52 protein-coding genes are annotated in these 47,816 nt (G+C 72.4%); 30 read left to right on the forward strand and 22 right to left on the reverse strand.

What is annotated here, in order from left to right; genetic code table 11:
• Window positions 1-253 precede the first annotated feature (253 nt).
• Together EDF64_RS17180 and EDF64_RS17185 are read left to right on the forward strand one after the other, a co-directional pair.
• Complete coding sequence (locus tag EDF64_RS17180; protein ID WP_133521182.1) at window positions 254-1,546, forward strand: adenylosuccinate synthase; 1,293 nt, start codon at window positions 254-256, stop codon at window positions 1,544-1,546.
• Window positions 1,547-1,548: 2 nt separating this feature from the next.
• Window positions 1,549-2,106 carry a low molecular weight phosphatase family protein gene (locus EDF64_RS17185; protein ID WP_166645797.1) on the forward strand — a complete coding sequence of 186 codons (558 nt, stop codon included), beginning with the start codon at window positions 1,549-1,551 and terminating at the stop codon, window positions 2,104-2,106.
• 31 nt (window positions 2,107-2,137) lie between these two features.
• On the opposite strand, the gene EDF64_RS17190 is transcribed toward EDF64_RS17185, so the two are convergent.
• Window positions 2,138-3,385, reverse strand: coding sequence for an MFS transporter (locus tag EDF64_RS17190; RefSeq protein ID WP_133521184.1), 1,248 nt, complete (start codon window positions 3,383-3,385; stop codon window positions 2,138-2,140).
• 54 nt (window positions 3,386-3,439) lie between these two features.
• On the opposite strand from EDF64_RS17190, the gene EDF64_RS17195 reads away from it, so the two are divergent.
• The 4 genes from EDF64_RS17195 to EDF64_RS17215 all read left to right on the forward strand — a co-directional run bounded on the left by EDF64_RS17195 (window position 3,440) and on the right by EDF64_RS17215 (window position 6,338).
• Window positions 3,440-4,216 carry an AraC family transcriptional regulator gene (locus EDF64_RS17195; RefSeq protein WP_133521185.1) on the forward strand — a complete coding sequence of 259 codons (777 nt, stop codon included), beginning with the start codon at window positions 3,440-3,442 and terminating at the stop codon, window positions 4,214-4,216.
• Between the two features lie 127 nt (window positions 4,217-4,343).
• Window positions 4,344-5,297: a hypothetical protein gene (locus tag EDF64_RS17200; RefSeq protein WP_133521186.1), complete on the forward strand. Its 954-nt coding sequence runs from the start codon at window positions 4,344-4,346 to the stop codon at window positions 5,295-5,297.
• A 284-nt stretch (window positions 5,298-5,581) separates the two neighbouring features.
• Window positions 5,582-5,911, forward strand: coding sequence for a hypothetical protein (locus tag EDF64_RS17210; RefSeq protein ID WP_133521188.1), 330 nt, complete (start codon window positions 5,582-5,584; stop codon window positions 5,909-5,911).
• A gap of 100 nt (window positions 5,912-6,011) precedes the next feature.
• Entirely contained in the window at window positions 6,012-6,338 is a 327-nt protein-coding gene (locus tag EDF64_RS17215) for a hypothetical protein (RefSeq protein WP_133521189.1), read from the forward strand.
• A gap of 87 nt (window positions 6,339-6,425) precedes the next feature.
• Here EDF64_RS17215 and EDF64_RS17220 read toward each other — a convergent pair whose 3' ends face one another.
• On the reverse strand, window positions 6,426-7,157 hold the full coding sequence (locus tag EDF64_RS17220; protein ID WP_133521190.1) for an SOS response-associated peptidase: 732 nt from the start codon (window positions 7,155-7,157) through the stop codon (window positions 6,426-6,428).
• A 34-nt stretch (window positions 7,158-7,191) separates the two neighbouring features.
• Entirely contained in the window at window positions 7,192-7,863 is a 672-nt protein-coding gene (locus EDF64_RS17225) for a hypothetical protein (RefSeq protein WP_133521191.1), read from the reverse strand.
• Window positions 7,864-7,992: 129 nt separating this feature from the next.
• Between EDF64_RS17225 and EDF64_RS17230 the strand changes: the two genes are divergently transcribed.
• The 3 genes from EDF64_RS17230 to EDF64_RS17240 are packed head-to-tail and all read left to right on the forward strand — an operon-like array spanning window position 7,993 to window position 9,795.
• Window positions 7,993-8,418 carry an organic hydroperoxide resistance protein gene (locus EDF64_RS17230; protein ID WP_133521192.1) on the forward strand — a complete coding sequence of 142 codons (426 nt, stop codon included), beginning with the start codon at window positions 7,993-7,995 and terminating at the stop codon, window positions 8,416-8,418.
• 9 nt (window positions 8,419-8,427) lie between these two features.
• On the forward strand, window positions 8,428-8,814 hold the full coding sequence (locus EDF64_RS17235) for a YchJ family protein (RefSeq protein ID WP_133521193.1): 387 nt from the start codon (window positions 8,428-8,430) through the stop codon (window positions 8,812-8,814).
• A gap of 27 nt (window positions 8,815-8,841) precedes the next feature.
• On the forward strand, window positions 8,842-9,795 hold the full coding sequence (locus tag EDF64_RS17240; RefSeq protein WP_133521194.1) for an SDR family NAD(P)-dependent oxidoreductase: 954 nt from the start codon (window positions 8,842-8,844) through the stop codon (window positions 9,793-9,795).
• 78 nt (window positions 9,796-9,873) lie between these two features.
• Here the strand turns inward: EDF64_RS17240 and EDF64_RS17245 are convergent, their stop codons facing one another.
• Entirely contained in the window at window positions 9,874-10,740 is an 867-nt protein-coding gene (locus EDF64_RS17245; protein ID WP_133521195.1) for a shikimate dehydrogenase family protein, read from the reverse strand.
• 57 nt (window positions 10,741-10,797) lie between these two features.
• On the opposite strand from EDF64_RS17245, the gene EDF64_RS17250 reads away from it, so the two are divergent.
• Window positions 10,798-11,805, forward strand: a complete 1,008-nt coding sequence (locus EDF64_RS17250; RefSeq protein ID WP_243736444.1) for an iron-siderophore ABC transporter substrate-binding protein — start codon at window positions 10,798-10,800, stop codon at window positions 11,803-11,805.
• Window positions 11,806-11,989: 184 nt separating this feature from the next.
• Here the strand turns inward: EDF64_RS17250 and EDF64_RS17255 are convergent, their stop codons facing one another.
• On the reverse strand, window positions 11,990-12,394 hold the full coding sequence (locus tag EDF64_RS17255) for a DUF1304 domain-containing protein (RefSeq protein ID WP_208108940.1): 405 nt from the start codon (window positions 12,392-12,394) through the stop codon (window positions 11,990-11,992).
• A gap of 111 nt (window positions 12,395-12,505) precedes the next feature.
• Here EDF64_RS17255 and EDF64_RS17260 point away from each other — a divergent pair, with 111 nt between their 5' ends.
• On the forward strand, window positions 12,506-12,829 hold the full coding sequence (locus tag EDF64_RS17260; RefSeq protein ID WP_133521196.1) for a chorismate mutase: 324 nt from the start codon (window positions 12,506-12,508) through the stop codon (window positions 12,827-12,829).
• Window positions 12,826-13,824: a lactonase family protein gene (locus tag EDF64_RS17265; protein ID WP_133521197.1), complete on the forward strand. Its 999-nt coding sequence runs from the start codon at window positions 12,826-12,828 to the stop codon at window positions 13,822-13,824. Before EDF64_RS17260 ends, EDF64_RS17265 begins: the two co-directional genes overlap by 4 nt.
• A 215-nt stretch (window positions 13,825-14,039) precedes the next feature.
• On the opposite strand, the gene EDF64_RS17270 is transcribed toward EDF64_RS17265, so the two are convergent.
• The 4 genes from EDF64_RS17270 to purS are packed head-to-tail and all read right to left on the reverse strand — an operon-like array spanning window position 14,040 to window position 18,365.
• On the reverse strand, window positions 14,040-14,960 hold the full coding sequence (locus EDF64_RS17270) for a 2-hydroxyacid dehydrogenase (protein ID WP_133521198.1): 921 nt from the start codon (window positions 14,958-14,960) through the stop codon (window positions 14,040-14,042).
• Between the two features lie 17 nt (window positions 14,961-14,977).
• On the reverse strand, window positions 14,978-17,359 hold the full coding sequence (purL, locus tag EDF64_RS17275) for a phosphoribosylformylglycinamidine synthase subunit PurL (RefSeq protein WP_133521199.1): 2,382 nt from the start codon (window positions 17,357-17,359) through the stop codon (window positions 14,978-14,980).
• A gap of 53 nt (window positions 17,360-17,412) precedes the next feature.
• Window positions 17,413-18,108 carry a phosphoribosylformylglycinamidine synthase subunit PurQ gene (gene purQ, locus EDF64_RS17280; protein WP_133521228.1) on the reverse strand — a complete coding sequence of 232 codons (696 nt, stop codon included), beginning with the start codon at window positions 18,106-18,108 and terminating at the stop codon, window positions 17,413-17,415.
• 5 nt (window positions 18,109-18,113) lie between these two features.
• Complete coding sequence (gene purS, locus EDF64_RS17285) at window positions 18,114-18,365, reverse strand: phosphoribosylformylglycinamidine synthase subunit PurS (protein ID WP_071293050.1); 252 nt, start codon at window positions 18,363-18,365, stop codon at window positions 18,114-18,116.
• A 145-nt stretch (window positions 18,366-18,510) separates the two neighbouring features.
• Here purS and EDF64_RS17290 point away from each other — a divergent pair, with 145 nt between their 5' ends.
• Together EDF64_RS17290 and EDF64_RS17295 are read left to right on the forward strand one after the other, a co-directional pair.
• Window positions 18,511-19,119 (forward strand): PadR family transcriptional regulator, encoded by a 609-nt coding sequence (locus tag EDF64_RS17290; protein WP_133521200.1) that lies wholly within the window; start codon window positions 18,511-18,513, stop codon window positions 19,117-19,119.
• Complete coding sequence (locus tag EDF64_RS17295) at window positions 19,116-20,762, forward strand: DHA2 family efflux MFS transporter permease subunit (protein WP_243736445.1); 1,647 nt, start codon at window positions 19,116-19,118, stop codon at window positions 20,760-20,762. Before EDF64_RS17290 ends, EDF64_RS17295 begins: the two co-directional genes overlap by 4 nt.
• A gap of 284 nt (window positions 20,763-21,046) precedes the next feature.
• Here the strand turns inward: EDF64_RS17295 and EDF64_RS17300 are convergent, their stop codons facing one another.
• Window positions 21,047-21,868 carry a cytochrome c oxidase assembly protein gene (locus tag EDF64_RS17300; RefSeq protein WP_166645798.1) on the reverse strand — a complete coding sequence of 274 codons (822 nt, stop codon included), beginning with the start codon at window positions 21,866-21,868 and terminating at the stop codon, window positions 21,047-21,049.
• A 220-nt stretch (window positions 21,869-22,088) separates the two neighbouring features.
• Between EDF64_RS17300 and EDF64_RS17305 the strand changes: the two genes are divergently transcribed.
• Both EDF64_RS17305 and EDF64_RS17310 read left to right on the forward strand, forming a co-directional pair.
• Entirely contained in the window at window positions 22,089-22,532 is a 444-nt protein-coding gene (locus EDF64_RS17305; protein ID WP_133521202.1) for a Fur family transcriptional regulator, read from the forward strand.
• 122 nt (window positions 22,533-22,654) lie between these two features.
• Entirely contained in the window at window positions 22,655-24,184 is a 1,530-nt protein-coding gene (locus EDF64_RS17310) for a catalase (protein ID WP_166645799.1), read from the forward strand.
• Window positions 24,185-24,283: 99 nt separating this feature from the next.
• Here EDF64_RS17310 and EDF64_RS18345 read toward each other — a convergent pair whose 3' ends face one another.
• Window positions 24,284-24,850, reverse strand: a complete 567-nt coding sequence (locus EDF64_RS18345) for a GNAT family N-acetyltransferase (RefSeq protein ID WP_166645800.1) — start codon at window positions 24,848-24,850, stop codon at window positions 24,284-24,286.
• Window positions 24,851-24,952: 102 nt separating this feature from the next.
• On the opposite strand from EDF64_RS18345, the gene EDF64_RS18350 reads away from it, so the two are divergent.
• From EDF64_RS18350 to EDF64_RS17340, 6 genes are read left to right on the forward strand one after another with little or no spacing between them, the layout of a single operon-like run.
• Window positions 24,953-25,237: a hypothetical protein gene (locus EDF64_RS18350; RefSeq protein ID WP_166645801.1), complete on the forward strand. Its 285-nt coding sequence runs from the start codon at window positions 24,953-24,955 to the stop codon at window positions 25,235-25,237.
• Between the two features lies 1 nt (window position 25,238).
• Window positions 25,239-25,850 carry a hypothetical protein gene (locus EDF64_RS18355; protein WP_166645802.1) on the forward strand — a complete coding sequence of 204 codons (612 nt, stop codon included), beginning with the start codon at window positions 25,239-25,241 and terminating at the stop codon, window positions 25,848-25,850.
• Window positions 25,850-26,473, forward strand: coding sequence for a hypothetical protein (locus tag EDF64_RS17325; protein ID WP_133521205.1), 624 nt, complete (start codon window positions 25,850-25,852; stop codon window positions 26,471-26,473). The genes EDF64_RS18355 and EDF64_RS17325 overlap by 1 nt, the downstream gene beginning before the upstream one ends.
• A complete protein-coding gene (locus EDF64_RS17330; protein WP_133521206.1) occupies window positions 26,473-27,516 on the forward strand; it encodes a peptidoglycan-binding domain-containing protein in 1,044 nt (347 codons plus the stop codon). Before EDF64_RS17325 ends, EDF64_RS17330 begins: the two co-directional genes overlap by 1 nt.
• Complete coding sequence (locus EDF64_RS17335) at window positions 27,513-28,109, forward strand: ATP-binding cassette domain-containing protein (RefSeq protein WP_243736446.1); 597 nt, start codon at window positions 27,513-27,515, stop codon at window positions 28,107-28,109. Before EDF64_RS17330 ends, EDF64_RS17335 begins: the two co-directional genes overlap by 4 nt.
• Window positions 28,110-28,162: 53 nt before the next feature.
• Complete coding sequence (locus tag EDF64_RS17340; protein ID WP_133521208.1) at window positions 28,163-29,239, forward strand: hypothetical protein; 1,077 nt, start codon at window positions 28,163-28,165, stop codon at window positions 29,237-29,239.
• A gap of 173 nt (window positions 29,240-29,412) precedes the next feature.
• Here EDF64_RS17340 and EDF64_RS17345 read toward each other — a convergent pair whose 3' ends face one another.
• Window positions 29,413-30,297, reverse strand: coding sequence for a VOC family protein (locus EDF64_RS17345; protein ID WP_133521209.1), 885 nt, complete (start codon window positions 30,295-30,297; stop codon window positions 29,413-29,415).
• Window positions 30,298-30,655: 358 nt separating this feature from the next.
• Entirely contained in the window at window positions 30,656-31,432 is a 777-nt protein-coding gene (locus EDF64_RS17350) for an SDR family oxidoreductase (protein WP_133521210.1), read from the reverse strand.
• A gap of 110 nt (window positions 31,433-31,542) precedes the next feature.
• On the opposite strand from EDF64_RS17350, the gene EDF64_RS18545 reads away from it, so the two are divergent.
• The 4 genes from EDF64_RS18545 to EDF64_RS17365 are packed head-to-tail and all read left to right on the forward strand — an operon-like array spanning window position 31,543 to window position 34,476.
• Window positions 31,543-32,106, forward strand: a complete 564-nt coding sequence (locus EDF64_RS18545; RefSeq protein ID WP_243736447.1) for a hypothetical protein — start codon at window positions 31,543-31,545, stop codon at window positions 32,104-32,106.
• A gap of 2 nt (window positions 32,107-32,108) precedes the next feature.
• Window positions 32,109-32,753: a signal peptidase I gene (gene lepB / locus EDF64_RS18550; protein WP_243736448.1), complete on the forward strand. Its 645-nt coding sequence runs from the start codon at window positions 32,109-32,111 to the stop codon at window positions 32,751-32,753.
• Window positions 32,750-33,565: a helix-turn-helix transcriptional regulator gene (locus EDF64_RS17360; RefSeq protein ID WP_133521212.1), complete on the forward strand. Its 816-nt coding sequence runs from the start codon at window positions 32,750-32,752 to the stop codon at window positions 33,563-33,565. The genes lepB and EDF64_RS17360 overlap by 4 nt, the downstream gene beginning before the upstream one ends.
• A gap of 53 nt (window positions 33,566-33,618) precedes the next feature.
• Complete coding sequence (locus EDF64_RS17365; protein ID WP_166645803.1) at window positions 33,619-34,476, forward strand: helix-turn-helix domain-containing protein; 858 nt, start codon at window positions 33,619-33,621, stop codon at window positions 34,474-34,476.
• Here EDF64_RS17365 and EDF64_RS17370 read toward each other — a convergent pair.
• A complete protein-coding gene (locus EDF64_RS17370; RefSeq protein ID WP_133521214.1) occupies window positions 34,473-35,009 on the reverse strand; it encodes a hypothetical protein in 537 nt (178 codons plus the stop codon). The two genes, EDF64_RS17365 and EDF64_RS17370, sit on opposite strands and share 4 nt — an antisense overlap.
• Before the next feature lie 294 nt (window positions 35,010-35,303).
• Here EDF64_RS17370 and EDF64_RS17375 point away from each other — a divergent pair, with 294 nt between their 5' ends.
• The gene (locus EDF64_RS17375; RefSeq protein WP_133521215.1) at window positions 35,304-36,035 is read left to right on the forward strand and encodes an alpha/beta fold hydrolase; all 732 of its coding nucleotides are present in this window, start codon (window positions 35,304-35,306) and stop codon (window positions 36,033-36,035) included.
• Window positions 36,036-36,161: 126 nt separating this feature from the next.
• Here the strand turns inward: EDF64_RS17375 and EDF64_RS17380 are convergent, their stop codons facing one another.
• Genes EDF64_RS17380 through EDF64_RS17400 form a run of 5 tightly spaced genes read right to left on the reverse strand, consistent with a single transcriptional unit; the run spans window position 36,162 to window position 40,160 of the window.
• Window positions 36,162-36,482 carry a hypothetical protein gene (locus EDF64_RS17380; protein ID WP_133521216.1) on the reverse strand — a complete coding sequence of 107 codons (321 nt, stop codon included), beginning with the start codon at window positions 36,480-36,482 and terminating at the stop codon, window positions 36,162-36,164.
• A 21-nt stretch (window positions 36,483-36,503) separates the two neighbouring features.
• Window positions 36,504-37,130: a response regulator transcription factor gene (locus EDF64_RS17385; RefSeq protein ID WP_133521217.1), complete on the reverse strand. Its 627-nt coding sequence runs from the start codon at window positions 37,128-37,130 to the stop codon at window positions 36,504-36,506.
• Window positions 37,127-38,395 carry a sensor histidine kinase gene (locus EDF64_RS17390; protein WP_166645804.1) on the reverse strand — a complete coding sequence of 423 codons (1,269 nt, stop codon included), beginning with the start codon at window positions 38,393-38,395 and terminating at the stop codon, window positions 37,127-37,129. Before EDF64_RS17390 ends, EDF64_RS17385 begins: the two co-directional genes overlap by 4 nt.
• 59 nt (window positions 38,396-38,454) lie before the next feature.
• On the reverse strand, window positions 38,455-39,225 hold the full coding sequence (locus EDF64_RS17395; RefSeq protein WP_208108941.1) for an ABC transporter permease: 771 nt from the start codon (window positions 39,223-39,225) through the stop codon (window positions 38,455-38,457).
• A complete protein-coding gene (locus EDF64_RS17400) occupies window positions 39,222-40,160 on the reverse strand; it encodes an ABC transporter ATP-binding protein (protein ID WP_133521219.1) in 939 nt (312 codons plus the stop codon). The genes EDF64_RS17395 and EDF64_RS17400 overlap by 4 nt, the downstream gene beginning before the upstream one ends.
• Before the next feature lie 143 nt (window positions 40,161-40,303).
• Here EDF64_RS17400 and EDF64_RS17405 point away from each other — a divergent pair, with 143 nt between their 5' ends.
• Window positions 40,304-41,497: a PP2C family protein-serine/threonine phosphatase gene (locus EDF64_RS17405; protein WP_133521220.1), complete on the forward strand. Its 1,194-nt coding sequence runs from the start codon at window positions 40,304-40,306 to the stop codon at window positions 41,495-41,497.
• 207 nt (window positions 41,498-41,704) lie between these two features.
• Here the strand turns inward: EDF64_RS17405 and EDF64_RS17410 are convergent, their stop codons facing one another.
• Window positions 41,705-42,574: a phosphoribosylaminoimidazolesuccinocarboxamide synthase gene (locus EDF64_RS17410; protein WP_133521221.1), complete on the reverse strand. Its 870-nt coding sequence runs from the start codon at window positions 42,572-42,574 to the stop codon at window positions 41,705-41,707.
• Entirely contained in the window at window positions 42,571-43,839 is a 1,269-nt protein-coding gene (gene purD, locus EDF64_RS17415) for a phosphoribosylamine--glycine ligase (protein ID WP_133521222.1), read from the reverse strand. The genes EDF64_RS17410 and purD overlap by 4 nt, the downstream gene beginning before the upstream one ends.
• Window positions 43,840-43,896: 57 nt before the next feature.
• Between purD and EDF64_RS17420 the strand changes: the two genes are divergently transcribed.
• Window positions 43,897-44,259, forward strand: coding sequence for a sterol carrier family protein (locus EDF64_RS17420; RefSeq protein WP_133521223.1), 363 nt, complete (start codon window positions 43,897-43,899; stop codon window positions 44,257-44,259).
• 370 nt (window positions 44,260-44,629) lie between these two features.
• On the opposite strand, the gene EDF64_RS17425 is transcribed toward EDF64_RS17420, so the two are convergent.
• Window positions 44,630-47,203, reverse strand: coding sequence for a helix-turn-helix transcriptional regulator (locus EDF64_RS17425; protein WP_133521224.1), 2,574 nt, complete (start codon window positions 47,201-47,203; stop codon window positions 44,630-44,632).
• Window positions 47,204-47,311: 108 nt separating this feature from the next.
• Here EDF64_RS17425 and EDF64_RS17430 point away from each other — a divergent pair, with 108 nt between their 5' ends.
• The gene (locus EDF64_RS17430) at window positions 47,312-47,707 is read left to right on the forward strand and encodes a hypothetical protein (RefSeq protein WP_133521225.1); all 396 of its coding nucleotides are present in this window, start codon (window positions 47,312-47,314) and stop codon (window positions 47,705-47,707) included.
• The last annotated feature ends 109 nt before the right edge of the window (window positions 47,708-47,816 follow it).

Here is a 47,816-nt window from a genome sequence, read left to right on the forward strand (position 1 = left end):
CGCCAACCCGACCCGAGGGGGTGGGCAACCCGCTCGCGGCGTACCCGCGCCCCCCCCCCCCCCGGGGGCCGGGCGCCCCCCCCCCCCCCCCCCCCGGGGGGGGGGGGGCCCCGGGGCCCCCGCGCCTCCAGTCCGTCCTGCGGTCCTGTCCCGGGCACGCGGCGGGTGACGTGCAGGTGACCAGCCGATAGACTCGGGTGGACCACCGGCCCGACGGTCGCGTGAGGTCCTCCGCCAACGTGAGGAGAACCAGATGCCCGCAGCAGTCATCATCGGCGCCCAGTGGGGCGACGAGGGCAAGGGGAAGGCCACCGACCTCCTCGGCAGCCGCATCGACTACGTCGTGAAGTTCAACGGCGGCAACAACGCCGGACACACGGTCGTCGTCGGCGGCGAGAAGTACGCCCTCCACCTGCTGCCGTCCGGCATCCTCACGCCCGGCGTCACCCCGATCATCGGCAACGGCGTCGTCGTCGACATCGAGGTCCTGTTCCAGGAACTCGACGCCCTCAAGGCCCGCGGCGTCGACACCTCGCGGCTGCTCGTGTCGGCGAACGCCCACGTCATCACGCACTACCACCGCACCATCGACAAGGTGACCGAGCGCTTCCTCGGCAAGCGCCAGATCGGCACCACCGGTCGCGGCATCGGCCCGACCTACGCCGACAAGATCAACCGCGTCGGCATCCGCATCCAGGACATCTTCGACGAGAACATCCTGCGGCAGAAGGTCGAAGCGGCCCTCGACCAGAAGAACCACCTGCTCGTGAAGGTCTTCAACCGCCGCGCGATCGACCCGGAAGAGGTCGTGGAGTCGCTGCTGTCCTTCGCGGACCGCCTGCGCCCGATGGTCGCCGACACCGGACTCGAGATCCACCGGGCGCTCGAGCGCGGCGAGACCGTCCTGTTCGAGGCCGGCCAGGCCACCATGCTCGACGTCGACCACGGCACGTACCCGTTCGTGACGTCCTCGTCGGCGACCGCCGGCGGCGCCGCGACCGGTTCCGGCATCGGCCCGGGCAAGCTCGAGCGCATCATCGGCATCGTGAAGGCGTACACGACCCGCGTCGGCGCCGGCCCGTTCCCGACCGAGCTCTTCGACGAGTCCGGCGAGTTCCTCCGCGCGAACGGCTTCGAGTTCGGCACCACCACGGGGCGTCCGCGTCGCTGCGGCTGGTACGACGCCCCGATCGCCCGCTACACGGCGCGCGTGAACGGCGTGACGGACTTCGTGCTCACGAAGCTCGACGTGCTGACCGGGCTGGCGACGATCCCCGTCTGCGTCGCGTACGAGGTGGACGGCGTCCGCGTGGACGAAGTGCCCGTGAACCAGTCCGACTTCCACCACGCGAAGCCGATCTACGAGGAGTTCCCGGGCTGGACCGAGGACATCACCGGCGCCCGTACCTTCGAGGACCTGCCCGCCAACGCCCAGTCCTACGTCCTCGCGGTCGAGGCGATGTCCGGCGCGCGGATCTCCGCGATCGGCGTCGGGCCCGGCCGTGACGCCATCGTCGTCCGGCACGACCTGCTCGGCGCTTCCTGATCGTGCGGGTCCTGTTCGTCTGCAGCGGCAACCTCTGCCGGTCGCCGCTGGGCGCACAGGTCCTCACCGCGCGGCTCGGCCGTGACGCCCCGGCGTTCACTGTCGAGTCCGCCGGCACGATCGCGCAGGACGGCGCACCGATGGACGGCGCGGCGGCGACGCAGTCGATCCGCCTCGGGGGCGATCCCGCGGCGCACCGGGCGCGGTACCTGACGGCGGACATCGCCGGAGCAGCAGACCTCGTGCTCACCGCCGAGCGCTCGCACCGCGCGGCCGTGGTGTCCCTCGCACCGCGGGCGGCGAAGCGGGCGTTCACGATCCGGCAGTTCGCCCGCGTGCTCGGGGCGCTCCAGCCGTCCGACCTCGACGGCGTCTCGACCGCGACCGAACTGGTCGACCGCGTCGCCCGGTTGCGGGGGACGGTGCCGCAGCCGGCAGACCCGGCGGACGACGACGTCGACGACCCGTACCGGCGGTCCGCTGCGACGCACGAGCGGGTGGCGGACGAGATCGACGCGGCGCTCGCGGTGATCGCGGACGCCCTGCGCGCCGTGCGCTGACGTCTGCGAGGGCTCGGGGCCACGCAGCGCGCTACCGCCGGGCGAGCACGTGCCGGTCTCGGCTCGCGGCGACCCCGGCCACCGCCTGCACCACCAGGAGCGCCAGCAGCACCGCGATCGGGACGGACCACCCGCCCGTCGCCGCGTGCAGCAGCCCGATGCCGAGCGGACCGAGCCCGGCGAGCAGGTACCCCGTGCCCTGCGCCATCGTCGAGACGTGCGCGGTGTGCCGGGCGTCCGGGGACCGCCAGACGATGTAGCTCAGCGACAGGCTGATCGCGCCGCCCTGCCCCAGGCCGAGCAGGGTCATCCAGACCCAGGCGCCGCCGGCCGGTGCGACGAGCAGCCCCACGAACCCGGCTCCGCACAGTGCCACCACCACCAGGACCGGCAACCACGTCGGGCGGAGTCGCCGGGCGATCGCCGGGCCCGTGACACCCGTGACGATGCCGGGCAGGCTCGAGTACGCGAGCATCAGGCCGGCCTCGTGCGCCGAGACGCCCGCGTCCTGCAGGACCGTGGGCACCCAGGTCAGGAACGCGTAGTACGACAGGCTCTGCAGCCCCATGAACCCGGTCACGGCGATCGCGACGGGGTCGCGGGACAACCGGGCGAAGGTCGGCTCGTCGGCGCGCTCCACCAGGGCGTCGGTGACCGTCCGGCCGCCGCGCACGTGCCCCGGGTTGCGGAGCGCGCGGGGCAGCCAGACGAGGAACGCCACGACCGCCGGGAGCGCCCAGAAGGCGAGCGCCGGTCGCCAGGACCCGAACGCGGCCGCGAGCGGCACGACGGCGGCCGACGCCACGGCGGCGCTCAGGAAGAGGGCGGTCGAGTAGAGCCCCATCATGAGTCCGACACGGTGCGCGAAGTCGCTCTTGATCGCGGCGGGCATCAGGACGTTGGCGACCGCGATCGCCGCACCAGCCAGGACGGTCCCGCCGTAGAGCGCCCAGCCGTGCGGCTCGACGCGGAGCGCGATGCCGATCGCGAGCACCGCCATCGTGAGTCCGAGCAGCCGGTGCAGGCCGATCCGTCGGGTCAGGAGCGGCGTGAGGAACGCGAACGCCCCGAACGCGAACACCGGGATCGTGGTGAGGAGGCTGGCCGCCGAGGGCGTCAGGTGCAGGGACCGTTCGATCGCCCCGAGGACCGGTCCGACCGACGCGACGCCCATCCGCAGGTTGAGCGCGATGAGCAGCAGCCCGGCGCCGACGTACCACGCGGCGAGGAGACCCCGCCGTGGTGCGGCGGTCGGGACGGGGACGGAGGCGGTGGTCATGCTCCGATCACACCACCGAGCGGTGGCGGCGCGGAACACGTACGCTGCCCGGTGATGTCGATCTTCCGCCAACCGCACACCTGGGTCGACGAGGGCCGGACCGAGGCGGCGTTCCACTTCGCGCACGCCGAGACGGTCCCGGCGCACGCGCACGAGCTCGGTCACCTGGTCCACCCCGCCACGGGCGTCCTGTCCCTCATCACCGACGACGGCGCCTGGATCGCCCCGCCGAACCGCGTCGCCTGGGTCCCGGCCGGTGCCGAGCACCGGCACCGGGCGCACGGCGTGACCGACATGCGGATCGTGTGGTTGTCGGCGGACGCGGCCACGGGCCTCCCGTCCGGTCCGGCGGTCCTGGCCGTCTCGGCGCTCGCCCGGGAGGCGCTCCTCGCCATCACGACGCCGGCTCCGCGCTCGGAGACGGCTCGGGCTCACCTCCGTGCGGTCATCGTGGACGAGGTCGCGTCCGCCCCGGAGCAGCCGCTGCACCTGCCGGAGCCCCGGGACGCCCGGCTGCGGCGCGTCGTGCGCCGGGTCGAGCAGGACCTGACGGAGCCGCTGTCCCTGGCGGGGCTGGCGACCTGGGCCGGCGTGGGGGAGCGCACCCTGACGCGCCTGTTCCGGCAGGAGACCGGGATGGGGTACCGGCAGTGGCGGTTGCAGCTGCGGGTGCACCGGGCGCTCGTGCTCCTCGCGGACGGGCGCTCCGTGACGGACGTGGCGTCGGCGTGCGGGTGGGCGACCACGAGCCAGTGCATCGAGCAGTTCTCGCCGCTCGTCGGGATGACGCCGGGTGCGTACCGGCGCGCTGCGGGGACGGTCGGACGATGACTGCACGGGGGCGAACCGATCGGGTCGGGTCGTCTGGTTGATCGGCGGTGCGATCGTCACGGTCACGGCGGGGCCGAAGCGCTGCCGCGCGACTGGGGGCAGCTCTCGGCACCGGTAGCCTGACCGGATGGGTGGGGGAGACCGGATGCGCACCGTCGGACTCGGCGTGGGAGTCGGCGTGCTGTCGGCCGTCGTCGGGTTGCTGCCCTGGATCGTCACCGGCATGCGGCTCCCGCTGCAGAACCTCTGGGCCACGTCGACCACCGACGCGGCCGACATGCCCGTCGCGCTGCTGCCGTTCAGCCAGTACTCCGTCGGTCTGATCGCGGCGATGCTGCTCGTGGGCGGGGCGCTCGCGGGGCTCGTCGTGCGTGTGCTCGGCGCGCGGCTCGGGCTGTCCGGCCGGCTCGGCACCGTGCTGGCGCTGTCCGGGGTGCTCGTCGTCCAGCTCGTCGCACTCGTGCAGGCTGCCGTCGTCACGGGAGCGGGGCTCCGGATGGACACCTCGTTCGGCACCGGTGCTGCCATCAGCGCCTCGCAGGTGTACCTCGTCGCCCTGGTCGCCGGGACCCTCCTGGCCATCGCGCTGGCGCTGGTGGTGCTGGTCGTGCTCGCCCGCACCCGAGCCGCGGTCGCCGTCGTCGCGGTCGCGCTGGTCGCCCTCGCCACCGGGAGCTGGGTCGATGCGTTCCTGGTGTCACCCGTCGGGTTCGCCGACGGCTCCGTCTCGGCCGTGCTGGCGGTGACGCGCTGGCTCCCCGCCGTCCTGCTCGGCCTCGGCATCGCCTGGTCCGGGCTCCGCACCGTCGGGCAGGTCGTCGGTTCCGTGCTCGCCCTGGTGGTCCTCTGGACCGGATCCGCCGCGGTGACCGCGCTCACCTCCGCGCTGGGGACCCGGGTGTACCTGCCGTACCCGCTCGAGCTCGCATCGTTCGGCGCCGAGGTCTTCCGCTCGGCGCTCGGCCCGGCGGGCACCGGGCTCGGGAGCGCACTCGTCGCGCTCCTCATCGGCGGCGCGGGTGGGCTCGTCGTGCGGTGGTGGCGATCCCGGGCTGTCGCGGGTCGCCGGCCGGTCCGCTGACCGGGCCGCTGACCGGTGCGCTGACCGGTCCGCTGACCGAGCCGCTGACCGGTCCGCTGACCGGGCCGCTGACCGGTCCGCTGGGAATGGACGGGAAACGAGTACCCCGATCCGGACGCTGTACCCCGGAAACGTGACGCACGACCCCGGAAACCCGGGCTTCGCCGATGGAACGCATTGACGGAAACCGTGAATCGACGGGCATCGCTGGCGGCCAGAGGGGCTTCTCTCGTAGCGTTCTGGTGTCAGCAGATGTACCCCGGATCGCGAAGAAGGAGAGCGCCATGAGCGTCACCGTCACCCCCGACACCCGAGCCGAGGTCACGCTCGACACCGACACCGTCGACACCATCGCGATCCTCGAGGCCCAGGCCGAGCCGCACACCCGTCCGACCCGCGCGAAGCTCAGCTGGACGCAGGAAGCGGACGGCGAGTGGATCGCCAACTACGGCGGCTACTTCGGCGGCTCGATCGACAAGCGTGACGGACGCTACGTCGCCTCGGACACGTTCGGACTCGTCGTCGGTGACTTCGAGTCGCTCGAGCTCGCGCAGGCACAGCTCGCGGACCAGCTCCACACGATGCTGCCGTCCGTGATCCGCCCGGTCGACTGACCCCTCGACACCCGCAGGACCGCGCGTCCGCACCCGGCTCCACCAGCACGACCAGCACGACCGTCAGCAGCACCAGCACGACCGCACGAGGAGCAGCACCATGAGCACGACCGTCGCCCACCGCCAGCAGGCCGAGGTGACCCTGGACACCGCCACGATCGAAGCGATCACCGAGATCGAGGCGGAGGTCGTCGCTCCCGCTCGGCCCGTGCACGCCCGCATCACCTGGTCCCGTCCCGACACCGGCCTCTGGGCCGCGAACTACGCCGGGTACTACGGCGGCACCGTCGACCGGCAGGGCGACCACTACTTCGTGTCCGACACGTTCGGGCAGTACGTCGGCGACTTCCGCTCGCTCGAAGAGGCGCAGGAGCGCCTCGCCGAGCGGCTGCACATCGTCCTGCCGGGCGTCATGCGCGCGGCGTGAGCCGACAGACCGGCTACGGGCCGGCACCGGACTGGAGGCCCGGATCACGTGAGCAGGACTGCTCACGTGATCCGGGCCTCCAGTCCGTCACGCGACGCGCTCGATGAGCTGCGGGCCGTCGTTCTTCACGCTGTTGACGGCGCGCGAGACCTCGTACTGCTCGAGACCGGCGGCGACCGTCAGTGACTCGTGGTCGAGGAGCGCCAGCAGGTCGTCCGTCGGCAGTGCACCGCCCAGCCAGTCGTCGTAGCCGTCCGGCGTGAGGAACGCCGGCATCCGGTCGTGCACCTCGCCCGGTGCGACGTGCGCGTCACGGGTGATGATCGCGAGCGAGAGTCGCCACTTGTCCGGGTCGCCCTCGGGCTTGGTCGGGTCGGGCCACGCGCTCACCACGCCCGCCATCGCCAGCGCACCGCCGGGCTCGTGCACGAAGTGCGGCTCCTTGCCGTCCTCGCGCACGACCCACTCGTAGTAGCCCTGGGCCGGGATGATGCACCGGTTCGTCGCGAACGCGCGCTTGAACATGCCGCTCGTCGCCACCGTCTCGATGCGGGCGTTGATCGGCTTCGGGCGCTGCTTCTGGAAGTCCTTCGCCCAGCTCGGTACGAAGCCCCAGCTGATCTGGGGGAGCTCCCGTTCGCCCTGGCGCTGCCGGACCGCGAACACGGGGTCGGTCGGGGCGACGTTCCAGCTCGGCACGAGGCCGGTGCCGACCACGCCGGTGTCCTCGTCGACGTGCTCGGTCCGGTCGGCGAGTTCACCGATCAGCTCGGGCAGCAGATCTGCCGTGGTGTCGGAGACGACGAACCTTCCACACATGCGCCCAGTGTGCCCGTCCCCACCGACACACGTCTCACTCGCCGGGGAGGCGGAGCTTCGATCCGGCCGGGTCCCTCCGCCGCTGGGCCGGCCCGGCGTCCGGGTCCGGAGGCGTGACCGCGAGTGCCGCCAGGCGCGCGCGCTCGGCCCGACCGAGGCGGAGCACGAGGTCCGGCAGGGTGCAGACGTAGACGAAGCCCAACGCGAGTCCGTACGCGTGGACACCGCCGGCTGACAGCGCTGCCAGGCCGAGCAGGGCGAAGCCGATCAGCACGGGGCCGGTGCGGGACAGCTGGCGGATCAGGCCACGCTGCAGCAGGGGGACGTCGTTCAGCACCGCCGCGCGGTCGTCGGGCGCCACCGCTTGCGGCACGCGACCGAGGTAGGGCTGGACGGACCAGCGGACGGTGAGCTGCCAGTCGGCGCGCACCTGTCGCCCGTTGATCGTGTTCGCCGTCGCCGGCGGCCGGGCCGTCGGACAGCAGGAGAACGCGATCAGGCCCACGCCGAGCGTCGCCAGGAGGATCGTCACCGGTGCCTGGAACGGCCCCGGGCCGGCCCATCGGAAGGCGTCCTGCAGGACGACGAGCCCGACGCACACCAGGACCGTCACGGCGAGCGCGAGCCAGACGGCACGACGAGCCCGCACGGGGTCGACGACCTCGCCGAGCTGCTCCCGGAACACCTGCCAGCCGAGCTTGAACACGAGATTCCTTCTACTCCCTGTGGCTGCGCGCGGCCGGACACGCCCGGCGCACCCGCCCCGCCCGCGCAAGACCCCCGCCGTTCCGCCGCGTTCCAGCAGTCGCCCAGGAAGGCGCGGTGCGCTCGGACCATGAGTCTCGACATCGTCTACACCGCAGCCGCCCACGCCACCGGCGGAGGCCGTGACGGCCACGTGCGCACCGAGGACGACCGCCTCGACCTCGACACCCGGCCGCCGAAGGAGATGGGTGGCAGCGGCGAGGGCACGAACCCCGAGCAGCTCTTCGCCGCCGGGTACGCCGCCTGCTTCCTCGGGGCACTGCACGCCGCAGGCAAGGAGCTCGGCGTGGACACCACCGACGCCGAGGTCTCGGCCGAGGTCGGCATCGGCGGCAACGGCCAGGGCGGCTTCGGCCTCGCGGTCGAGCTCGACGTCTACGCGCCGTCGGCCCAGCCCGAGCAGCGCCAGCGCCTCGCGGAGCGCGCCCACGAGATCTGCCCGTACTCGAACGCCACCCGCGGCAACATCACCGTCGCCCTGTCCATCGTCGACTAGCGTTCCGGCGTGGTCACCGACGAGTCGCGCTGCCCCTGCCTGAGCGGGAACCCCTACGGCGAGTGCTGCGGCCCCCTGCACGCCGGGGCCGCCGCCCCGACCGCGGAGCGGCTCATGCGGTCACGGTTCAGCGCGTTCGCGCTCGGCCTGCCGGAGTACCTGCTGCGCACGTGGCACCCGCGGACGCGGCCCGCATCCCGCGAGTTGGACCCGCAGCAGCGCTGGACACGGTTGGACATCCTGTCGACCAGTTCTGGAGGCCCGTTCGACTCCCGGGGGACGGTCGCGTTCCGCGCGTGGTGGCGTTCCGCAGACGAGCGGGGCACACTCGACGAGACGAGCGAGTTCGTCCGCGAGCACGGTCGTTGGTCCTACGTGGACGGGACGGTCGCCTGACCGCGTCCCGTACCCGACAGGAGCACCATGCCCCACCGTGACCTCGCCGCCTTCGGCGCCCGTTCGACCGCCCACGAGGTCCTCGAGGGGGTCGACCTGACCGGACGCACCGCGATCGTCACCGGAGCGTCCTCGGGCATCGGCATCGAGACGGCGCGGGCACTCGCCGGCGCCGGCGCGACGGTGACGCTGGCCGTGCGGGACACGGCGGCCGGTGAGCGCGTCGCGGCGGACATCGCCCGGACGACCGGAGCGCAGCGCCCGGTGGTCTCCGAGCTGCACCTCGACCAGCCCGCCTCCGTCGACGACTTCACGGCAAGGTGGTCCGGGCCGCTCGACGTCCTGGTGGCCAACGCCGGGGTGATGGACGCGCCGGAGGCGTACACGGCGGCCGGGTGGGAGTCGCAGTTCGCCACGAACCACCTCGGGCACTTCGCCCTCGCGCTGGGGTTGCACGACCCGCTCGCGGCCTCGGGGTCGGCGCGCATCGTGTCGGTGTCGTCGAGCGGCCACGGCGGCTCGCCCGTCGTGTTCGACGACCTGTTCTTCCGTCGTCGCCGCTACGAGCCCGGCATCGCCTACGCGCAGTCGAAGACGGCGAACGTGCTGTTCGCCGTCGCGGTCGGGGAGCGGTGGGCCGACGTCGGGGTCACCGCCAACGCCTGCATGCCCGGTGGCATCTGGACCGGTCTGCAGAAGCACTGGGACCCTGCGGTGCTGGCGGCGACGAAGCTCTCGGCGGCCGATGCGGTGAAGACACCCGAGCAGGGAGCCGCGACCTCGGTCCTGCTCGCGACGGCACCCGAGCTCGCCGGGGTCACCGGGCGCTACTTCGAGGACTGCCACGAGGCGGCCGTCACGGACCGGATCGTCGACGGGCTGCACGGGGTGCTGCCGTGGGCGCTCGACGAGGACGACGCCGACCGGCTGTGGGACGTGTCGCTCGCGCTGCTCGACGCCGAGGCGCGTTCCCGGGCCTGATCGGCACGGCCAGCCGAGGCCAGGCCGGCCCCGGCATGCGCCGGGTCGACGGGGCCGCGGCGGCGCGTCGGGCCCCGCTCAGGCCCCGATGACCTCGGGCAGCCCGACCGCGGCGCGCATGGCCCGCCGGACGTCGGCCTCGGCGGGCAGGAGCTCGTCGTCGTCACCGGTGAGGAAGAACCGGATCTGACCGATCGCCTGCTCGGTGAGCATGTCCAGGCCGTTCAGCACGCGTCCGCCGTCGTCCGCCCACCGTGAGGCGACGGCGGTCGGCCACGGCTCGTACGCGACGTCGAAGAGCACGGCGTCGTCGCCGGACGGTGCGAGGTCGAGGTCGTCGGCGACGCCACCCGGCAGCGTCGACACGACGAAGCCGTGGCGGGTACCGGGCAGCTCCGTCAGCGGCAGGACGTCGAGCGTGACGCCGAGCCGGACCGCCAGGTCGACCAGGTCGGTGGCCCGCGCGGTGTCGCGGACGAACACCCGGACCGACGAGGCACCGAGGCGGACGGCTGCGGTGAGTGCGCTCGCCGCGGTGGCGCCGCCGCCGAGGACCGTGGCCTCGCCGGGCAGGTGTCCGAGTGCCTCGACGGGACGGACGAGCCCCTCGACGTCGGTGTTCGCACCGAACCGCAGGACGCGGTCGCCCGACCGCCGGAACGCGATCGTGTTGGCGACGCCGAGCTCGTCGACGAGCGGGGTCGTCCGGTCGAGGAGCGGCAGCACCTCGCGCTTGAGCGGCATCGTGAGGCTCAGGCCGCGCCATTCCCCACCCAGCCCCGCGACGAACGCATCCAGCCCGCCGGACGCGACCTCGTGCCTCCCGTACCGGAACGGCACCCCGAGCACGTCGTAGGCCGCTGCGTGCAGCGTCGGCGAGAGCGAGTGCGCGATGGGGGAGCCGAGCACCGCGAGGCGGGTGCGGTCGGCATCGGGGTACTCCACGGGCGTCAGCCTATCCAGGCGCCATCCCGGGGGAGTCCTTAGGTTAGGCTACCCTTCGTGATCCGTACTCCCCTTCGTCTCCGACGCGTCCTCGCCACGGCAGGCGCCGTCGTCGCCGCGTCCCTCGTCCTCGCCGGGTGTGCCTCCGGCTCCGGCTCGTCCACCGACGACCCCTCGGCGTCCGCGGCCGACGGCCAGTTCCCGGTGTCGATCACGACCGCGCTCGGCACCACGAAGATCGACTCGCAGCCGAAGCGCGTCGTCGCCCTCGGCTGGGGCGACGCCGAGACCGCACTCGAGCTCGGCGTGCAGCCCGTCGGCGCGAGCGACTGGCTCGCGTTCGGCGGCGACGGTGTCGGACCGTGGTTGAAGGACGCCTACACGAAGTCGCCGAAGATCATCCAGACGCTCGAGCCGAGCTACGAGGACATCCTCAAGCTCAAGCCCGACCTGATCCTCGACGTGAAGTCGTCGGGCGACAAGGACCGGTACGCGAAGCTGTCCGCGATCGCGCCGACCGTGGCGATCCCGAAGGGCGGCGAGAACTACCTCGCGTCGACCGAGCAGCAGACCACGATGATCGCGAAGGCGCTCGGCAAGGAGTCCGAGGGTAAGAAGCTGCTCTCCGGCCTCGACGACGCCTACGCCGCCGCGCGCAAGGCGCACCCGGAGTTCGAGGGCAAGTCGGCGGTCGTCGGTGCGTACACGGCCGACGGCTTCGGGGCGTACGCCTCCACCGACAGCCGCTCGACGTTCATGCGGAACCTCGGCTTCACGATCCCGAAGGCCATCGACGAGCAGGCCGGCAAGGCGTTCTCGGTGCACCTGTCGGACGAGAACCTCGACCTGCTCAACGCCGACCTGACGCTCATCCTGCCGATCTACGTCGACGCGTCGAAGGCCGAGGCGGACCCGCTGTTCCAGAAGGTGCCGTCGGTCGAGGCCGGCCACTCCATCGTCTTCGACGACCCGGATGTGTCGTCGGCGTTCTCGATGGGGACCACCGCCGCGATCGAGTGGGCGCTGCAGAAGCTGCCGGACGAGTTCGCGTCCAAGCTCGGCTGACGCGGGGCGCCCGATCGGAGCGGGCGTGCCTCGTCGAAACGGGCGTACTTGGTCGAAACGGGCGTACTTGGTCGATCCTTTCGACCGGGTACGCCCGTTTCCGCTTCCTACCGCGCGTGCGATGGGAAGGAACGGGCGGGCCAGGGCGGGCGGGTCGGGGCGGGTCAGGCCAGGTCAGGCCCGGTCAGACGCCGAAGGTCGACCCGAGGAACGCGAACAGCAGGGCGATCAGCGGGAACGAGCCCTGCACGAACGCGGAGTTGAGGTAGCGGCGGCCGGTGCCGGCGAGGACCACCGCGGCGCCGAGCATGCACGCCGTCGAGAAGACGAGGAGCGTCCAGCCGCTCGCACCGTTGCCCGCGAACGCGAGGACGACGCCGAGGATCGCCCCGATCGCCAGGAACAGGTTGTAGAAGCCCTGGTTGAACGCCATCGAGCGGGTCGCCTGCACCTCGGTCTCCGAGGTGAGGCCGAAGATGCGGCGGACGCGTGGGCTCGTCCAGGCGATGGACTCGAGGAAGAAGATGTACACGTGCACGAGGCCCGCGAGGACCGCGAAGACGCACGAGAGGACGAGCAGGACCGACATGACCTCCATTGTCGCAGTTCCGAAGCCGTGCTCAGGTTCCACCCAGCTTCGGGCAGCTCCACCTGGCGTAACCGACACCGGTCGGCCAGCCTCGGCCGTTAGGCTCGGGGCATGAGCGACGACGACACCACGCCCGAGTACGACCAGGCGGCCGTCGCCGAACTGCGCAGCATCCGGCAGAGCATCGACAACATCGACGCCGCCCTGATCCACATGCTGGCGGAGCGCTTCAAGTACACGCAGCGGGTCGGGTACCTCAAGGCCGCGGCAGGGATGCCCGCCGCCGACCCCGGGCGTGAGCAGGTCCAGGTCGCACGGCTCCGGTCGCTCGCGGCCGAGGCGCACCTCGATCCCGCCTTCGCCGAGAAGTTCCTCAACTTCATCGTCGCCGAGGTCATCCACCACCACGAGCAGATCGCGGGCGGCAACGAGTGAGCACGACGCTCCCCGCACTGCTGGTCGGCTCGTACACGGCGACCGGCGGCGGCACCGCCACCGGCATCTCGATCGTCTCGGCCGGTGACGCCGAGGCCCCGGACGTCCGCACCGTCGCGGTCATCGACGACCCCTCGTTCCTGGCCGTCGCCGGTGACCGCGTGTACGCGGTGTCCGAGACGGCCGAGGGCAGCGTCGCCGCGTTCCGCCGTGACGGCATCGAACTCGAGCACCTCTGGGACGCACCGGCCGGTGGCAACGCCCCCTGCCACGTCCGCGTCGACCCGTCCGGCACCCTCGTGGTGACGAACTACGTCTCGGGCACGGTGACCGCGGTGTCGCTCACCGACGGGGCTCCCGCCGTGGTCACCGAGGTCCTCCCCGACGCGAGCGGCCCGGTTGAGGACCGGCAGGACGGCCCGCACGCCCACCAGTCGATCGCGACGCCCGAGGGGACGGTGCTCGTCGCCGACCTCGGCGGTGACGCGCTGCACGAGTACCGGATCACCGACGCCCCCTCGATCGAACCGGTGCGCGTGCACCACGTCGCGCCGGGTGTCGGCCCGCGCCACATGGCCTGGTACGACGGGGACCTCATCGTCGCCGGTGAGCTCGACGGGCACGTGCACCGGCTCCGCCGTGATGCGTCGGGATCGCTCGCGACCATCGCCTCCGCTCCCACCTTCGACGGCGAGGTCGGCGAGTCGCTGCTCAGCCACATCGAGGTCGACGACCGTGGGCGCGTGTTCGTCGCAGTGCGCGGGCGAGACCTGATCGTGGTGCTCGACGCTGCCGACGGAGGACTCACCCTGGTCGGCTCGGCGTCCTCCGGGGGCGCGTGGCCCCGGCACTTCGCACGCGTGCCCGGGTTCGTGCTCGTGGCGAACCAGATGTCCGACGCCGTCGCCGTGCTGCCCGTCGGCGACGACGGTGTCCCCGGTGCCGCCGTGGCGCAGATCCCGGTCGGCACGCCGACCTGCATCGTCCCGCTCTGATCTGCGGCCGCCTGATCTTCGGGCTGCCTGACCTGCGGGATGCCCTGATCTGCGCGCTGCCCTGATCTGCGCGCTGCGCTGACCTGCGAACCACCCCCGCCGCGCGGGCTGCGGACCGGACCCCGCCGACGGACTGGAGGCGCGGTGCCAGCTGGCACCGCGCCTCCAGTCCGTCCGTGGTCGCGACCACCCCGCTCGGTGAGCGGGCGCTCGCGTCAGGGCCGGATGACGTTCTCGAACGGACGGCGGTCGGCCAGCGCGGCCACCTGGCGGCGCATGAGCTCGATCGACCGCGGCACGCTCAGGTCGGTGTTGCCGCCCACGTGCGGCGTCAGCACCGTGTTCGGCGTGGTCCAGAGCGGGTGCCCGGCAGGGAGTGGCTCCGGGTCGGTGACGTCGAGCGCCGCCGACAGTCGGCCGGACTGCAGCTCAGCGACGAGCGCGTCGGTGTCGACGACCTTGCCGCGCGCCACGTTCACCACGAGGGCACCGTCGGGCAGGGCGGCGAGGAGGTCGGCGTCGACGAGCCGCTCGGTCTCGTCGGTCAGCGGCGTGATGAGGACGAGGACGTCCGTCTCCGCCGCCAGCGCGGTCAGGTCGCCGAAGGCACGCACCTGACGGCCGTCCTGCTCACGAGCGCTCCGCGCGACCACGGTGACCTCGGTGCGGAACGCCTCGAACCGCGTCGCGATCGCGGAGCCGATGGCGCCGTACCCGACGACGGTGACCCGGCGATCGGCCAGGGACCGCGTGGTCCGGGCATCCCAGACGCCGTTCGCACGGTCGGCCTGGAACGCGCCGAGCTCACGGAGCGAGGTCAGCGCGAGCCCGACCGCGAGTTCTGCGGTCTCGTCGTCGTGGATGCCGCGGCCGTTCGCGAGCTGCGCGTGGCCGGGCACGTGCGGCAGGGCGTGCTCGTACCCGGCGCTCGGCAGCTGCAGGAGCTGCAGGTTCGGCAGGTCGTGGACGTACTGCCACCGGTGCCGTCCACCGAAGTAGAACGGCAGGAACGCGATGGCGACCTCGTCGGGGCGCGCGTACGGCTCCTCGACGTCCCAGACGTCCAGCTCGACGCCGTCCGGCACGGGGCCGAACCGGTCGACGAGCTCGGCGAAGGGCAGCGTGACGATCGGCATCGTCCGGGTGCCCGGTCTCAGGCGTCCGAGCGGGGCGAGAACGCACCGTCGGAGTCGAGCGGACCCCGACCGACGTAGCCCTCGGTCACGTCGGAGACGATGACGTCGCCGAAGCGGCTCGGCAGCGTCGCGTCGTGTGTCCCGCGCAGCTCGTCGAGCGTCGCCTCGAACGCACCCTGGACCTCGAGCGACCCGGATGCCGCGTCGGTCACGCCGATCCGGAGCACCGGGAAGCCACGGCCGTCGCAGAGGCCCTGGAACCGGACGTCGTCCTCGCGCCGGACGGTCACGATGACGCGGCCGGTCGACTCGGAGAACAGCGCGGTCGCGGTGTCGACGCCGTCGCGGGCCTCGAGCTCGTCGAGGACGACGCGGGCGCCGAGCCCGAAGCGGAGCACCGACTCGGCGAGGGCCTGGCCGAGGCCGCCGTCCGCCAGGTCGTGCGCACTCGTCAGGAGCTGCTCGCTCGCCGCGGCGTGCAGCAGGTCGCCGAGGGCCTTCTCGCGCGCGAGGTCGACCGCCGGCGGACGACCGCCGAGGTGGTCGTGCACGGTGCCGGCCCAGGCCGAACCGTCGAGTTCGAGCGACGTGGTGCCGAGCAGGTAGACGTTGTGTCCGTCGTCCTGCCAGCCCGACGGCACGCGCAGTGCGACGTCGTCGATGACACCGAGCACGCCGACGACGGGGGTCGGGTGGATCGGGGTCGTGCCGGTCTGGTTGTAGAACGACACGTTGCCGCCGGTGACCGGGATCCCGAGCTCCATGCAGCCGTCGGCGAGGCCCTCGACGGCCTGGGCGAACTGCCACATGACCTCGGGGTTCTCCGGCGAGCCGAAGTTCAGGCAGTCGGTCACGGCCGCGGGGACGGCACCGGTGACGGCGACGTTGCGGTACGCCTCGGCGAGGGCCAGGCGCGCGCCCTGCTTCGGGTCGAGCTGGCAGTAGCGACCGTTCGCGTCGGTCGCGATGGTGACGCCGAGCCCCGTTTCCTCGTCGACGCGGATCATGCCGCCGTCGTCGGGGAAGGAGAGCGCGGTGTTGCCGAGCACGTAGGTGTCGTACTGGTTCGTCACCCAGTTCTTCGACGCCAGGTTCGGCGAACCGAGCAGCTGCATGAACTGCGCCTTCAGTGCGGGACCGGACTCGGGACGCTCGAGCGACTCCGCGCCGTCGGCCTGCAGGGCGTCGAGCCACGTCGGGTAGGCGACCGGGCGGTCGTACACCGGGCCGTCGACGGCGACGGTGCGCGGGTCGACGTTCACGATCTCCTGGCCCTGCCAGTCGATGACGAGGCGGCCGGTGCCGGTGACCTCGCCGAGGACGCTGGTCTCGACCTCCCACTTGGCCACGACCGCGAGGAACTCGTCGAGCTTGTCGGGGCGGACGACCGCCATCATGCGCTCCTGGCTCTCCGACATCAGGATCTCTTCCGCGGTGAGCGTGGGGTCGCGGAGCAGGACGTCGTCGAGCGAGATGTGCATGCCGCCGTCGCCGTTCGAGGCGAGCTCGGACGTGGCGCAGGAGATGCCCGCGGCGCCGAGGTCCTGGATGCCCTCGACCAGCTCCTTCTGGAACAGCTCGAGGCAGCACTCGATGAGGACCTTCTCGGCGAACGGGTCGCCGACCTGCACGGCGGGGCGCTTGGTCGGGCCGCCCTCGGTGAAGGTGTCGGACGCCAGGATCGACGCGCCGCCGATGCCGTCGCCACCCGTGCGGGCACCGAAGAGCACGACCTTGTTGCCGGCACCGGAGGCGTTGGCCAGGTGCAGGTCCTCGTGACGGAGGACGCCCACCGCGAGCGCGTTCACCAGCGGGTTGCCCTGGTAGACGGAGTCGAAGTAGGTCTCGCCGCCGATGTTCGGCAGACCGAGGCAGTTGCCGTAGGACGAGATGCCCCCGACGACGCCGTGCACGACGCGCGCCGTGTCCTCGTGGTCGATCGCCCCGAAGCGGAGCTGGTCCATCACGGCGACCGGGCGTGCGCCCATCGAGATGATGTCGCGGACGATGCCGCCGACACCGGTCGCAGCGCCCTGGTAGGGCTCGACGTAGGACGGGTGGTTGTGCGACTCGACCTTGAACGTGACCGCCCAGCCGTTGCCGACGTCGATGACACCGGCGTTCTCGCCCATGCCCACCATGAGGTTCTTGGTCATCTCCGGCGTGACCTTCTTGCCGAACTGCCGGAGGTAGTTCTTCGACGACTTGTACGAGCAGTGCTCGGACCACATCACCGAGTACATCGCCAGCTCGCCCGAGGTGGGGCGGCGGCCGAGGATCTCGCGGATCTTCGCGTACTCGTCGGCCTTCAGCCCGAGGGCCTCGTACGGCTGGTCCTTGTCGGGGGTGGCCGCCGCGTCCTGCACGGTGTCGGGCTTCGGGCGCACGATGGTCGTCACGTTGTTGTCGTTCCCTGTCGCTGGAGTCGCTGCCGTCACTGGAGTCGCTGCCGTCACTTGACGAGCGTCGACTCGATCACGGAGGTGAAGAAGGTCAGGCCGTCCGTGCCGGAGGCCATCGCGGCGGCGGTGTCCGGGCCGAACCCGGGCTCCGTCGCGTGCTCGGGGTGCGGCATGAGGCCCACGACGTTGCCGCGCTCGTTCGAGACGCCGGCGATGTCGTCGATCGACCCGTTCGGGTTCACGCCGACGTAGCGGAACACCACCTGGCCGTTGTCCTCGATGCGCTTGATCGTGTCGGCGTCCGCCACGAAGCGACCGTCGGCGTTCTTCAGCGGGATGGTGATCTCCTGCTGGGCGGTGAACCCTGAGGTCCACGCGGTGCCGGTCGTCTCGACGCGGAGCTTCTGGTCGCGCCGGATGAACTGCTGGTGCGCGTTGCGGGTGTGCGCGCCGGGGACGAGTCGTGCCTCGGCGAGCATCTGGAAGCCGTTGCAGATGCCGAGCACGGGCATGCCCTTGCCGGCGGCGTCGACGACCTCGGCCATGATCGGGGCCTTCGCGGCGATCGCGCCGGCGCGGAGGTAGTCGCCGTAGGAGAACCCGCCCGGCAGCACGATGGCGTCGACGCCCTGTAGGTCGTGGTCGCCGTGCCAGAGCGCGACGGGCTCGGCGCCAGCGAGACGGACCGCGCGCTGGGCGTCGCGGTCGTCGAGGGAGCCGGGGAAGGTGATGACGCCGATGCGCATCCGGGTCACTGGCCCTCTACCGTCACGGACACGACGTCCTCGATGACCGCGTTGGAGAAGACGTCGGCCGCGATCTCGCGGACCTCGGCGAGCTTGGCGTCGTCGACCGGGCCGTCGACCGACACCTCGAAGCGCTTGCCGATGCGGACGTTGGTCAGGTCGGCCTTGCCGAGGCGGGCGAGGGCGTTGCCCACCGCCTTGCCCTGGGGGTCGAGGATCTCGGCCTTCGGCATGACCTCGACGACGATCGTTGGCACGTGTTCACTCCAGCACTTGGGGGGTGGGTGGGACCGCACCAGTCTACGTGGCGGGCGCGCCGCGCCCGCACGCTTGTGGAGAAGTGGTCCAAGGCGTATATTCCAAGTCGAATAGTCGCGTTGGAACACCGGACTGGAGGCACGGATGGCGTCACTCACGCCGCTTGCGTTCGCCGCGCTCGGGCTCCTCAACGAGGCGCCGATGCACCCCTACGAGATGTTCCAGCTCATGCTCCAGCGCCGGGAGGACGAGAACGTCAAGGTCCGCCCGGGCACGCTCTACCACCAGATCGGACGGCTCGTCGACCTCGGGTACGCCGAACCGCTCGGCACCGAGCGTGCGGGCAACCGTCCGGAGCGCACCACCTACGCGATCACCGACCACGGGCGGGACGCCCTCGAATCCGGGCTCCGGCGCATGGTCGCCGAACCGGCGGACGAGTTCCCTGAGTTCCACCTGGCGCTCTCGCACGTCGACAACCTGAGCGACCACGACGCGGTCACCGCCATCCGAGCACGAGCCGACGCGATCCGCGCCCGACTGGCCGGGTACGAGGAAGCGGCCACGGGCCTCCAGGCCAAGGGGTTGGCGACCCGCTTCTGGCTGGACGTGTCGTACGTCCGTGCCATGCTCACCGCGCAACTCGAGTGGCTCACCGCGACCGCGGACCGCATCGAGCGTGGGGACGTCCCGTGGGACGGCCCGGCGCTCGCCACCGACACCGAACCGAACAGCAAGGAACCCACTCGATGACCACCGTCACGCCACCGCGGACGACCGAGAAGAAGCCGTGGCCAGCCCTCTGGGCGCTCGTCGTCGGCTTCTTCATGATCCTCGTCGACTCGACCATCGTGTCCGTCGCGACCCCCACCATCGCCGAGAAGCTCGACGCCGACATCAACGCCGTCATCTGGGTGACGAGCGCGTACCTGCTCGCGTACGCCGTGCCGCTCCTCATCACCGGGCGCCTCGGTGACCGCTTCGGTCCGAAGGTGCTCTACCAGACCGGGCTCGTCGTGTTCACGCTGGCCAGCCTCTGGTGCGGTCTGTCCGGCTCGATCGAGATGCTCATCGTGGCCCGCGTCGTGCAGGGCCTCGGTGCCGCCATGATGACCCCGCAGACGATGTCCGTCATCACGCGGATGTTCCCGCCGCAGAACCGCGGCGCGGCGATGGGCCTCTGGGGTGCCGTCGCCGGTGTCGCCTCCCTCGTCGGCCCGATCCTCGGCGGCCTGCTCGTCGACGGGTTCGGCTGGGAGTGGATCTTCATCGTGAACGTCCCCGTCGGCGTCGTCGCGTTCATCCTCGCGCAGCGCTTCGTGCCGAAGTTCGAGCGCCACGGACACCGCTTCGACTACCTCGGCATCGTGCTCTCCGCCGCCGGCCTCTTCCTGCTCGTCTTCGGCATCCAGGAGGGCGAGACCTACGACTGGGGCACCATCACCGGGCCGATCAGTGTGTGGTCGCTCATCATCGCCGGCATCGTCGTGCTCGCCGCGTTCGTCGTGTGGCAGGGCGTGCAGAAGGGCGAGCCGCTGCTGCCGCTCGGCCTCTTCAAGGACCGCAACTTCACGCTGGCGAACATCGCGATCACCGCGGTCGGCGTCGCGATCTCGTCCTTCGCGCTGCCGATCATGCTCTGGGCGCAGGACGTCGAGAAGTTCTCGCCGACCGGGGCCGCGCTGCTCCTCGTGCCGCAGGCCGTGATCTCCGCGGGCCTCGCCCCGTTCATCGGCAAGAAGCTCACCGTCTGGAACCCGCGCTGGGTCGCGTCGTTCGGCCTCGCCTGCTTCTCTGCAGGGCTGTTCTGGTTCGGTGCGCTGCTCGCCTCCGGTGCCGACTGGGGCTGGGTGCTCCTGCCGAGCGCGCTCCTCGGGCTCGCCAACGCCTGCATGTGGGGGCCGCTGTCCGTCTCGGCGACGCGGAACCTCTCGCCGCGCCTGGCCGGTGCCGGCTCGGGCGTCTACAACACCACGCGGCAGATCGGTGCCGTGCTCGGTTCGGCCGGCATCGCCGCGCTGATCGAGGCGCGCATCACCGCGAACTTCCCGGCGCAGTCCGGCGGGGTCTCGGCCGGCGGTGCGGAGCAGCAGGTCGGCGGCCTGCCGCAGTTCCTGCTCCAGCCGTTCGCCACCGCGATGGGGCAGTCGCTCGTCCTGCCGGCCGTGGTGCTCGTCATCGCGATCGTCGCCGCGCTGTTCCTGGCGAAGCCGAAGCAGACCGTCGCCTGGCAGCAGACCGGGTCGGTCGCGACGCAGCCCGACGCCGCTGCGAAGTCGGACGCCGACGGTTCTCCGGAGGTCGAGCACGGCGTGCACGCCGCGGCCAGCGCTCCGGCCACGCCCGAGGACGAGCTCGCGGCGATCGACCACCACGGCAAGCACGCCGACGTGTAGGCAGCGTCGTCGCTGCACGGGCCCCGGGCTGCTCACACGAGCGGCCCGGGGCCCGTTCGTGTCCGCGTCCGCGGCGTCGCTGTCGGGGGCGGGGGCGGGGGCGGGTCGGGGTGCGCTGCGTGCGGCGAACTGCGACATCGTCGACGTCGTACGACATCGCTCGTGTCGAAGTCCCGCGTTCGCAACTGTTGCGGGCGCGGTGTTGCGACACCGGCGCTGTCGTACGACGTCGATCACGTCGTTCCGAGTCCGCGCCCGTGGGGCCCGCTGCCGCGCACGCGCGCTCAGCCGCGCCGCTCGAGGTGCGCCCGCGTCAGCGCCTCCATCTCCTCGTCGCTGAGGGCGTCCACGCTGCGGGCCTCGCGCCGGTCGCTCCGCTGCCACCGGACGAACAAGGCGATGAGCACGGGGACGTCGGCGACCTCGGCGATGAACCAGAGCAGGTCTCCGGCGAGGTGCTGGTCGCGCAGCGGTGAGGGGAACCACGACTGCCCGACCGCCTGCACGACCGAGTGGTCCATCACGTGGTTCGTGATCCGCAGGACGATGCCCGGCACCGCGTCGGCGAGCAGCTCGACGAACGCGAGCAGGAACTCGATGGTGACGAAGGTCGACGAGCGGAGGATCCCCGGCTCGGACAGGGGCGTGAGCAGCCCGAACCCGAGCATCGGCACCAGGACCGTGATCGCCGTCGCCCAGCCCGCGGACTCGCGGATGGTGGCCGAGAGCGGGGTGAGCAGCACGCAGAACAACGCGAGGGCGATGAGCGGCGAGACGATCGCGTTGCCGAGGAACCGTGCCGGACGTGACCGGAGCACGGCGGTGGCGGTCTGCGCGAGGCGAGCAGGGCCTCCAGTCCGGAGCAACGAGACGGGCGCGGCCAGCGCGGCGAAGGTGGGGACCGCGAAGAAGAGCAGGGCCAACCGCAGGACGAACGCCCAGCGCAGCTCGCGGTCGTACAGGCCGACGATGCCGAACTGCAGGATCCCGAACAGGACCAGCGAAGCGAGGAACGCCAAGCTCCGCCACCACGGCCACGGCGTTCCGCGACGTGCGGCGCCGACGACCCACCAGCCGTAGGTGACCGCCGCGACGGCGATGAGCACGGCCGCCAGGGGGTCGGTGTGCCAGGTGCTCCAGAACTCGGGTGTCGACGGCGTGGGGTGCCTCCTGCTGTTCGTGCTGCCGATGACGATCCTCCGCCCGGAGCGCGGGCCGGTGGGGCCCTAGGGGGCCCCGGGTGGTGAGAACCGGTTCAGATCCGACCCGAGCGCGGGAGCGTGTACAGTGGCTGTTGTCTTGATCGCTGCAAAAGAAGGGGTCCTCATGGATGTCGACGCCGACCTGCTCCGCACCGCCGGACTCCGGGTGACGACGCCGCGGCTCGCCGTCCTCCGCGCGACCGAGACGATGCCGCACGCCACGGCCGACGACATCGTGACGGCCCTGGCAACCGAGCTCCCGACCACCAGCCACCAGGCGGTGTACGGCGTCCTCGCGGCGCTCACCGGCGTCGGGCTCGTGCGCCGGATCGAGCCGGCCGGCAGCCCGGCACGCTACGAACGGCGCACCGGCGACAACCACCACCACATCGTGTGCACGATGTGCGGCGCGATCGAGGACGTCGACTGCGCGGTCGGCCACTCGCCGTGCCTCACGCCGTCCGAGACGCACGGGTTCGCCGTCACCACCGCCGAGGTCACCTACTGGGGGATCTGCGAGCGGTGCGCCGCGGCGGAGCGTGACGACGCGGAACCCGTGGCCGTGTAGCGCCACGACGCCGAGGCCGTCACGCAGCCCGGCGATGCCGAGGCCGCCACGGCGACGAGCACCGGCCCCACAGACAACCCGAGCACCCTGACCGAACCAACCGTTCCACCCAAGGAGGAACCGTGTCCGACCAGAACACGACGCCCGGCCAACCGGCCGGCATCCCCACCACGACCACGAACTCCGGCGCTCCCGTCTCGAGCGACGAGCACTCGATGGGTGTCGGGGCCGACGGCCCCCTCGCCCTGCACGACCACTACCTCGTCGAGAAGCTCGCGCAGTTCAACCGCGAGCGCGTCCCGGAGCGGGTCGTGCACGCCAAGGGCGGCGGCGCCTTCGGCACCTTCACCGTCACGCAGGACATCAGCCGGTACACCCGTGCCGCGTTCCTCCAGCCGGGCCAGACCACCGAGATGCTCGCCCGCTTCTCGAGCGTCGCCGGCGAGCAGGGCTCCCCGGACACCTGGCGCGACCCCCGTGGCTTCGCGCTGAAGTTCTACACGACCGAGGGCAACTACGACCTCGTCGGCAACAACACCCCGGTGTTCTTCATCCGCGACGGCATCAAGTTCCCCGACTTCATCCGCTCGCAGAAGCGCCTGCCGGGCTCGCACCTGCGCGACCACGACATGCAGTGGGACTTCTGGACCCTGTCGCCCGAGTCGGCGCACCAGGTCACGTGGCTCATGGGCGACCGTGGCCTGCCGGCATCGTGGCGTGAGATGGACGGCTTCGGCTCGCACACGTACCAGTGGATCAACGCCGAGGGTGAGCGCTTCTGGGTGAAGTACCACTTCATCACCGAGCAGGGCCACAAGACCCTGACGCAGGAGGACGCCGACCGCATCGCCGGCGAGGACGCGGACTTCCACATCCGTGACCTGCACGCTGCGATCGAGCGGCAGGACTTCCCGCGCTGGACCCTCAAGGTGCAGGTCATGCCCTACGAGGACGCCGCGAGCTACCGCTTCAACCCGTTCGACCTGACGAAGGTGTGGCCGCACGCGGACTACCCGCTCATCGAGGTCGGCACGATGGAGCTCAACCGCAACCCGGAGAACTACTTCGCGCAGATCGAGCAGGCAACCTTCGCCCCGTCGAACTTCGTGCCCGGCATCGCCGCGAGCCCGGACAAGATGCTCCTCGCGCGCATCTTCAGTTACGCGGACGCCCACCGCTACCGCGTCGGCACGAACCACGCGCAGCTGCCGGTGAACGCCCCGAAGAACGAGGTGCACTCGTACTCGAAGGACGGCGCGATGCGCTTCGACTTCCAGAAGTCCGAGGTCCCCGTGTACGCGCCGAACTCGCTCGGTGGTGCGCACGCCGACCCGAACGCGACCGACGACGCCCCCGGCTGGGAGTCGGACGGCGCGCTGCAGCGTTCCGCCGCGACGCTCCACCCCGAGGACGACGACTTCGGCCAGGCCGGCACGCTCGTCCGCGAGGTCCTCGACGACGCCGCCCGTGCGCGCCTGGTCGGCAACATCGCCGGGCACGTCTCGAAGGTGACCCGCGACGACCTGCGCGAGCGCGTGTTCGCCTACTGGACGAACGTCGACGCCGAGCTGGGTGCGCGCGTGCGCGCCGCGGTCGTGCCGAGCGCGCCGGGCTCGAACGAGGACCCGGAGAAGGTCGCGGTCGAGGCGTAGTCCGGTGGACGCGGGGGCGTGAGCCCCGGTCCACCACCCGACGGACGGGAGGCACGGTGCCAGCTGGCACTGTGCCTCCCGTCCGTCGTGGCGTTGCGTCTAGACCTGCTGGCCGTTCAGCCAGATCGGTCCGGTCGGCCAGTCCTCCAGTGGTTCGGCCACCGGCCGGACCATCCAGCCGCCCTGCTCCGTGTTGCTGATGCCCGCGCCCTCGGCCGTGAACGCCGAGAACGTGCCGACGACGTCGTCGAGCTCGTGCCAGCCGAGGTGTGCGTAGAACGGGATCCGGTTCTCGCCGGCGCCGAGGAACCCGAACGGCACCTGGAGTCCGTCGAGGACCGCGTGCGTCCGGGTCATGAGCTCGCGACCCACACCGGTTCCCTGCAGTCGCGGCGACACGGCGACGAGCCCCGTGTCGCCGACCAGGACGTCCCGGCCGCCGACGGTGACGAACATGCGGCGGATGCCGACGTGGGCGAGCACCACCCCGTCGGCGTCGTGCGCGAGCACCCGGCGTTCCGGTTGCATCCCGGACCAGCTCCGACCACCCACGTACCAGTGCGACCAGTCAGGAAAGGCCTGCCCCAGGAGCGCTGCGATCGCCTCGTGGTCGGGGAGCGACAGCGTGCTCTCCTCGACGACTTCCCACCGGATGTCTTCAGTCACGGGTCCATCCTGCCGGGTTCTCCCGACACGGGTTGCCCGACGCCGATCTCGTCGATACGTTAACGGTGATACATGAGTATCAACGACGAGTTGGGGAGATCGATGTCGATCAAGAACGTTCTGCTGGGTGCCACCGTGCTGGGGACCGTCGTGGCTGGAGGGATCGCGCTGGACAGTGCGACCGCGCCGGACGCGAACGCCGCATCGTGCTGGCGACAGGTCACGCAGAGCAAGGGGAAGAACGACTCCGGGTGCGGTCGTGCGCAGCACTTCAACCGGCTGAAGAGCGGCGCGATGAAGTGGGGCAACGTCGTCGGCGGGAACCAGTGGTCGTTCCAGACCGCCTGCTGGGCCAACATCGCGCAGTACGGCATGGTCCGGGCCTGACGTGCGGCGGCGGACGTGCTGGGCCTCGTCACTGCTCCTCACCGTCGTCGTCCTGAGCGGGTGTGCTGGTGCACCCGACGGGACCTCCGGTGCGGACTCGCCGGAGGCTGGCGACTACTCGGCGGCAGGGCCGTGGGCGGGGGAGTTCGCGGAGGCTGCTGCGGCGGACCTGAGCGACTACCAGTCGAGGATCATCGAGGACGGGGAGATCACCGCGGCGGAGCTCCTGGAGGCACAGGCCCGGGCGAGCGCCTGCATGGAGGACCTCGGGCACCGCTACACGACATCGGACGATGGGCGTTCGGAATCCGAGCCGCTGCCCGGGCATGAAGACGACGGCGTCGACACCGTCAACGGGTACATGGTCCGGTGTTCGGGAACCTACGACAGCACGGTGACCCAGCTGTTCAACGAGATCAGGCGGAACCCGGAGAAGCAGGACGAAGCGGAGATCAGCGTTGCCTGTCTCCGTGCTGCGGGCCTGGTCGATCGCGGGTACACGGAGCGTCGGTGGCGCGACGAGTACGACGCGGGCGTCTTCTCCTTCGACGAGTGGTCCGCGGATGCGGTGCAGTGTCGAGAAGACCCGCTCGGACTCTGGCGGGACCGCTGATGCCCTTCCCGGCGGCGGCGCTCCTGGCGCTCGGGTCCATGCTGACCGCCCTCGTCCTGACGACCGCCGCGTGCTCGGCTGGTGGATCGGAGGAACCGAAGCCGACCGTCCCGTCCGGCGGACTCGAGTCGGCCGGCCCGTGGACCGATGAGTTCCGGGCTGCCCTCGACCACGGGGTCTCTGCCTTCGAAGCCGAGATCCTCGCGGACGGTGCGGTGACGTCCGCCGAGGTGGAAGCCGCGCACGACCGCGTGGACCGGTGCCTCGCCGACTCGGGGCTCTCGATCGACTACGACCCGGACGGCGGGTTCGAGCTGGTGTCGTTGGACGAGCGTTACCCGGACGGCTTCTTCGAACGTTCCGACCCGATCCTCCGCGCCTGCGAGAAGGAGTCCGACGAGTACGTCACCTACCTGTTCGCTGAGACGAGACGGAACCCTGAACGGCGTGACGACGCGGAGATCACCGTGCCGTGCTTGATCGCGGCCGGCTTGGTGGACAACGGGTACACCGAGCAGCAGTGGCGGGACGACTCCGACGCCGACACGTTGCCGTTCGACTCCACGAGCGAGCCCGCGAGACAGTGCGATTTCGATCCGCTCGGGCTCTGGCGGGACCGCTGATGCGCTTCCCGTCGGCGGCGCTCCTGGCGCTGGGATCGATGGTGGTGGCGGCGGGGATGGCCGCCGCGCTCGTCGTCGTGCTGCCGGCCCAGCCGCCCGCGGCGCTCCGGACCGCCCTCCCGGCCACGACCGTGCGCGTGACCGAGCGGACGGACGCCGACGAGCGGCAGGTGCAGCTCGCGCTCGACACCGGCGCACCGGGTGCGGTCGTCACGACTCGGGTCGGCACGGTGACCGCGTCGTCGTGCTCCACGGGCGCGCCGCTCCGGAGCGGCTCGGGCATCGCCACGGTCGACGGACAGCCGGTGATCGCCCTGGCGACCGACGGCCCGATGTGGCGCGACCTCGAGCTCGGCGATCGCGGTGACGACGTCGAGGGGCTGCAACGCGAGCTGGGGCGACTCGGGGCCGTCCTGACCGTCGACGGGATCCTCGGGCGGGGGACGATCCGTGCCGCACACCGGTTCCTGACCGACCGGGGCGTGGTCAGCGGGAGCCTCCCGCACGACGGGGTGCCGCGCGATCCGTTCGCGTGGGTGCCGGCGGCCGAGAACGCCGTCCGGTCGTGCACGGCGGTCGTCGGGGCGCCGGTCGGGGCTGACGGGGTCCTCGTCGAGCTGCCCGCCGAGCTCCGGGGAGCGCGCATCGAGACGCTGCCCGTCGACCCGGCGCCGGGCGAACGCGTCCTCCGAATCGGGGCCGTCGACGTCCCGATCGATGCCCGTGGCGTGGTCTCGTCGGCACCGGCGCTCGCCGCCGTCGCGGCGCTGCCGGAGTACGCGGCGACCGTTGCCTCGGCCGAGGGCGTGCCGACGTTGCCCGCGACGTGGACGCTCAGCCGGCCGCGCACCGTCCAGGTGCTCCCACCGACCGCGCTCTGGGACCTCCGGAGTGGCGGAGCCTGCGTCGAACCGACATCGGGGAAGCCCCTCCGGGTCGAGGTGCTCGGGTCGGAACTCGGGCAGTCGTTCGTCCGGGCGCCGCAGGGACGGGTGCTCGACCGCGTCCGCGCCGCCCCGGACCGGTCTCGCTCGTGCCGGTGACCCTCGACGCCGTGGGGCACGCCTGGCCGAACGGCGCGGTGCTCTTCCAGGACGTCGATCGGGTCTTCGCCGAGGGGACGGTGACCGGCGTCGTCGGCCCGAGCGGCTCCGGTAAGTCGACCCTGCTGGCGATCCTGGCCGGGATGCTCCGTCCGAGCCACGGCACGGTGGTCCGGCCGGAGGGGTGTCGTCCCCTGTGGGTGTTCCAGAACCCGTACGGCGTCGCCCGGCGACGGGTCCTCGACCACGTCGCGCTGCCGTTCCTCGCGGCCGGCGCCGACCGGCGGACGGCGGACGCGCATGCGCTGGAGGTGCTCGACCGGTTCCGGCTCGGCCACCGGGCGCACGCACGGTACGCCGAGCTCTCGGGCGGTGAGGCGCAACGGCTGATGCTCGCGCGCGGCATCGCCAGCGGCCCGGACCTCATGCTCGTCGACGAGCCGACGGCGCAGCTCGACCGGGCGACCGCGGCCGAGGTCAACGATGCGATCGGTGCGCTCGCCGCGTCCGGGACGGTCGTGGTCGTCGCGACCCACGACGACGACACGCGTGACGCGTGCGGCAGCGTGCTCGACCTCGGGCGGTACCGGTGAGGCGCAACCCGCTGGGGGACGGTGGGAGACGGCGAGGGTCGGACGGACGGTCGATGGGCCTCCGCGAGGTCGCGCGCGAGGCCTGGCGGGACGTCACCTCTGGTGCCGCGTGGGCCGTCACCGGGGCAGTCGTCCTCGCTGTCCTGCTCGGTGGTGTCGTCGGGCTCCGGGCGGCGGCGGTCGCGAAGGACGTCCGGGCAGCTGCGGTGTTCGTCACGAGCGGCGCCGCGACGACGGTGCAACGTGCCGAGGGGCGGATCGACGGCCGGGTGTGCGACGCCCTCGCGGACACCGAGGGGGTCGTCGCGTCCGGAGCGCTGCGCCGCCTCGACGCCGGCACGGCCCCCGCCGCGTTGCCCGGATCGGCGGTCCCGACGTACGAGGTCACGGCCGGCGTGCTCGACGTCGTGGGGGTCACCGGCACGACGGGCGTCGCCGGCGTCGTCGTGTCGTCAGCGGTGCACGTTGCCCTCGGCGTCGATCCGGGCGATCCCCTCGTGACCCAGGACGGTCGCGGGACCGAGGTCGCGGCCGTCTACGACCACCCGGACGACGGCCGGGACCCGGACCTCGAGTACGCGCTCCTCGCCCCGACCGCCGACGACGGGCAGCCCTTCGACGCCTGCTGGCTGACGGTGTGGCCGCAGCGTGACGACACCCCGGCGATGCTCCGCAGGACCGTGCTGCCGGCGATCGGGCTCGACGGCGAGGACCGTCCGACGGTCGGGCAGTTGAACTCGCGGCTGGGGGCGGTGTTCACGCCGGCGGCCAGCGAGTCGGCGGCGGTCCCGTTCGGCGCTGCGGTGTTCTCGGGGCTCGTGGTCGGGGGAGCGGCGGTCGTGCGTCGTCGCCTCGCGTTCGCGTCGGACCTGCACGTCGGGGTCCCGCGGAGTGCACAGGTGCTCGGCGTCGTGCTGCAGCACCTGGTCTGGGGAACGGTCGGTGCCCTCGTCGCCGTGAGTGCGGCCGTGGTGCTCGTCCGGGGGCTCCCCCGCGAGGACGCCGTGCCGATCGTGCTCGAGGCGGCGGCGACGTCGGTGCTCGGACTCGTCGCGGTGCTCGTCGGCGGCGCCGTCGCTGCGGTGGCGATCCGTGAACGGTCGCTGCACCGCTACTTCCGGTCGAGGTGACCGACCGTGATTCGGGGCGCGCGACCCGAGATTCGGGGCGCGCGGCCCGAGATTCGGGCTCAGCGACAGTTCACGCGGCACCACGCGCGAGAAGTGTCGCTCAGCGCGAAACTCGGGCGGGATGGGACGGGACGGGACGGGACGGGCGGGACGGGCGGCGCCCTCGCCGCGCGTCAGCCGCGACCGGGCGCCGTCACCTCGATGCGGTTCGCCCACGGGTCCTCGAACGCGACCGTCCGGCCGTCGTCCGCCGTCTGCACCCCGGTGTCGTGCATGCGGGAGACCAGCGCCCCGAGGTCGTCCGCTCCGGGCACCTCGATCCGCACGAGCCCGAGGCCGAGCGCGAGCTGGCGGCGTCCGGCACCGCGGGAGTTCCACGTGTTCATCGCCATGTGGTGGTGGTAGCCGCCGGCGCTCACGAACAGCGCCTCGCCCCACCCCGCGGTCGTCTCGAAGCCGAGCTGGTCGACGTAGAAGGAGCGGGCGGTGTCGACGTCGCCGACGGACAGGTGCACGTGGCCGACCCGACCGGGAGCGGCGGCGACTCCGTCGAGCGCATCGGCGGTCAGGTTCTCCCGCAGGAACTCGTTCGGGTCGACGTAGATGGTCGCCATGTCGACCATGCCGTGCGTCCACGACCACTCGGTCCGGTCGCGGTCCCAGTACAGTTCGACGCCGTTGCCCTCGGGATCGGTGAAGTAGAACGCGTTGCTGACGAGGTGGTCGGCACTGCCGGTGAACGTCTGCGGGAACTTCGTCGCGACGGAGTACAGGGCGGCGGCGAGGTCGGCCTTCGTGTCGAACAGGATCGCGGTGTGGAACAGGCCGGCCTCGTGCGGGGCGGCGTGCTGCATCGCCGGCGCGTGCTCGAGGATGACGATCGGGACGGCGACGCCGGACGGCGACGGACGTCCGAGCACGGCGGTGCCGCCCGCGTTCGAGAACAGCGACAGACCGACGCCGTCGCGGTAGTACCCGATCATCCGGTCGAGGTCCGCGACCCGGAGGGTGACGGCGCCCATGCCGGTGTCGGCGGCGAGGAGGTCCTGCGTGTGCATGTGACCAGTGTGCGCCGAAATGGTTGACGCGTCAACCAAATGGTCGCAGCGCCAGCGTCGGGCATGCGACAACGCCGATGTCGTACGACGTCGGTCATGACGCACGCCAGCGCGCGCAACAGTTGTACGCGCGCGGGTACGACACAGCGGTCGTCGTACGACATCGGCGATGTCGTTCCGAGTCCGCGCCCCCGGTCGCCGAGCGTGCGCCGTCGCAACACGACGACGGGACACGAGTCCGCGCCGCCGGTCGCCGAGCGCGCGCCGTCGCAACGCGGCGACGGGACACGAGTCCGCGCCCCCGGTCGCCGAGCGCGCGCCGTCGCAACACGACGACGGGACACGTGCGCGCGGACGCCTACTTCGCGCTGAACCCGCCGTCCGACTTCAGCAACTGCCCGTTCACCCAGCCGCCGTCCGGCCCGCAGAGGAACCCGACGAGCGCCGCCGTGTCGCTCGGCATCGACGTCCGCCCGCCCGGGGTCTGCGCGATCGCCGACTGCCGGATCTCCTCGGTCATCCACCCGGTGTCGTTCGGCCCCGGGTTGACGAGGTTCGCGCTGACGTGGACGTCCGCGAGCTCCTGCGCCGCCCCGACGATCAGCCGGTCGAGCGCGCCCTTGCTCGTGCCGTAGGGCAGGTTGAACGCGACGTGGTCGCTCGTGAGCGCGATCACCCGGCGGCGGTCCTCGGGAGCGGGCGCGCCCTCGCGCAGCCGGCGCGCGTACGCCTGCACGACGAGGAACGGTGCGCGGACGTTGACGGCCATGTGCCGGTCGAACGACTCGAGGGTCGTGGTGGCGAAGTCCGAGTCCACCGATTCGCAGTGCGACAGCACGACGGCGGTCACCGGGGCGCCCGCCTCGGTCTCGGCGCGGCCCACGAGCGCGGCCGCCTGTTCCGGGTCGGCCAGGTCGACCGGGAGGCGCGTCACGCGTGCACCCGCGTGCTCGCACTCGGCGACGACGGCGTCGACGCCTTCCGGATCGGCGGCACCGTGCACGCGGGCGTCGTACGGGCCCCACCACGAGATGGCCAGGTCCCAGCCGTCGGTCGCCAGCCGCAGCGCGAGCGCCGCGCCGATCCCGGCTCGTCGACCGACACCGGTCACCAGGGCGAGGGGTCTGTGGGACATGGGTCGCGCCTCCAGTCTGTCCGTCGCAACGGTGCGCCGGCGCACCCAGCTTGGCATCGCACCCGGTGTCCTGTCGGCGCAGCCGCGCCGCCCGGGGCCAAGATGGGTGGATGCCACGCTCACGACGTCTGCCGGACCGGCCGCGCGACGGGCGCGGTGGCCGTCCGGACCCCGCGACCTTCCCACTCGACCAGGTGCGCGACCGGATGTCGTCGTACATCTACGGCAACATCACGGTGCTCGCCGTGGCCATCGCGGTGAACCCCGACCAGATCCACCACGGGGCGGCGGTCCTCACGGTGCTCGCGACGGCGGTCCTGACGTACCTCGCGCACGTGCTGTCGCACCTCGTGGCACACGGTCTCGGCGCCGACGAGACGTCCGACGACGCCCGGCGCGAGTCGGTGGCGACCATCGTGCGGAACGCGAACCCGATCGCGACGTCCGGACTCATCCCCGCGGTGCTCTACACGGCGGCGTGGATCGGCTGGTTGCCGGCGGAGTGGGCGCAGATCGCGGCGACGGTGATCCTGGTCGTCCGCATCGGGATGGTCGGCGTGTTCATGCAGCGGTTCAGCGGGAAGCGGCCGACGTTCCTCGGGTTGTGGGGCGGCATCGTGCTCGCGGCGGTCGCGTTCGTCATCGGGTTCGTCAAGGTGGTGCTCACGCATTGAGCGTGCGGAAGGCGCCCGCGCACGGCGGTGACGCGTCGAGCCGCCCGGGGTGGAAGTTCCTCCGCGACGTCGCGATCATCGTGGTCGCTGCGGTGCTGGCGTCGTTCCTGGTGAAGGCGTACCTGGTCCGGTCCTTCTACATCCCCTCGGCGTCGATGGAGAACACCCTCCTGATCGGCGACCGGGTGCTCGTGAACGAACTCGTGCCCGGGGTCGTGCCGGTGCAGCGCGGGGACGTGGTGGTCTTCCAGGACCCGGGCGGCTGGCTCACCGCGGGACAGGGCGACGACTTGATCAAGCGGGTGATCGGGATGCCCGGCGACACCGTGTCGTGCTGCGACGCGCAGGGCCGGCTCTCGGTGAACGGGCACCCGGTCGACGAGTCGTACGTGGTGCTCGCACCGGGGTCGGACCGCGTCTCGTCCGAGGACTTCTCTGTCACCGTCCCGGCCGGGCGGCTCTGGGTGATGGGGGACAACCGGTACGACTCCGCGGACTCGCGGGTGCACGGCACCGTCCCGGTGGCGGACGTCGTCGGGCGCGCGTTCCTGACGACCTGGCCCGTGTCGCGGTGGACGGTGCTGTCGCGGCACGGCGACGTGTGGGACGGTGTCCCCGACCCGTCGTCGACCGGAGGCACACCGTGACGTCACCCGAACCGACCTCCGTGTACGAGACCGGCGGCGACGATCAGGTCGCACTGCGCCGCATCCGCACCGAGGGACGGCAGACCGGCACGATCGGTCCGCGTCCGGACCACGTGGTGTTCGTCCTCGCCGACGGGCACGCCGTGCTCACCGACGACGACGGCACCGTGTGGCAGGTGCCGGTCGGGCGGCCGATGATGCTCTCCGCGCCGGTGGCGTACGCGTTCGACACCGATGCGACCGCGATGACGCTGCTGCACGTCGCGCCCTCCGCCCTCGGTGACGCGGACGAACCGTCGGTCTTCGTCCAGCCCGAGCCCGACGACCCGGGGGTGGCGCCGCTCCTCGCCCTGCTGCGCGAGGTGGCCGACCGGATCCTCGACCCGACGCTGGACGACGTCGAGCGCACCGCCCTGAACCGGCGGGTGGCGACGGTGGTCCTGTCGACGTTCACCCGGTCGCGCTCGGACGTCGAGCACCGGCTGCGGCGGGCGATCCGGTTCGTGCACGACCACGCGGGCGAGCCGATCGAGGTCGCGGACATCGCCGTGGGCGCGGGGCTCAGCGAGCGGGGGCTGCAGGACCTCTTCCGGCGGCGGCTCGCCGTGTCGCCGATGCGCTACCTGCGCGAGGTCCGGCTCGACCGCGTGCACCTCGAGCTGACCGCGCCGTGGGGTGGCATCCGCACCGTGCGGGACGTCGCGCACCGGTGGCAGTTCGCGCACCTCGGACGCTTCGCGGCGCACTACCGGCAGCGGTTCGGAGAGGGCCCGAACGAGTCGATGCGCCGGAGTGGCCGCACGGTCGACTGACCCACGAGAGAACGGTGGTTCTCTTCCGTGCGGTTTCCGGCTATCCTGCATCCGTGGACGAGCGACGATCCGAGCTGGGGCAGTACCTCCGCGCGCGTCGGGCGCTGGTCCAGCCCGAGCAGGTCGGACTCCCTCGCGATCCGGGGCGCCGCGTCGACGGACTCCGGCGGGAAGAGGTCGCCCGGATCGCCGGCATCAGCGCCGAGTACTACCTGCGACTCGAGCGCGGCCGCGACCACCAGCCGTCGGACCAGGTGCTCGCCGCCCTCGCCCGCGCACTGCTGCTCGACGCCGAGGCCGCCGGGTACATGCGCCGGCTGGCCCACGCCGAGCGGGTCCGCGAACCGGGAGCCGCGCCTCCCGGGATCGACGACTCCGTCCGGTCGCTGCTCGCGCAGTGGGCGCACACCCCGGCGTTCGTGATGGACCGCAACCAGGACATCATCCTGTCGAACGCCCTCGCGAGCGCCCTCGGGCCCGGCTACATGGAACCCGGGGCGAACCTCGTCCTGCAGATCTTCACGTACGCGTCGCGGGAGCACGCCGTCGACTGGCACGGCACGGCACACCGCGTCGTCGCGGCCCTGCGGCTGCACGCCGACCCCGAGGACCCGCGGCTGCAGGAGATCGTCGGCACCCTGACCCTGCAGGACCCCGACTTCCCGGCGATCTGGGCGCGCCACGACGTCGCGGAGCAGCGGACCGGACTCTCACGCCACTGGATCGACCCGATCGGCTGGGTCGAGTTCCGCTGGCAGAACCTCGCGATCCCCGGGAGCAGCCACGTGCTCGTCACCTTCTGGGTGGACCCCGGCACCCCGGAGGCGGCCGCGGTCGCGTACCTGGCCGCCCAGGTGCAGCAGCGGACGAACCGGCGCACCCCGGTCGAGGGCGAGCAGACCGCGGGCTAGGACTCGGGCTCGCCCCGGAGCAGGTCCCGCAGCGCCTCGAGCCCGTGGGCGGACGCCTCGTCGACCGGCACCCACACCACCAGGACGTGCTCGTGGTCGTCCGGTCGGCGCAGCTGCTCCCACCGCAGGACCACGCGCCCCACGAGCGGGTTCTCGAACGTCGTCAGCCCCCGGCGGGCCGGCTCGTCGCCCCCGGCCGCCCACTCCGAGGCGAACGCCGGACTCCGGGCCATCAGTTCGCCGACGAGCTCCCGGAAGCGGGGGTCCTCGTCGTGCTGCTCGAGCGAGTCCCGGAGCATCGCGGCCGTGCGGTGCGCCGAGTCCTCCCAGTCGTCGGCGGACTCCTCGACGTACGGGTTGAGGAAGGTGAAGCGCGCCAGGTTCGTGCCGACGGTCAGCGACGCCGACACCGACCCGGCGATCCGGTTCGCAGCGACCACATCGAGGTGCCGGTCGAGGACGACGACCGGCTCGGCCAGTGCGTCGACGAACTCCTGCACCGACTCCGTCGTCGGCCCGTCTCCGTGCTCCATCCGGCCACGGTACCGGCGGACCCCCGGGCGGAGGGGGACCCCGCCAGGACCCCGAACGTCGGGCCGGGTGCCCGCGCCGCGGATCGAGGTGGCGGTCACCCCACCGAGACCGGCGGAGCGGCGGGTCCCAGCCGATCCGCACGTCCGCCGGCGCGACGTGACGGGGAACGGCAGGGCCAGGACCGCGGTGCCCGATCGGCCCTAGCGTGACGACGCCGGGCGCCGCGCCCGCCGCTGGCCGGACGACTCGCCCGGCCCTGCCCGCCACGTTCCACGCACACAGGGAGTGCAACCATGACGACACCGACGATCATCCTCGTGCACGGCGCCTTCGCCGACGCCGCCAGCTGGGCCCCGGTCACCCGGGAGCTCCTCGACCGCGGCCACACCGTCATCGTGCCGCCGGTCTACAACCGCAGCCTCGCCGAGGACGCCGCCTCGGTCCGCGCCGTCGCCGAGCACGTCGACGGTCCCGTGGTCCTCGCAGGCCACTCCTACGGCGGTGCGGTGATCACCGTCGCGGGTGCCGCGGAGAACGTCGTCGGCCTCGTCTACGTCGCCGGCTACGTCCTCGACGAGGGCGAGAGCCTCGGCCAGCTGCAGGGCGGCTTCCCGGATTCCGACCTCGCTGCGAACCTCGTCTACACGCCCTACCCGGTCGCGGGTGCCGAGGACGGCACCGACGTCTCCGTCGTGGTCGACGCGTTCCCGGCGGTCTTCGCCGCCGGTGTCGACCCCCGGGTCGCCGAGGTGCTCGCGGTCTCGCAGCGACCGCTCTCCGGTGCCGCGTTCGGTGAGCCCGCCTCGGTCGCCGCGTGGAAGACGACGCCGGCCTGGGCGATTGTCTCCAGCGAGGACCACACCATCAACCCCGACGTCGAGCGCTTCGGCTACACCCGCGCGGGCATCGCGGACGTGACCGAGCTGCCCGCGCCGCACCTCGTCATGCAGACCCACCCGAAGGACATCGCCGACGTCATCGAGCGGGCCGTCGCGGCAACGAGCAGCACCGACGCGACCGCCTGACGCGCGGGCCTGACACGACCACGGCCGGGAGGCGCGGTGCGCGTCCGACGCGCACCGCGCCTCCCGGCCGGCCACCGTTCCACCCCCGTGAGGCGACCTCCCGGGGCGGTCAGCAGCCCGTCGTGGTCAGCAGCCCGTCGTCGTCAGGGTGACCGTCGCGACCTCGCCGTTCGACACGGTCGTCTTCTGCGGGCACAGGTCCGCCGCGCGGACCGTGACCTCGCCGAGCGGGACGCCGGCGAAGTCCGCCGTGCCGCCGGGGAACACCCGCTGGTGCTCGGACAGCTTGCCGGTGGACGCGAAGACCTTGACCTCGTAGGGGTGGTCCGCCGCGTTGGCCGACACCGTGACCGAGACCTGCCCGGTCGAGTCGTGGGCGCCGCAGCCGGCGAGGGTCAGCGCGGCGGCGACACCGAGGACGAGCACGGGGACGACACGACGGAGCACACCGCCAAGGCTACGCCGTGCTCACGCCGTCCCGAGCAGCCAGCCGTTGTCCGCCGCGACCCGCAGGGCCTCCGTCGCGTTGCGCGCCGCGGTCTTCCCGATCGCCGACGACAGGTGGTTCCGCACGGTGCCCTCGGAGAGGTGCAGCGTGCCGGCGACCCCGGCCACGGTCGGCGCCGTCCGGAACGCGATGAGGACGTCGGTCTCCCGCGGGGTGAGCGGGGACGGCCCGGCGGCGAGGGACTCGGCGGCCAGCACGGGGTCGACGACGCGGAAGCCACCGGCCACCCGGCGGACGGCGTCGGCGAGCTGTTCGGCGGGGGTGTCCTTCACGACGAAGCCGGCGGCACCGGCTTCGAGGGCACGGCGGAGGTACCCCGGGCGGCCGAACGTCGTGACGATGAGGGACCGGCACGTCGGCAGTTCGCGGGCCAGGGTCGCGGCCGCGGTGAGGCCGTCGGCCCCGGGCATCTCGACGTCGAGCAGGGCCACGGCGGCACCGGAGGCCCGTGCGGCGTCGAGCACCTCGTCGCCGCGTGCGACCTGGGCGACCACCTCGATGTCCCGTTCGAGCGACAGCAGCGAGGCGAGGGCGCCGCGGACGAGCGCCTGGTCGTCGGCGAGCAGGACCCGGATCGTGTCGGTCATCGAGGACTCCTCTCGACCTGGAGCAGGAAGCCGCCGAGGTCGCTCGTGCCGGTGGTGAGGGTCGCTCCGACGGCGTCGGCGCGTTCCCGGAGGCCGCGGAGCCCGTTGCCGCCGGTGACGTCGAACGCCCCGCCGGCCCCCGCGCCGGCCCGCGCTCCGGTCGCCGCGGTCGCCGCCGCTCCGGTCGCCGCCGTCGAACCGGTCCCGTCGTCCTCGATCGTCAGCCGGGTCCTGGTCAGGGTCACCCGGACCCGGCTGGCCGCCGCGTGCCGGATCACGTTGGTGACGCCCTCGCGCAGGACCCAGGCGAACAGGCTGCGGACCTCGTCGCCGGCTGCGGAGCCGTCGGCGGGGAGCACCGCGTCGATCCCGGCGGCCGAGAGCGCCGAGCGGGCCGAGACGAGTTCGGCGTCGAGGTCCGCCTCGCGGTAGCCGCTGACCGCTCGGCGGAGCCCCTGCAGGGCGTCGCGGGAGAGCCGTTCGACGTCCTGCATCTCGGCCTTCGCACGCGCCGGGTCGACGTCGACCAGCCGTGCGGCGAGCTCCGACTTCATCGCGACGACGGTGAGCGAGTGGCCCAGCACGTCGTGCAGGTCGCGGGAGAACCGTGCGCGCTCCTCGACGACGGCCAGCCGGGTGATCTCGTCCTGCGCGAACCCCAGCCGCTGCTCGGCCTCGCGCTGCCGGCCGAAGAACAGCATCGACGCGCCCACGGACACGGTGATGACCGGCGCGAAGAGGATGCCGCTGTTCACCGCGGTGTCCCAGCCGGTGCTCGCGGCGACGAGGAACTGCGCGCCGACGATGCCGAGCACCACCACGCCGGCCACCCAGAACCGTTCGGCGACGAACCCGGAGAGTGCAGCGACGAGCAGCCACGTCCACACCGCGAGCGGCCCGACCACGAGCAGCAGGAGTCCGGCCAGCAGTGCGACGCCCGCGAGGACGACCACCCTGCCCCGGAGGCTCCGACGCCACATCAGCTCCGGCGCGAACAGGTACGCCGCGTAGACGACGGCGAGCGCGATGGAGGACACCACGTGTGCGCGGAGGCTCCGGCCGTCGGTCCACACGGCGATGACCTCGAGCACCTGCCAGAGGAGCGCGAAGACCGCGCCGGCGTACCAGCGGCGGCGGCCGACGCGGATGTCGTCGTCGCTCGCCTCCGGTGGGACGGCCCACGGGAACGAACGCGGGGCGGGCCGGGAGGCGCGGGGTGCGTCGACCGCGCCCCGCGCCTCCGTCGTGCTGGTCGCCTCGGACATCGGTGCCAGCGTAGGGCCGTCGGCCCCCGTCGCGCGGTCGGGCATCGTCGTGCCGTCGGTCACTGTCGCGCGGCGTCGCGGCGGTAGCGCCACACGATCACCGCGGACAGCAGGAGCGCCCACCCCGCGAGCACCATCGCGGGTTCGAGCATGCCGGCCTCACCGGTCGCCCCGGCACCCATCTGCCCGATGCGGTTCAGCCAGTACGACGGCAGCAGGTGGGCGACGGAGCCCATCCAATCCGGCATCACGCTCAGCGGGACCCAGAGCCCGCCGAGGATCGCCAGGCCCATGAACACGACCATGAACAGCGGCTGCGCGAACGACGGCTTGGCGAACTGCCCGATCAGGATCGCGATGAGGGCGAACGGGACCACCCCGCACCAGATCCCGAACGCCGCGGCGAGCCAATGTCCGGCGTCGAGCGAGGCGTGCAGACCGACGACCGCGACGAGCACGGTGATGGCGATCGACATCGCGGCGAAGGCCATCGCGGCGATCACCTTCGACACCATGAACCCCCACCCGGACAACGGCGTGACGCGGAGCTGCCGGTTCCAGCCGATCGAGCGCTCGTTGACGATCGCGAACGCCTGGCTCAGCGCGGCCATCATGGCGCCGTACGAGGCCATCTGCAGCGTCGTGACGACGAGGTACTGCAGGCGTGTCGTCGGGTCCAGCTGCCCGCCGAACGCCGAGCCGAACACGAGCAGCATGACCACGGGGACGGCGAAGGTGAACACCATCGCGCGGACGTTCCGGAGCTGCCGCTTCGTCTCGAGGTACACGTACCGGATCGGCAGACGGCCGGCTGTCGTGACGGTGCTCATGCGAGGACTCCTTCGGGGGCGGTGCCCGCGCCAGCGGTGGCGGGGTCGGCGGTGAGGGCGAGGAACGCGTCGTCCATGGTCGAGGCGACCACCTGGATGTCGTACGCCTGCGGGAACGCGGTGAGCAGGGCCCTGAGCGTGTCGTCGCTGCGGTCGGAACGGAGCGTGACGGAGTCGTGTCGAGCCTCCAGGCCGCCCACGACGCCCGGCAGACCGCGCAACGCGACGTGTGCGTCGGTGCCCACCCCGGAGAACCGGACGGTGCGGGTGGCGGTGATCGCCTTGATCTCGGCGGGGGAGCCGTCGGCGACGATCCGACCGGCCCGCATGATGACGATGCGGTCCGCGAAGGTGTCGGCCTCGTCGAGGTAGTGCGTCGCGAACACGACCGTGCGCCCCGCATCGGTGAACTCCCGCATCGACGACCAGAACGTGTGCCGGGCCTCGACGTCCATCGCGGCCGTCGGCTCGTCGAGCACCAGCAGGTCCGGGTCCGACACCACCGCGACCGCGAACCGTGCCCGCTGCAGCTGTCCGCCGGACAGCTTGTTCACCCGGCGTCCGGCGATCTCGGTACAGCGCGCCCGTCGCAGGGCCTCGTCGACCGGCATCGGACGGCGGTGGGCGGCCGCGACGAGGGCCACGGCGTCGCGGACGGTCGTGTCGGGCAGCAGCGCGCCGCCCTGCAGCATCGCGCCGACCCGTCCGGCGACGACCGCGGCGCGGGGTTCCGCGCCGAAGAGCAGGGCCTCGCCGTCGGTCGGCGTGGAGAGGCCGAGCGCGAGGTCGACCGTCGTGGTCTTGCCCGCGCCGTTCGGGCCGAGGAGGGCGACGACCTCGCCCGGACGGATCGTCAGGTCGACGCCGTCGACCGCGGCCACGGCGCCGAAGCGCTTGCGGAGGCCGCGGAGCTGGATGACCGGTGTGTCGTTCATGGTGACCACCCTCGTGCCGGGCGGGCCAGCGGGCCCCGGCCGGACGTCACGATCCGACCGTGACATCTGTCACGGCGTGGGGTGTGAGCGCGTCCTCCGGACTGGGGACGTCGACTGTCCGGTAGGCGCGTTAGCGTGGACGCATGCACTCCGACCCCGTCGTCTCCGACCGCCCCACGACGGATGCCGTCCGGCGGGCGGCGCTCCTCGCGGCGCTCGACGTGGTCGAGGGCGGGGCCGAGGAACGGTTCGACCGGATCACCCGCATCGCGCGCGAGGCATTCGGGGTGAGCGGCTCGTTCCTCAACCTGGCCGGGTTCGACACGATCACGATCAAGTCCCAGCAGAGCGCGGACGCCTTCGGGCCCACGATCCCGCTGCAGGACACCTTCTGCGGCCGGACCCTGGGGGTCGAGGGGCCGGTGGTCGTCCCCGACGCGCGCGCCGACGTCCGCTACTCCGACATGCCGATGGTCGTCGGCGACCCGAACGTCCGCTTCTACGCCGGCGTTCCCCTCCGGGCCGGCGACGACGACCTCAAGGTCGGCACGCTCTGCCTCATCGACCCCACCCCGCGCACCCTCGAGCCGGACGACCTCGCACTGCTCGAGGAGCTCGGCGTCTGGGCCGAACGCGAACTCGCCGCCGGCGCCGACGAGGACCGCCTCCGCTCGGTGCTCACCGGCCTGCAGCCCTCAGCGGTGGCACTGCCCGGCTACCGCATCGGTGGCACGTCCGTCCCGCACGGCGTCGTCTCCGGTGACTTCCACGACTGGCACGTCGACGGGGACACCCTCGTGGTGACGGTCGCCGACGTGATGGGCAAGGGCATGTCCGCCGGACTCCTCGCCGCGACGATCCGCGGCGCACTGCTCGCCCGCGGCTCCGAGCCGACCGACCGTGCCGTCGCCGCCCTCGAGGCCCAGGTCGGACCCGACCTCAACCGCGCCGAGTCGTTCGCCACGATGTTCCACGGACGCCTGACCCCCGCGACCGGCCGGATGGAGTTCACCGACGCCGGACACGGCCTGGCGATCCAGCTGCACGCCGACGGCACCGAGACCGTCCTGCGTTCCTACGACCTGCCGATCGGGTTGCACCCGGTCGGGGCCGACCGTGTCACGGGCACGCTCGAGCTCGAACCGGGCGACGTCCTCGTGCTCGTCAGTGACGGCGCGCTCGAGCTGTGGGACTCCACGCTCGCGTCGCTGGGCGCGCTCGGGGCGATGTGGCGTGATGCTCCGGAGATCGACACGTTCCTCGGTCGGGTGCGTGCCCGTACGGTGACGCACGACCCGGGGGACGACCTGACGGTCGTCGTGGTCGCGCGCGACTGACGCGCGCGGGCTCGGGCTTCCGCGGGTCGCGCCACCCGCGGGTCGGCCGCTCGTCCGCTCGGCCGCTCGGCCGCCGTCCGCCCGTCCGCCCGAGAGCGCACGAAACGTCGTGCTCGGCGTCGCGGGGCGACACTTCGTGCCACCTGGGCGAACGCGAGTGGCGCGTCGCGCCCGCTCGGCGGGCGGCGCGGCGCGGCGCGGGCTGCGCTAGGCGCCGAGGCGCTCGATGAGCTCGCGGTAGCGCTCGGCCGTCCGGGTGACGATCGCCTCGGGCAGCACCGGTGGCGTGCCCTGCCGGTCCCAGTGCGCACTGAGCCAGTCGCGGACGATCTGCTTGTCGAAGGACTCGGTGCGGTTCCCCGACCGGGCGTCCCAGTAGCGGCTGGAGTCGCTCGTCAGGACCTCGTCCGCGATGCGGATCTGCCCCGAGGCGTCCCGCCCGAACTCGAACTTCGTGTCCGCGATGACGACCCCGCGCTCGAGCGCGATCGCCGCGGCCTCGGAGTAGACCCGCAGGGACAGGTCGCGGAGCTGCACGGCGACGTCCTCACCGACCAGGTCGACCGTCTGCTCGTACGAGATGTTCTCGTCGTGCTCGCCCTGCGGCGCCTTGTACGCCGGCGTGTAGATCGGCTCGGGCAGCCGGTCGCCGTTCTCGAGCCCCTCGGGGAGTGCGACTCCGCAGACGCTGCCGGACTCCTGGTACTCCGCCCACCCGCTGCCGACGAGGTACCCGCGGACGACGCACTCGACCGGGAACATCTCGAGCGGCATCACGTGCATGGACCGCGACGCGACGGACTCGGGCACCGGGGTGCCGCCGGCCGACGGTGCGATGAGGTGGTTCGGGACGTCAGCGAGGCGCGTGAACCAGAACCGGGACAGCCGGGTGAGGAGCTCGCCCTTGCCGGGGATCGGCGGTTCGAGCGCGAAGTCGTAGGCGCTGACACGGTCGGACGCGACGAGCAGGAGTTCCGAGGCGCTGGCGACGTCGGCAGTGCCCTCGGGCACGTAGAGCTCGCGGACCTTGCCGGAGGAGACGTGCCGCCAGCCGTCGAGCACGGGCGCCGCGCTCACCGGACGACCTTCGCGGCGATGTCGGTGCGGAACTGGCCGCCCTCGAGCGTGATGTCCCCGAGGCCGGCGTACGCGCGGTCCCGGGCCTCGGCGAAGTCGGCGCCGGTCGCGACGACGCTCAGCACCCGGCCGCCGGTCGCGACGAGCTCGCCGTCGAGGACCCCGGTCGCGGCGTGCGCCACCGAGACGCCCTCGCGCGCGTTGGCGTCGTCGATGCCGGTGATGATGCGACCCGTCTTCGGGTTCTCCGGGTAGCCCTCGCTCGCCAGGACGACCGTGACGGCTGCCTCGTCGCGGAACTCCGGCGTCGGGACGGCAGCGAGCTGCCCGGTCGCGGCGGCGAGCATGAGCGCGCTCAGCGGCGTCGCCAGGCGGGGGAGGACGACCTGGGTCTCCGGGTCGCCGAAGCGGGCGTTGAACTCGATGACCCGCACGCCCTGCTCGGTGACGATGAGGCCGCAGTAGAGCAGCCCGACGAAGGGCGTGCCCTCGTGCTCGAGCCGACGGACGGTGGGGAGGGCGACCAGGTCGGTGACCTCGTCGACGAAGGCGCGTTCGGACGGCCAGCGGTCGGCGAGCCAGGGCAGCGGCGAGTAGGCGCCCATGCCGCCGGTGTTCGGTCCGACGTCGCCGTCGCCGAGGCGCTTGTAGTCCTGCGCCGGGCTGAGCGGGCGGACGTCGTGTCCGTCGCTCAGGAAGAACAGCGAGACCTCTTCACCGTCGAGGAACTCCTCGACCACGACGTGCCCGTGCTGCAGCCAGTAGGTGGCGTGGTCGACGGCGGCCTGCCGGTCCTCGGTCACGAGGACGCCCTTGCCGGCCGCGAGCCCGTCGGCCTTCACGACGTACGGAGCGCCGAGCTCGTCGATGGCGGCGACGGCTTCCTCTGCCGTGCCGGCGTACACCGGGCGCCCGGTGGGGACGCCTGCCTCGGACATGATGCGCTTCGCGAACGCCTTCGAGCCCTCGAGCTGCGCGGCGGCCTTGCTCGGGCCGAACACCGGGATGCCCCGGGTGCGGACGGGGTCGGCAACGCCGGCGATGAGCGGGGCCTCGGGGCCGACGACCACCAGCTCGACGCCGTTCTCGAGCGCGTACTCGGCGACGAGCGCACCGTTCGTGGGGTCGAGGGAGACCGTCTCGACGTCGGCGGCGATGCCGGCGTTGCCGGGCGCCACCGTGATGACGTGCCCTGCCTGTTCAGCGAGGAGGGCCGTGATGATCGCGTGCTCGCGGGCACCGGAACCGAGGACGAGGATTCGCACCCGATCACCCTACCGATGACGACTCGCCCGTTGCGATGCGACGGCTAGCCTGTGGACATGCCACCGCGGAGGATCGAGGACGCCGAGGGACGTGCGGCGCTGGCCGCCGTGCAGCAGGGGACGACGGCGCGGCCGACTCTGGCGACGGCCGTCCGCTGGACGCTGCAGCGGCTCGCCGATGCGGTCCCGGGGAACAGCGTCGAGGTGCGGGTCCCGCCGTTCGCGGCGGTGCAGGCCGTGCCCGGCCCGCGGCACACCCGCGGCACCCCGCCGAACGTGGTCGAGACGGACGCGACGACGTGGCTCGCGCTCGCCACCGGTCAGCTGCGCTGGGACGAGGCGATGGCGCAGGCACGGGTCAGTGCGTCCGGATCGCGTGCGGACCTGACGGAGTTCCTGCCGGTGCGGCTCGACGACTGACGTCGGTGCGGCTCGACGACCGACGATCGTTAGGCGTCCTACCGGAATTAGGTAACACCTACTGATGTGACGTCACCGACCCGCGACGTAGCGTAGGAGACGACGGCCCTCAACGACGCAGGTCGGAGAAGCCGCCGGGATTCGGACCCGACCCGAACGGGTCCGAACCCGGCGACAGGGACAAAGGTACGCGATATCCGACACACCGTGTCAACCGTTCCGGCGAGTCGTGCTGCATTCCGCAACGAACCTGCGTGATCGAGGACCGATCGTCCGACAAGCGCACGGCCAGGGACGACGAGCGCACGGCCACGGACGACGAGTGCACTGCCAGCAACGACGAGCGCAGGGCCACGGGCACCCGTCGGGCTCAGAGCAGTTCGCTCAACTGCGTCCGCGCGTGCAGGTCCCACTTCGTGAACACCCGGGACAGGTGCGCGTCGATCGTCCGCACGCTGAGCCCGAGCGTCTCCGCGATCCGCCGGTTGCTCAGCCCCTTCGCCGCCAGGGACGCCACCTCGTACTCGCGGTTCGTCAGCGGCGTCTTCGTCCGGCCCGCCGTCACCGACATGCCGTGCGACGCCAGGACACCCTGCGCCGCGATCGTCCGGGTGCGGTCGCCGGCCCGGACCGCCTCGGCGTACTCCACGATCGCGCCGGCGAGCGGTCCGTCCACGCGCTCGGCGGCGGCGCGCATCCGGTCGAGGGACGCGGCGGCGTCCCGCCCGCTCAGCATGTCGTTCGTGTAGTGCAGGGTCTCCGCGTACATCACCGGGGTCCACGAGCCGGCGGCCGTCGACCGCTCGATGATCTCGTCGGCGTGCCGGAGCCCCGCCGGGTTGCCGAGCACCGCCTCGGTCCAGGCGATCGTCACCGCGACCTGCTCTCCGGTGATCCGCATCGCCCGCAGCGGGGTCGAGCGGGCACGTTCGAGCGCCGCGCTCGCCGCCTCGGTCCGGCCGGCGTACGCGTGGGACATCGCGAGCCGTGCCCACGGGTACGCCGCGAAGCCGCCGTGGTCGGCGACGTCGTAGCGCTCGCACGCCGCCGAGAACGCGGCGACGGCGTCGTCCCACCGGCGCTGCGCGATCGCGAGGTTGCCGTCGCCGATGAGCTCGAGCGTGAAGTCGTACTTCAGGTACGGGTTCGACCGACGGACCGGTACCTCGGTGATGAGGTCGGCGATGTCGCCGCGCCAGACCTGCAGCTGGTGCATGACCGAGACGATCTCACCGACGCTCCACGGTGCGTCCTCGAGGTGTTCGACGGCGGTCGCGAGGCACCGCTTGCCGAAGGCCGCGGCGTCGTCGAGCCGTCCGGCCGTGGCGAGCCCCATGACCGCGCACGGCGCCAGGCAGAGGAAGGCGAACGGGACGGTCGGGGCGTGCACGATGCCGGAGCGCTCGAGCTCGTCGCGGACCTCCGCGAACTGTCCGCCCCAGCCGAGGTGGGCGAGCCGGAGCAGGCGGAGGCGTTCGGCGGCCGGAGCGGACACGAACCGTGCGGCGTGCTCGGTGAGCGCCACGGCGGCCGCGGTGTCGTCGTCGTGGAACTGCCGGATGTTCGCCAGCGTCTCGCACGCCTCGATCACCGCCGTGTCGTCGACCTCGTCCGGCGCCGAACGGACCACGGCCCACGCGGCCTCGGCGTCCGACCGACCGGCCTCGCGCCCGGTGCTGTACGAGTGCGCGAGCGACCGCAGGCAGTGCGCTGCGACGCGTTCGGTCGGGGTGAGCGTCGTCCGGATGGCCGCCGACGCCAGGGCGATCGCGCTCTCGTGCTCCTGCAGCCGGACCGCGACCTGGGTGGCGTCGAGGAGCTGCTCGACGCGCGGCAGCACGCCGCACTCGAGCGACCAGAGGGCGGCACGGAGTCGTGCGGCCGGCGGGGCGCCCTCGGGTCGGTCGGTCCGGAAGGCGTTGGCCCGGGCGAACAGGGCCGTCCGGCGGGCGACTGGCACGAGGGCGCGGACGACCTCGCCCACGAGCGGGTGCGACGGGCGGACGACCGCGGTGCCGTCCTCGAGCGAGTCGATCCGGACGAGTCCGAGTGCGACCACCCGGTCGACGTCCCCGCCGGTCACCAGCCCGAGCAGCCGAGGGAGCGGGATCGGGTCGGCCAGGGCGACGATGTCGACGACGTCGCGCAGGTCCTCCGGCAGCGCACCGAGCTCGGTCCGGTACATGTCGGCCAGGCTGCTCGACGCCGTGACGCGCCCGCGCCAGTACCAGCCGGACGCGGTCTGCTCGAGTGCGCCGGACGCCAGCGCGGCCCGGACCACCTCGCGCACGTAGAGCGGATTGCCGGCGGTCGCACGGTGCACGCGCTCCGCCGAGGCGGTCTCGAGCTGCGCGCCGAGCGCCTCGGCGATGAGCGACGACGTCTCGTGCAGGGACAGCGGTGCGAGGTCGATCCGTTCGAGCAGGTCGTCCTGCCAGAGCGAGCGGAGCGGTTCGGACAGCGCGGCGAAGTCGCGGCAGGTGAGCACGAGCCGCGCACCCTGCTCGCGCACGAGCCACGCGACGTAGCGGGCCGAGATCGCGTCGAGGTGGTCGGCGTCGTCCACGCGGAGTAGGACGTCGCGGTCGGCGAGGTCCTCGGTCGCGCGGAGGCGCTGCTCGGCCCGACCCCCGCCGACGAGTTCGGCGAGGGACGCCGGCAGTTCGCCGAAGCGCTCCGCGACGGCGCCGAAGGGCATCGACCGGCTCGCGGCGACGGCGGTGATCGGCACGACCAGCGTGCGGCCGGAGGTGTCGCGTCCGGCGACCCGGTCGGTCACGCGGGCGGCCGCGGAGCTCTTGCCGATGCCCGGTGCGCCGACGAGGGCGACGCTCCAGCGGTGTTCGGCGACCACCGCGACGGCCCGGTCCTCTTCCCGGCGCTGCAGGATCGGCCACGCCACCCGAGCGGGGACACGAGCACCACGGGCACTGCGTTCTCGCATGCGCGTCACTCCTCCCACTGGGATACCGACCGGTCTGGAACCATCCTCTCCTGGATCGGGCCCCTCGTGCAGGCCGGAGCACGTCCCACAGTGGGGGACAATGGAGAGGTGAGCGACACCGACCGACCCGACGAACGACCGGCCCCGGCGCCGAACGCCGTCTCCTCCTCCGACGAGGTCACGATCCGCCGTGCCCCGAAGTTCGGCGTGTTCATCGTGGGCGGCGCGGTGCTCGGCTTCATCGCGACGCTCATCGTGGTGTCGGCGACCATGAACATCGACCGCGGCGACCAGCAGGAGACCGCGAGCTTCGGCAGCCTGGTGGGGTACTTCAGCCTCTGGGGCGTCACCATCGGCGCCTTCGTCGGCGCCGTCGTCGCCGTCGTGCTCGACCGGGTCTTCGCACGACGTGCCGCCCGCCTCACGGCGGAGCGCGTCGAGGTCGAGCTCCCGCCCGAGACGGTGGACGGCGAGATCGAGGACCACGGCGACCAGCGGCCGTAGCCGCGACCCCGTGACGGCCTGGAGGCGCGGTGCCAGTGGACTGGTCCCCGGTTCTTGGACTGATTAGTCGGTTCGAGATCCGGGGATGGTTCGTGTGGGTGGTACCGCG

Source organism: Curtobacterium flaccumfaciens (genome assembly GCF_004361695.1).
In the GTDB taxonomy this organism is placed as follows: Bacteria; Actinomycetota; Actinomycetes; order Actinomycetales; family Microbacteriaceae; genus Curtobacterium; species Curtobacterium flaccumfaciens_B.

Excerpts from the sequence above, each read along its gene's own strand:
- EDF64_RS17180 (WP_133521182.1), top strand. The coding sequence starts at position 254 with ATGCCCGCAGCAGTCATCATCGGCGCCCAGTGGGGCGACGAGGGCAAG.
- EDF64_RS17190 (WP_133521184.1), bottom strand. The coding sequence starts at position 3,385 with ATGACCACCGCCTCCGTCCCCGTCCCGACCGCCGCACCACGGCGGGGT.
- EDF64_RS17195 (WP_133521185.1), top strand. The coding sequence starts at position 3,440 with ATGTCGATCTTCCGCCAACCGCACACCTGGGTCGACGAGGGCCGGACC.
- EDF64_RS17200 (WP_133521186.1), top strand. The coding sequence starts at position 4,344 with ATGGGTGGGGGAGACCGGATGCGCACCGTCGGACTCGGCGTGGGAGTC.
- EDF64_RS17210 (WP_133521188.1), top strand. The coding sequence starts at position 5,582 with ATGAGCGTCACCGTCACCCCCGACACCCGAGCCGAGGTCACGCTCGAC.
- EDF64_RS17215 (WP_133521189.1), top strand. The coding sequence starts at position 6,012 with ATGAGCACGACCGTCGCCCACCGCCAGCAGGCCGAGGTGACCCTGGAC.
- EDF64_RS17220 (WP_133521190.1), bottom strand. The coding sequence starts at position 7,157 with ATGTGTGGAAGGTTCGTCGTCTCCGACACCACGGCAGATCTGCTGCCC.
- EDF64_RS17230 (WP_133521192.1), top strand. The coding sequence starts at position 7,993 with ATGAGTCTCGACATCGTCTACACCGCAGCCGCCCACGCCACCGGCGGA.
- EDF64_RS17240 (WP_133521194.1), top strand. The coding sequence starts at position 8,842 with ATGCCCCACCGTGACCTCGCCGCCTTCGGCGCCCGTTCGACCGCCCAC.
- EDF64_RS17255 (WP_208108940.1), bottom strand. The coding sequence starts at position 12,394 with ATGTCGGTCCTGCTCGTCCTCTCGTGCGTCTTCGCGGTCCTCGCGGGC.
- EDF64_RS17260 (WP_133521196.1), top strand. The coding sequence starts at position 12,506 with ATGAGCGACGACGACACCACGCCCGAGTACGACCAGGCGGCCGTCGCC.
- EDF64_RS17270 (WP_133521198.1), bottom strand. The coding sequence starts at position 14,960 with ATGCCGATCGTCACGCTGCCCTTCGCCGAGCTCGTCGACCGGTTCGGC.
- purQ (WP_133521228.1), bottom strand. The coding sequence starts at position 18,108 with ATGCGCATCGGCGTCATCACCTTCCCCGGCTCCCTCGACGACCGCGAC.
- EDF64_RS17290 (WP_133521200.1), top strand. The coding sequence starts at position 18,511 with ATGGCGTCACTCACGCCGCTTGCGTTCGCCGCGCTCGGGCTCCTCAAC.
- EDF64_RS17295 (WP_243736445.1), top strand. The coding sequence starts at position 19,116 with ATGACCACCGTCACGCCACCGCGGACGACCGAGAAGAAGCCGTGGCCA.
- EDF64_RS17305 (WP_133521202.1), top strand. The coding sequence starts at position 22,089 with ATGGATGTCGACGCCGACCTGCTCCGCACCGCCGGACTCCGGGTGACG.
- EDF64_RS18350 (WP_166645801.1), top strand. The coding sequence starts at position 24,953 with ATGTCGATCAAGAACGTTCTGCTGGGTGCCACCGTGCTGGGGACCGTC.
- EDF64_RS17325 (WP_133521205.1), top strand. The coding sequence starts at position 25,850 with ATGCCCTTCCCGGCGGCGGCGCTCCTGGCGCTCGGGTCCATGCTGACC.
- EDF64_RS17330 (WP_133521206.1), top strand. The coding sequence starts at position 26,473 with ATGCGCTTCCCGTCGGCGGCGCTCCTGGCGCTGGGATCGATGGTGGTG.
- EDF64_RS17340 (WP_133521208.1), top strand. The coding sequence starts at position 28,163 with ATGGGCCTCCGCGAGGTCGCGCGCGAGGCCTGGCGGGACGTCACCTCT.
- EDF64_RS17345 (WP_133521209.1), bottom strand. The coding sequence starts at position 30,297 with ATGCACACGCAGGACCTCCTCGCCGCCGACACCGGCATGGGCGCCGTC.
- EDF64_RS17350 (WP_133521210.1), bottom strand. The coding sequence starts at position 31,432 with ATGTCCCACAGACCCCTCGCCCTGGTGACCGGTGTCGGTCGACGAGCC.
- EDF64_RS18545 (WP_243736447.1), top strand. The coding sequence starts at position 31,543 with ATGCCACGCTCACGACGTCTGCCGGACCGGCCGCGCGACGGGCGCGGT.
- EDF64_RS17370 (WP_133521214.1), bottom strand. The coding sequence starts at position 35,009 with ATGGAGCACGGAGACGGGCCGACGACGGAGTCGGTGCAGGAGTTCGTC.
- EDF64_RS17375 (WP_133521215.1), top strand. The coding sequence starts at position 35,304 with ATGACGACACCGACGATCATCCTCGTGCACGGCGCCTTCGCCGACGCC.
- EDF64_RS17385 (WP_133521217.1), bottom strand. The coding sequence starts at position 37,130 with ATGACCGACACGATCCGGGTCCTGCTCGCCGACGACCAGGCGCTCGTC.
- EDF64_RS17390 (WP_166645804.1), bottom strand. The coding sequence starts at position 38,395 with ATGTCCGAGGCGACCAGCACGACGGAGGCGCGGGGCGCGGTCGACGCA.
- EDF64_RS17395 (WP_208108941.1), bottom strand. The coding sequence starts at position 39,225 with ATGAGCACCGTCACGACAGCCGGCCGTCTGCCGATCCGGTACGTGTAC.
- EDF64_RS17400 (WP_133521219.1), bottom strand. The coding sequence starts at position 40,160 with ATGAACGACACACCGGTCATCCAGCTCCGCGGCCTCCGCAAGCGCTTC.
- EDF64_RS17405 (WP_133521220.1), top strand. The coding sequence starts at position 40,304 with ATGCACTCCGACCCCGTCGTCTCCGACCGCCCCACGACGGATGCCGTC.
- EDF64_RS17420 (WP_133521223.1), top strand. The coding sequence starts at position 43,897 with ATGCCACCGCGGAGGATCGAGGACGCCGAGGGACGTGCGGCGCTGGCC.
- EDF64_RS17425 (WP_133521224.1), bottom strand. The coding sequence starts at position 47,203 with ATGCGAGAACGCAGTGCCCGTGGTGCTCGTGTCCCCGCTCGGGTGGCG.